Source organism: Streptomyces sp. NPDC001020, from assembly GCF_053599115.1.
Genome location: NZ_JBSFLQ010000041.1, coordinates 1 through 56,121 on the forward strand (window position 1 = coordinate 1; position 56,121 = coordinate 56,121).

Below are 56,121 nucleotides of genomic sequence, written 5' to 3' on the forward strand. Positions count from 1 at the left end.
GACCTGATGCGGCAACTGCTCGGCGACCGGAAGCTGTACTACTTCGGCATCTCCTACGGCACCGAACTCGGCGGCGTCTACGCGCACTTGTTCCCCAGGAACGTCGGACGGGCCGTGTTCGACGCGGTTGTCGACCCGACACTGACGCCGGAGCAGGCCTCGCTCGGGCAGGCCGGAGGCTTCCAGCGGGCACTCGACAACTACGCCCGGGACTGCACCGCGAAGAGCGCGGGCTGCCCGGTCGGCAGCACCCCGAAGAACGTCGAGAACCGGATCGCCAAACTGCTGAACGGCCTCGAGCGCAAGCCCATTCCCGGCATCTTCCCTCGTCAGCTGACCCGGACCGCCGCGGTGAACGGCATCGTGCAGACCCTGTACTCCAAGGCCTTCTGGCCGTACCTCACCGAGGGCCTGCAGCGGGCGTACGCGGGCGACGGCAGGGTGCTGATGCTGCTGTCGGACTCGTTGAACGGGCGTAACGAGAACGGCCAGTACAGCAATCTCACCGCCGCGAACGTCTCCATCAACTGCGCGGACGAGAAGCCGCGGTACACCGTCGCCGATGTGAGGGCGAAGCTGCCGCAGTTCCGGGCTGTCTCCCCGCTGTTCGGCGACCTCCTGGCCTGGGGCCTGATCAGTTGCACCAACTGGCCCGTGACGGGAGCCGCCTACCACCCGGACGTGCACGCGCCCGGTGCCCCGCCGATCCTCGTGATCGGCAACACCGGTGACCCGGCCACCCCGTACGAAGGCGCGAGGAGGATGGTGAAAGCGCTGGGCGAAGGGGTCGGTGTCGAGCTGACGTACAAGGGTCAGGGACACGGTGCGTACAACAGCAAGAACAAGTGCGTGCAGAACGCGGTGAACCACTACCTGTTCACCGGAAACGCCCCGGCGGTCGGCACCATTTGCTCCTGAGCCCGGACGCCCCCCACCCCCAACGATGCGACGTCCGCACAAAAACCACAGGTCAGGCAGTTATCCACAGGCAGTCCTGGGCTTTGCTCGATCCGCCTACCATGGCCTGACCGCTCTCCACGGCTCCGTGCGGAGGGCTCATGAGGGGGTACACATGTGGCGTTGGGCGAGATGGACGGCCGTGGTCGCCGCCGCCGTGCTGTTGGCCGGTTGCAGCGGCGGTTCCTCCGAATCGGGCCAGGACGAAAAGGGCAGGTCCGGCTCATCGGCGGCGTCATCGCCTGCCGCGCCCTTGGGGCAGCCGTCCTCGCTCACGTCGCAGAAACTCGACTGGGGCCGCTGCAAGGGCGGGTCGGCACCGGGAAGTGACTGGCGGTGCGCGACGCTGAAGGTACCCCTGGACTGGGCGAAGCCGGACAGCGAGACGATCGACCTGGCACTGATCCGGTCCAGGGCGACCGGAGGAAACCGTATCGGCTCGCTCCTGTTCAACTTCGGCGGCCCCGGCGGCTCCGGCATCGAGATGATGCCGTCGTACGCGAACAGGGTCGCCAAGCTCCATGCACGGTACGACCTGGTGAGCTGGGATCCACGCGGCGTCGGCGCGAGCAAGGGGATCCGCTGCCGCAGCAACAAGGCGATCCAGGCCACCGAGGCGATCGACGCGAGCCCGGACAACGCGGCGGAGGAGAAGGCCTATCTCGACGACGCCACGGGTTTCGGCAAGGGCTGCATGAAGAGTGCCGGAAGGCTGCTCTCACACGTCTCGACGACCGACACCGCCCGCGACATGGATCTGATGCGCCGGGTCCTCGGTGATCGGGCGATGCACTACTTCGGCATCTCGTACGGCACCGAACTCGGCGGTGTGTACGCCCACCTGTTCCCGAAGCAGGTGGGGCGCCTGGTGCTGGACGCCGTCGTCGACCCGACCGCCGACAGCGTGGGCCACGCGAGGAACCAGGCCCGAGGCTTCCAGCGGGCACTGGACGACTACCTCACGTCGACGGGTCGCGACCCGAAGCAGGGCTCCCGGGAGATCGCGGATCTGTTGAGGCGAATCGACGCGAAGCCGCTGCCGACATCGTCCGGTCGCGAGCTCACCCAGACCCTGGCCCTCACCGGCATCGTGCTGCCGCTCTACAGCAAGGAAGGCTGGCCCATGCTCACCGGCGCGCTCAAGGCGGCCGAGGCCGGGGACGGTTCCGAACTGCTGGCGCTGGCCGACCACTACAACGAGCGCGACGCCTCGGGGCACTACGGCACGACGACGCACGCGCAACGGGCCATATCCTGCCTGGACAGCAAACAGCGGCCGACGCCTGAAGACACGAAGGAGTTGCTTCCGGAGCTGGAGAAGATCTCTCCCGTGTTCGGCGACTTCCTGGGCTGGGACATAGCGGGCTGGTGCCACAACTGGCCGGTGCCCGGGCAGTTCGATCATCCGGAGGTCAGCGCGCCGGGAGCCGCGCCGGTACTGCTGGTGGGCAACACCGGGGATCCGGCGACGCCGTACGAGGGTGCCCGGAAGATGGCCGACGGGCTCGGCAAGGGCGTCGGTGTGGAACTCACTTGGAAGGGCGAGGGCCACGGCGCGTACGGCAGTGGAAGCGACTGCGTGGACTCGACGGTGAACGCCTATCTGTTGGACGGCAGGGTCCCGGAGGACGGCACGGTGTGCCCATGACGCCGGCAGGGCTTCCGGCACCCAGGACGCCCGAGGCCCCCACCGGCGGGAGGGAACACGACGGGACCCGGGCGGAGCCCTGACAAGCCCGCGGCGGGGCCGCCCCTGGGCCTCGGAGTAAGCCGACGCTGACCTGCAACGACAGAAGCCCACGACATCTGAGCTGGTCAGAGCCGTGGGCTTCGTCAAGCCCGCCGGTCAGCGGGAGGGCCGATCAGTAGACCGGCTTGTGTGGCTCGATCTGGTTCACCCAGCCGATCACGCCGCCGCCCACGTGCACCGCGTCCGCGAAGCCCGCCGACTTCAGGACGGCGAGGACTTCCGCACTGCGGACACCCGTCTTGCAATGCAGGACGATCTTCTTGTTCTGCGGGAGGCTCCCCAGTGCGCTGCCCATGAGGAACTCGTTCTTCGGGATCAGACGGGCGCCCGGAATGGAGACGATCTCGTACTCGTTCGGCTCGCGAACGTCGATGATCTCGATGTTCTCCCCCTCGTCGATCCACTCCTTGAGCTGCTTGGGAGTGATCGTCGAGTCGGCGGCCGCCGCCTGGGCCTCATCGGAGACAACGCCGCAGAAGGCCTCGTAGTCGATGAGCTCGGTGACGGTCGGGTTCTCGCCGCAGACCGCGCAGTTCGGGTCCTTGCGGATCTTGACCTGGCGGTACTGCATCTCCAGGGCGTCGTAGATCATCAGCCGGCCGACCAGCGGCTCGCCGGTGCCGGTGAGGACCTTGATCGCCTCGGTGACCTGAATGGAGCCGATGGACGCGCACAGCACGCCCAGAACACCGCCCTCGGCGCAGGACGGGACCATGCCCGGCGGCGGAGGCTCCGGGTACAGGCAGCGGTAGCAGGGACCGTGCTCGGACCAGAAGACGGAGGCCTGGCCATCGAACCGATAGATCGAACCCCACACATAGGGCTTGTTCAGCAGCACGCACGCGTCGTTGACCAGGTAGCGGGTCGCGAAGTTGTCCGTGCCGTCGACGATCAGGTCGTACTGACTGAAGATGTCCATCACGTTGTCGGCCTCGAGCCGCTCCTCGTGAAGGATCACGTTCACGTACGGGTTGATGCCCTGGACGGTGTCGCGCGCCGACTCGGCTTTCGAGCGACCGATGTCGGACTGGCTGTGGATGATCTGCCGCTGCAGGTTCGACTCGTCGACCTCGTCGAACTCCACGATGCCCAGCGTGCCCACGCCGGCGGCGGCCAGGTACATCAGCGCGGGCGAGCCCAGACCACCGGCGCCGACACACAGCACCTTGGCGTTCTTCAGCCGCTTCTGCCCGTCCATCCCGACATCGGGGATGATCAGGTGGCGGGAGTACCGGCGGACCTCATCTACGGTGAGCTCGGTAGCGGGCTCGACCAGGGGTGGCAGCGACACGGGGACTCCGTTGGTCGGTCAATCACTACAGTGGTTCTCCGCTCAACACTGCCACGCCCTTCTTCATTCCGAGACACCCGTTCCGACCCGCGAGACGATTTCGTCCCAGTAGCCGGGCATGGCCTCCCAGGGGTCGGCTCGACCACCGCGGGGCGCCCGGTCGGTGAACCAGATCGTCGCGGCGCCCTGCCAGCGGGCGATGCGCAACGCCTCGTCGAGGTGGCCGCGGGGCACGCCGTGCACGAAGTGGCAGAACCGCTCGGGTGAGTGGTCGGCGGTCCACTCCGCCGCTTGTGACCAGCGGTAGTCGCTCCAGGAGCCGGAGAAGGTGACGAGTTGGTCGGCGTCCTCCGCGTATCCGGGATACGGGTGGGTGCCGTGGCCCAGGACGATATGTCCCGGGTCGAGGAGTGCGCGCAGGGTGGTGACCGCGCGGCGGATCTCGGGGAGCGCGGCGCGCTCCGCGGGGCAGCGGTCCAGGAGGAAGCCGTCGACCTGATACCAGTCGAGATACCGGTGTGCCTCGGAGATCAGCTCGCCGAAAGTGCGTGCGCCGTAGGTGACGTCGAGGTGGCCGAGCACACGTACGCCCGCGGTGTGCAGCCGTCCCGCGGCCTCCCTGCAGTGTGGGTCGGGTCGTGTGCCGGGTCCCCCGCTCACGTTGAGGACGACCCAGTGGAGCGGGGCGCCCGGGCGTGTGAGTTCGCCCCATTCCTGAGGGGCGAGGAGAGGGTGCGCGTAGCCGGGGATACCGAGCCCCGGACTCAGGCCGTTGCTCGTGGTGCCCACCGTGGCAGTGGTCAGATACGGCACGCCGCCTCCATCCAGATGTCGGCGAGGGACTCCTCCAGGTTGATCCGGGGCCGCCAGCCGAGCCGGTCGCGTGCGGTGCGCACATCGGCCTGCTGCCAGTTGCCGCAGCCGTCCGGATAGGGGTACGTGATCGGGGGCGCGTGGTCCGGTTCGCCGCTGCGGGGGTGGGCGATGGCGGGCCGCACCGGGCCGGGAGGTCCGTCGAGTTCGTGCAGGGCGCCGCCGTAGCCGGCGACGCGGGCGAGGACGGCGGCCGCGTCGCGCAGGCGTACGGCGCGGCCCGAGCCGATGTTGATCACGCCTTGGGCGGCGGAGAGCGAGGCCGCGTGGACGGCACGGGCGACATCGCGTACGTCGACGAAGTCGCGCTGGACGCCGAGGCCGCCGAGCTTGAGTTCGCCGTCACCCGACTGCATGGCGCGACGCATGGCCTCGGCGAGGCGGCCGAGCGGGGATCCGGCGGGGGTGCCGGGTCCGGCGGGCGAGAACACGCGGAGCACGACCGCGTCGAGCCCCGAGCCGAGGACCAGTTCGGTGGCGGCGAGCTTGCTGACGCCGTACGGGCCTCCCGGGCGCGGTACCGCGTCCTCGGCCGTGGACGAACCCGACTGGCTGGGGCCGTATTCGGCGCTGCAGCCGATCTGCACCAGGCGGGCCCCGCAGCCGCTTCGGCGCAGGGCCTCGCAGACGGTGGCGACGGCGACGGTGTTGTGCCGGGTGAGTTCACGGGCGCCGCCGCGGATGGCTCCGGCGCAGTTGATGACGACCCCGGGGTGCACCGCGTCCAGGAAGCGGGTGAGCGCACCGGGGCTGCCGGACGCGAGGTCGAACCGTACGTCGGCGTCGTCACCGCGGCCGAGCGCGGTGAGCTGGACGGCCGGATCGGCGAGCAGGCGGTCGGCGACGAAGCGGCCGAGGTATCCGTTGGCTCCGATCAGCAGGACCCTCATCGGGCGGCTCCCGGGGCGGACTCTCCGGTTCGGGAGGTGATCATCTGCGTTCTCCTTCAAGCGTGGTGCCGTGGGACGAAAGGGGACTCGCGGTCTCGGCCCCGCGGGAGGGGCGTACTCGGGCGGTGGCCCGCTCCCGGGGTGGGGCATGGGCCGCGGGCTCAGGGGGATCCGTGCGACGAAGCGTGGGCCGAAGCCCGGGTCAGGCTGCGGGTCGCATGGATCAGCAGGGTCAGGGCGGCCAGGGCGCAGACGACGGTGGGGACCGCGTCCGCACCCCAGGTGTCGGCCAGGGTCTCGACCGGGGTGGCCAGGAACGAGCAGCCGGGAAGGCGGCCGGCGAAGACCGTGGCCAGGGCGCCCGTCTCGGCGGCGGCCGCGGCGCCGAGGACGACAGCCGGAGCGTGCGTGAAGCCGTGCGCGGTGAGCAGCCGGGCGAGCAGCAGGAGCGCGCCGAGGGCGCCTGCTCCGGCGTACGCGACGGACTCGCCGAGCGCAGCCCCGCACAGCACGAGCAGCGCACCCAGGGAGCACAGGAAGAGCCCGAACACGCCCAGCAACAGCGGTGTGACCGCGGCCGCGAACTCCTTCAGGCCGCGACTGGCGGCGAGTCTGCGGCGGGCGCGTACGGCGAGGAGCCTGGCGCACCAGGCGGCCGGACCGCAGGCCAGGGCGAGGGCCAGCACAGGCGCGAGGGCCACGGGCCAGGGTCCATCGGGACCGCCGACGAGCGCGGCGCGCAGCAGCCCGTCACCGAAGAGGGCGTACGCGAGCAGCCAGCACATCCCCGCGCGGGTGGCGGACGGCGTGATGTGGGAGGGGGCGCGCAGTGGGCCGTGGCGGAGTGCCGTGCGCAGGCCGAGCGCGACGGCGAGAGTGCCAAGCGTGACGACGACCAGGCGTGCCCGGCCGTCGGTGAGCCGCAGCCCGATGACGGTGGCCGTACACAGCGTGCCCGGCAGCAGGGCGAGGACGGCCCACGCCCAGTGCTCGCGGGCGGCGTCCGCGGCGGCGGGCCACGGTGGGGGCTGGTCCCCGGCACGCGGTACACGCGCATACATCTCCTCGGCGAGTGAGAACACGTCCCGGTGGCGGAAGCGCGTGGCGGCCGCCCGGTCGGTCAGTCCATGGGCCTCCAGGCCGGCGGCGATCTCCAGCGGGTCGACGGCCCGCTCGCACAGGTCACGGTGCCGGTGCATCAACGCCTTGACGGGGTCGACGGCGCCGCGGCGGGCCGGGGGCCTGCGAACCGCATGGGCGGGCTCGGGGCTCGCAACGGTGGAGCCACGGAGCCCGGGATCCGGCGCCGTGGACTGCGTGCGCGCCTCCCAGGCCAGTTCACCGAGCGCATCCCCCTGAGCGACATGCGCCCCGTCCGCGCCCGGGTGGGCTCCATGCTCTACCTGTGGCCCGGTCTCATCGGCCCACATGAGCCGTTCCTCCCCGCCTGCGTCCCCGGAACCGGGGCTGCCCGGGATGCCGGAGCGGTCCAGTTCTCCGAGGTCGCTCATCGTGCGGCCTCCGCCGCCGGGACGGTTTCATGCTGCGGTCCGGTGGCACGTACGGGTGCCACGACGTGCTCCGGAGCCCATGCCCAGCGCGGTCTCCCGGCCGTTCGGTGCGGCCCGGTCCAGCGGCCGGCCAGGTGCGCCTCCGCAGGCACACCGAAGGGCAGCGGTTCACCCGCGTCGTCGACGGGCACTCGTCTCACCGGCGCGTGGGAGACGACCTCCAGGTACAGGCCGTGAAATGCGGTGATGTTCTGCTCGACGGTGAAGAGTTCGAGGGCTCGCGCGCGGGCGGCCGCGCCGAGGCGCTCACGGCGCTCTGGGTCACGCAGCAGCGCCAGGCATGCCTCCGCGAGCGCCCGCGGATTGCGCGGTGGGACCACGAGTCCCGTACCCCCGATGACCTCGACCACCGCGCCGACGTCCGTGGACACCGTGGCCCGCCCGCAGAACATGGCCTCCACCAGACTGATCGGGAAGCCTTCGATGACGCTTGACAGGACGACGACCGCCCCGGACCCGTAGGCCTCCGCCAGGTCGGGCATCTCCGGGCCGCCGATGTCCTCGAAGGACACCGGGTTGTCACCGACGGCATGCACACCTTCGGCCTCGTCGGGGAAGAGCTGTGCGGCCAGTGCCCTGCAGTGCCCGAGGTAGGCGGCGCCCTCGGCACCGGAGGCGGCCCCGACGATCCGCAGGCGCGCCGCCGGCTCCTCCTTGTGGATCCGTGCGAAGGCGTGGAGCAGGGAGACCAGGTCCTTGGCGGGCTCCACACGCCCGACCCAGACCAGCGTGTACGGGTCCGCGCCGTCGGCGGATTCGCCCACCTCGGTGAAGCGGGACGCCTCCATGCCGGGGTAGACCGTGCGCAGTTTGGCGCGGTCGGCACCGCACCGTTCCTGCCACCGGCGGGCGTGGGTGTTGCCGGGCGTGATGCAAGCGGCCCGCCGGTACACCTCGGCGGCCAGCCCGCGATGGAAGGCGGCGAGCAGCGTGCGCACCGCGGAGGGTGCCTCGCCCGGCGCCCCCAGGTAGTGGGCGCGCAACCGGACGCCGTATTCGGTGACGAGTAGCGGGACGTCGGCGAAGTGCCGGGCGAGAAGCCCGGGCAGGGCCGCGGCACCGCCCGTCGTGGCATGACAGAGATCGACCGCACCCAGACCGTCGTCCTCGTACCAGTCGAGCGAGAGCGGGCGCAGGGCGCGCTCGATGTGGGCGGCCACGTCGAGCAGATCGGGGACGCGGGCTGCGCGCGCTGCGCGCAGGGCGCCGGGCGCGTGACAGGCGCTCTCCAGGGCGCGTACGGCGGTCTCGGAACGCAGTGCGCCCGTCAGCCCGCCCTCGTCTCGGGCGAGTTCGGCGAGTGCGTAGAGGGCGTGACCGAAACGGTCCGTTGCGGAGCCGACCGGTACGGACGCGCTCTGTGGTGCTGTCGGCTCCGAGGCCGTGCACAGTGCGGCGGCCAGTTCCCCGTAGGCCTCGGCGAACCGCCGTCGCACCCGGCGCCCGTAGACGACCCCGTCGCCCTCCGCGGTCCACAGGGGTGCCGTCCGTACCCGGCTGACCTGTGGCGGCAGCGGGATCCAGCCCTCGGCCTCCTGCCGCTCGCTGCGGCTGAGGGCGTAGACATCGAACTCGTGCTGGCCGAGCCCACGTACGAGGCGGTCGCACCAAAGCCCGGCGTCACCGCTCACATACGGATAGCCGCCCTCCGTAAGCAGTCCGACGCGCACGAACGCACCCCCGATCTCCCGTGTGGGGAGCCGCCCTTGCCCCGGCGGCTCGCAGCGGGACGAACGTATGCGGACAGCGCGGTCGCGCGATGGACGGTTGTCCATCGCGCCACCAGAAGGGGTGAACGGTCGTAACTTTCCTGCACGGAACGCGTTTATTCGCGCTAAGCGATCAAGCAGTCACGTTTCGGCCAGGGCGGCCGGCCTCGGACCGGCCATCACTCACGCCGTGGCCGGATCCGGGACCACCCGTCAACGGCTGGGAAACGGCCAGGGATTGGGTAGGCAGTGGATTCCGTCGTGGTCGAGGAACTTGGTCTGCTGCTGCATGACCGGGGCCAACTCGCCGTTCTTGTCGCAGGAGACGTGGCCGTGGCCGAGGCGGTGACCGACCTCGTGGTTGATCAGCATCTGACGGTAGGCGTGAATCTCGTCACCGTATGTCGTCGAGCCCTGCGCCCAGCGATAGGCGTTGATCACCACACGCTCGGTGGCGGCCGAGTCGCAGGAGACGTTGTCCACCGTCGTGTCCAGGCCTGACTTGGCGCACCAGGCGGCGGTGGTGCCGGGACTGGCCAGGGTGATCACGAAGTCGGGTTCGCCGGAGGAGACGCGCTCGAAGACGTGCCTCTCGCCGTGGGCCCAGCTGCGGTTGTCGTTGAGGGTCCTCTGCACGGCCTGCGCGAAGAGTTCGCCGTCCAGACCGAGCCCCTTCTCCACGTCCACGCGATACCGGTACTTCCCCTTGCCGGACACCCTGTCGACGCCGGGGACCGTGGTGAACGTGCCCGGTCCCTTCAAGGTGGCGCTGAGCGGGTACCTCCGGCCCATCGCCTGCTGGTACGTCAGCGTGGTCACGCTCGGCGAGCCCGAGGGGGTCGCGCCGTCGCCCGACCCGGCGGAGCCATGGGTGTGGCGATCCTCGTCGGCGGCGGACTGCGACCGCCCGGCGGTGTCGCCGTGTCCGTCGGCGACCTGGCCCGCCACGACGACCGCGAGCGCGGTGGTGACGGCTGCGGCCGCGATCCCGGTGAACGTACGCCCCTTGCCGCTCGCCTTGGCCTGCGCGCCGCCGACCTCGGTCACCGACGGGTAGTCGGGCTCGATCTCCCGCTCGGTGTCGCGACCGTCGGCGAGAGGGGCGCCACCGGTGCGACGGGGCGCGAAGACGTCGTCGTCCTCGTCGAAGGCGTCGAGGTAGTCCTGGCGCGGGCCGGGCCGGGACCGCTGGGCGGGGATGCGGGGCACGGGGCGTCCGGGCGGCGCGCTCGGCCGAGTACCCGCGGGCACGGACCTCTCGCGGAACTCGCCCCATCCGCCGCCGGGTTCGCGTAGCTGGGGGTGGTCGCCGCGGCCTTGGGGGTTGTCGTCGGCCGGCGTACCGTCCGCCGCAGGCGGCATCGCACGGGCGTGCGTACCGTCCGCAGGAGGCCGAGTGCTCCCGGCCGACGCCCCCTGTACGAACCGCGGGACGCCTCGCGTGGGCGTCCCCTCGGTACTTCCTCGGGGCGGCCTGCCGCTCATCGGGCCGTACCGCCCGACGGCCGTGGGCGCCTGCGCGCCGCGGGCCGATGGGTCGGACGCCGATATGCCGGGCACCGCGCCCGTGTCCGTGTTCCTCGCCTGGCTTCGCCCCTTGCGGCTGTGCCGTCCCACCCCGTGCCTCAGCTCCTCGCTCCGGCGTCACCGGACTCACCCATCGCGACGACACCACCGGCTTCGCCCCCGACCGCGTCTCCCGGTCCAGCCGACTCGCCCGTGTCCGCGAGGAGTTCACGGAAGGCCGTCGCCACCCGTTCCGGGTACTCCATCATCGCTACGTGCCCCGCGTCCGGCAGGGTCAGCAGCCGGGAGTCACGGAAGGAGCTCGCCGCTCGCCGGGCCATGCGGAACGACACCAGTTGGTCCCGGCCGCCGTACACGAGCAGCGTCGGCGCGAGCACCCGCTCCGCCTGACGCCACAGCCCGTGCTGCCCGCCGAGCGTGTACGCGTTCACGATGCCGCGCGCCGAACGTGCCATCGCGTCCCAGAAGTACGGCAACCTCAGCCGTCGTTCCATCTCCTCGACCGCGCTGCGGAAGCCCTCCGGGGTGACGCGCCCGGGGTCGCCGTAGCACAGTGCCATGACCCCGCGGACGCGCTGCTCGGCCGTCCAGCCCCTGGTGTACCGGGTGAACAGGGAAGCCACTCCGGGCAGCGCGAGCATCCCCGTCGGGATCGCGCCGCGCTGGATGAAAACCTCCGGGAGCGCGGGCGAGACGAGGGAGAGCGTACGGACGAGGTCGGGACGTACGGCCGCCACACGCGTCGCGACGGCGCCGCCCAGCGAGTTGCCGAACAGGTGTACGGGACCGCGCTCGGCCGCGTCGAGATAACGGATGACAGCGCGCGCGTGCCCGGTGACCGAGTAGTCGCCGTCGTCCGGAGGCGGCGAGTCACCGAAGCCGGGCAGGTCGACCGCCTCACCGTCGACGAGCCCGTCGAGCAGCGGCATCAGCGCCGACCAGTTGCGGGAGGAACCACCGAGTCCGTGCACGTACAGCGCGGGCGGCAGGCCCTCGCGCACCGGCGGCCTGGACCGCACCGCCAGTGTGACCCCCGGCAATCCGACCGACCTGAGCCGCTCACCGTCCTCGCCCCCGACGGGCGACACCTTCGGGAGCACATTGGTGGCCGGGGCGGGCGGCATCTCGGTCGAAGACATGCGGCAATGTTACGAGACGATCACACAGTCGATCTGTGTCCGCCGTCACACGCGACAGGAGCGGCGCGCCGGTCACCGCGCTGCGTCCCCGCACCGCACATAGCGTCCCGATCGGGTGTCTCCTAGGCTCGAAGCAGGGTACCCGCATGTGGCCCCCCGCCTCTTTCAGGACCGTTCCAGGAGTTCTGGGAAGGGAGCCCACCATGGCCGTAGACCCCACTGATCCCGAGACCTTCGAGGAGGACGAGACCGCCACCGCTGAACTCGGCGTGGAGGACTCGGAGCACGACACCGCGGAGCAGTTCGCGGAGACCGCCTCGGAGCAGGACGAACCCCTGACCGAAGAGGAGATCCTGCGCGCCAACGAGGCCGACCTGGTGGAGCAGAAACGCGTCGTCAAGCTGGACGAGGACGAGTACCGGTGAGGGTCGGCGAGCTACGAGGACGATCACATTCCACATACGGGCGATCGCGCACGGTAGGGGGCCGCAAACCGGTTCTTGACTCCGAGCGCCCGCTCCCCGCTCCTCCCCCGCCCGCCCTGCCCCTGTTTGCAGGGCTCCGCTCGGCTTTGACTGCTGTTCGGTCCGTGAAATTCTGCGCTCGCACCGCGCACACCACGGTTACCGAAAAGTACGATGGCCGAGCGGCGCACACCGCATGTGGACGATTTTGGGAGGCGGCGTGACAGCCATCGAGCAGACAGAGGCGGCACGCCCGCGGGGCACTCGCCTGCCGCGCCGTGCCCGACGGAACCAGTTGCTGGGCGCCGCACAGGAAGTCTTCGTGGCGCAGGGGTACCACGCGGCCGCGATGGACGACATCGCCGAGCGCGCCGGCGTCAGCAAGCCTGTGCTCTACCAGCACTTCCCGGGCAAGCTCGATCTGTATCTGGCCCTGCTGGACCAGCACTGCGAGGCCCTGCTGCAGGCTGTACGGAGCGCGCTCGCGTCGACGACCGACAACAAGCAGCGTGTTCGGGCCACGATGGACGCCTACTTCGCGTACGTGGAGGACGACGGCGGCGCCTTCCGGCTGGTGTTCGAGTCCGATCTGACGAACGAGCCCGCCGTGCGCGAGCGCGTCGACAAGGTCACGAACGAGTGCGCGGAGGCGATCTGTGACGTCATCGCCGAGGACACCGGACTCTCGCGGGCCGAGTCGATGCTGCTGGCCTCGGGTCTGGGCGGCCTCGCCCAGGTCGTGGCACGCTCTTGGCTGCACAGCGACCGCAGCGTGCCGCGCGACCAGGCGGTCCAGTTGCTGACCTCGCTGGCCTGGCGGGGCATCGCGGGCTTCCCGCTGCACGGCAACGAACAGCACCACTGAGCGGCACGGCAGCCTGACGCGCGGATCACACGGCGGGTTTGTTCCCGCCGGATGTTCGCTCCTGGCGTGCCGGAGCGGAGCGTGCACGTCCCCTCACCGGGCTAATGTGTGCTGGTACGGCGCGGACGGCCGCGCACATCACTGACCGTCGGAGGGACAAAGCCGTGGAGGTCAAGATCGGCGTGCAGCACGCGCCCCGCGAGATCGTTCTGGAGAGCGGTCAGAGCGCCGAAGAGGTGGAGCGCGTCGTGGCCGATGCGCTGGCCGGCAAGTCGCAGCTGCTGAGCCTTGTGGACGAGCACGGCCGAAAGCTCCTCGTACCGGCCGACCGTCTCGCGTACGTGGAGATCGGCGAGCCGGCCCCGCGCAAGGTGGGCTTCGGCACGCTGTAGTTTCGCAAAGGGCCCGGTGGCAGGTGCCACCGGGCCCTTTCCTTTGCCTCCCGCTACGTCCGCTCAGGCCCGGCTCGGGCCTCTCAGGGGCGCACACAGGCGGAGCACATGATCCACGCGAAGGAGGATTGCGCTCCGCACGCCACGGGTAGGACCGGCTACGACCGTTTTGCCCTGGCAGTAGCCGTGCGGGAGGGAACTCGTCATGCTCATGGAAGCGCTCGGCTCCGCCGTCCTCGGGCTCGCCCTGGCATGGGCGGCCGCGCATCGGCTGCCGCACCGGCTTCCGGCCCGCGCCCTGGTTCTGTCGACCGGTGTGGCGGGGGCTCTGCTCGGTGCGTTCCTCACCCACAGCGCCCTGGTCTCGGCCGGTCTCCCGGTGATCGTCGTCGGGGCGCTGACCGTCTCCGCGGCCTCGCTGTCCCTGCTGCTGCGGCCCGCGGAAAGATTTCGCCGCCGGTCGGCGACGGCCTGAGAGCCGGCCGCCGGGCCCGGCGGCGACCCGGACGCCCGACAGGACGGATTCGGCGGCGGTCATGACGACCGCACCGGGGACACTACGGCGGGCGGCCCGCTACGACGACGCGCCGCCTGCGGCGACAGCGGCCACGGTCGGCCACACGAGTGACGCGTGTGCCCGGTGACCCACGTGACGGTCAGGCGGCGAGGCCCAGTGCGGCCATCCGCTTGGTGTGCGCCTCGGTGATCCGGGAGAACATCTTGCCGACTTCGGCGAGGTCGAAGCCGTCCGCGACGCCGCCGACGAGCATCGTCGACAGCGCGTCCCGCTCGGCGACCACACGCTGCGACTGCGACAGGGCCTCGCCCATCAGCCGCCGCGCCCACAACGCGAGTCGCCCGCCCACGCGCGGATCGGCGTCGATCGCCGCGCGCACCTTCTCGACGGCGAAGCTGGCGTGCCCCGTGTCGTCGAGGACGGCGAGCACGAGCCCACGCGTGTCGGCATCGAGCCTGGCCGCGACCTCGCGATAGAAGTCGCTGGCGATCGAGTCGCCGACGTACGCCTTGACGAGCCCCTCCAGCCAGTCCGCGGGCGCGGTCTGCCGGTGAAAGCTGTCGTACGCCGCGACGAACGGCTCCATCGCCTCCGTCGGCGCCGCACCGATCTCGGTGAGCCTGTCCCTGATCCGCTCGAAGTGGTGGAACTCGGCGGACGCCATCTTCGCCAGTTCCGCCTTGTCCGTGAGCGTCGGCGCGAGCTTCGCGTCTTCCGCGAGCCGTTCGAACGCCGCCAGCTCCCCGTACGCGAGGGCGCCGAGCAGGTCCACGACGGCGGCGCGGTACTGGGGGTCGGCGGAGGCCTTCGCCCAGTCCTGGGCGGCGACTCCGGTGAGTTCGGCGGATGCGTCGGGGGCATTGTCAGGCGTCGTCATGAAGCGCACAATAGCCCCCTCACTGCCCCGCGGAAGTCCCTGGTGAATCAGTGTGACGACGGCTACGTGACCGAATCGGCCGCCGCGCGTGCGCGATTCCGGGGTATGGTGGTAATGCGCCTGCCGAAGACTCGACGGGCCGCACGTATGAGGATGCCCGGTCGGTGGCCCGATCGGCTCCGACCCGACAGCCCTCCTCGTCGGTACAAACCTGTACTTACGACATCCGGAGGGACCCTCAGCGGTACGAGCGCTGGAGCGTCGGCGTGGTCCCGTGCCACAGGCCCGTCCCCAAGCAGGCCGACGTCATCCGGCACGGTCACGACCCCCGCGCTCGCCTCGCACCGCGCTCACAGAAGAGGCAGCACCCTGACTACGACCTTTCGTGAACTCGGAATCTTCCCCGAGACGGCCGAGGCCCTGGATGCCGTCGGCATCACTCATCCCTTCCCCATCCAGGAGATGACGCTCCCCGTAGCTCTCTCCGGTACCGACGTCATCGGCCAGGCCAAGACCGGCACAGGCAAGACGCTGGGCTTCGGCCTCCCGCTCCTCGAGCGCGTCGCTGTTCCCGTCGACGTCGAGGCGGGCCGCGTGAAGCCGGAGGCCCTCACCGACGCCCCGCAGGCGCTCGTCGTCGTCCCCACCCGCGAGCTGTGCACGCAGGTCACCAACGACCTGCTGACCGCGGGCAAGGTGCGCAACGTACGCGTCACCGCCATCTACGGCGGCCGGGCGTACGAACCCCAGGTCGAGGCCCTGAAGAACGGCGTCGACGTCGTCGTCGGCACCCCGGGCCGCCTGCTGGACCTGGCCGGCCAGGGCAAGCTCGACCTGAAGCACGTGAAGTGCCTGGTGCTCGACGAGGCCGACGAGATGCTCGACCTGGGCTTCCTGCCCGACGTCGAGAAGATCATCAACATGCTTCCGGTGAAGCGCCAGACCATGCTGTTCTCGGCGACGATGCCGGGCGCGGTCATCGGCCTGGCTCGCCGCTACATGTCGCGGCCCACGCACATCCGCGCCACCGCGCCGGACGACGAGGGCGCAACCGTCGCGAACATCGCGCAGTTCGTCTACCGCGCGCACTCCATGGACAAGCCGGAGATGGTCGCGCGCATACTGCAGGCCGACGGCCGCGGGCTGGCGATGATCTTCTGCCGTACGAAGCGGACGGCGGCCGACATCGCCGAGCAGCTCCAGCGGCGCGGCTTCGCGTCCGGCGCGGTCCACGGCGACCTGGGCCAGGGCGCGCGCGAGCAGGCTCTGCGAGCCTTCCGCAACGGCAAGGTGGACGTGCTCGTCTGCACCGACGTGGCGGCCCGCGGCATCGACGTCGAGGGCGTCACGCACGTCGTCAACTACCAGTCCCCCGAGGACGAGAAGACGTACCTGCACCGCATCGGCCGTACGGGCCGCGCGGGCGCGTCGGGTACGGCGATCACGCTCGTCGACTGGGACGACATCCCGCGCTGGCAGCTGATCAACAAGGCGCTGGAGCTGGACTTCAACGACCCTGCGGAGACGTACTCCTCTTCCCCGCACCTCTTCACCGACCTCGGCATCCCCGAGGGCACGAAGGGTGTGCTGCCGCGCTCGGAGCGCACGCGTGCCGGGCTCGCGGCGGAGGAACTGGAGGACCTCGGCGAGACGGGCGGCCGGCAGGCACGCGGGCGCCGTTCCTCCGCCGCGCCCGCAGAACGCGAGCGTCCGGCACGTACGCCGCGGCGTCGGCGTCGTACGCGGAGTGGAGCGCCGGTGGACACTCCGGCCACCGCCCCCACGGAAGCCATGGAGACGGCCGAGGCCGTTGAACCGCGCACACCGCGCCGACGCCGCCGTACGCGCGGCGGGGCGTCGGCGGAGCCGACTGCCGTCGTGCCGGTGACGGAGATTCAGACGGAGACTGTTGAGCCCAAGGCTCCGGAGGCGGCGCGGGTGGCCGTCGAGACGGCGGAGGGTACCGTGCCGGCCGAGCCGGCGAAGCCGCGCCGTCGTCGGACCCGCAAGGCGGTGGAGGCGACTCCGGTCACGGCCGAGGCTCCCGCTGCCACGGAGGCGGCTCCGGCTGCCGCCGAGACCGCCGCGGAGGCCACGGAGGCCACGGAGGCCACGGAAGCCAAGCCCCGACGGCGTACCCGCAAGGCCGCTGCCGCCGAGGCAGTCGCCTCGGTCCCGGCCGAGGACGTGGTGGACACCGTCGAGGCGGTGGAGACCAAGCCGCGCCGCACCCGCAAGACCGCGGCCGCCCCCGAGACCGAGGCGACCGCCGAGGCCGAGACCCCCACCAAGCCCCGCCGACGCACCCGCAAGACCGCCGAAACCGCACTCGACACGGCAGAAGGCACCACGGCGGACACGGAGACCCCGGCCAAACCGCGCCGCACCCGCAAGACCGCGGCCGCCCCCGAGACCGAGGCGACCGCCGAGGCCGAGACCCCCACCAAGCCCCGCCGACGCACCCGCAAGACCGCCGAAACCGCACTCGACACGGCAGAAGGCACCACAGCGGACACGGAGACCCCGGCCAAACCGCGCCGCACCCGCAAGACCGCGGCCGCCCCCGAGACCGAGGCGACCGCCGAGGCCGAGACCCCCACCAAGCCCCGCCGACGCACCCGCAAGACCGCCGAAACCGCACTCGACACGGCAGAAGGCACCACAGCGGACACGGAGACCCCAGCCAAACCGCGCCGCACCCGCAAGACCGCGGCCGCCCCCGAGACCGAGGCGACCGCCGAGGCCGCGGTCCCGGCGCAGGCGGGCGAGGAGCCCGAGGCCAAGCCGCGACGCCGTACGCGCAAGGCGGTGGCCGCCGAGGCGGAGGTTCCGGCGCAGCCGGACGAGGCTCCGGCCAAACCGCGCCGGCGCACCCGCAAGGCCGCGGAGAGCTGACGCGACAACTGCCCGATGGCCCGTCTCCACACTTCGTGGGGGCGGGTCATCGGTGTTCCGGTGGCCGTGTACGCAGCGACGTCGCCCAACCCCGCACCCGCCACCTCCCGGACGCCCGGTAGCCTCACCCCATGAGCCGTCCCCCTACCTTCACCCCGCCGCCCGGTGTCCGGGCACACCGGCTCGTCACGCAGCGGGGGGAGTTCGCCGTGCTGGAGGCCGGCGCGGTGACGACACGGGTCAAGGGGACCGCACTCCTGTTGCCGGGATTCACCGGAAGCAAGGAGGACTTCATCCTCCTTCAACCGCTGCTCGCTGCGGCCGGGTACCGGACCGTCGCCCTCGACGGGCGCGGCCAGTACGAGTCACCCGGCTCTCGGGACGACGAAACACCTTACACACAGGGCGAGTTGGCGCGGGATGTCATCGCGCAGGCATACGCCGTCGGGGGGCCGGTGCATCTCCTCGGGCACTCGCTGGGCGGTCAGATCGCCCGCGCCGCCGTCCTCCTCGACGCGTCCCCGTTCCTCTCGCTCACCCTCATGTCCTCCGGCCCGGCCCAGATCTCCGTCCCCCAGCAACAGCGCGTCAAGCTGCTGCGCGACGCCCTCGCCGTAATGGACATGGCTCAGGTCTGGGACGCCATCCAGGCGTTGGAGCCGCCCGAGGCGGCCGGTGCCGGGGACCTCGACGAGGGGCTCTCCGACGGGGACGACCTGCGGCGCCGCTGGCTGGGCAACAGCCCCGCCCAACTCCTGGCCACGGGTCGGCAGCTGTGCGAGGAACCCGACCGGGTCGCCGAGCTGGCCGCCACCGGTCTGCCGGTGCACGTGCTTTCCGGGGACCGCGACGACACCTGGCCGCTCCCGCTCCTGGACGACATGGCCACCCGGCTGGACGCCCACCGCACCGTCGTACCGCGCGCGGAGCACTCCCCCAACACCGACCGGCCCGACCACACGGCCCGTGCCCTGGCGGCCTTCTGGGACCGGCTCTCCGCCTAGTACTGCAACGACACTCGCAGTACTAGGGGCTGAGCCAGGCCCAACCCCTGCCGGTCCTCAGTACTGCACCTTCAGATGCTCCCAGAAGCCGTCCCGCAGCGTGCGCCGCAGATCGGACTGGCCGCGCAGCGAGTACTGCAGCAGGCTCTCCGCCTCCACCAGCAGGTCCTGATCGACCGAACCGGGCAGGTACGGGTGTCCGGGCAGCAGCTCCGCCAGCGATTCCCGGCCCCGAGCCGCCAGCCACTTCGCCGCGATCTGCGCGCCCACGAAACGCACGTCCTCGCGCGTGGGGCGGGCCACACCCGACACTTCGTACGTGACGGCCGTCCGCCGCGCCACGTACGGCCTGAAGAAGTCGAGTTCGAGGGTGCGCTGACTGTCGACCTCCCACAGCAGCGGCTCCGCCTGGTTGCGACCCTCGGGCGCCTCGATGCCCCACAGGTGCACCCGAGCGCCGTACCCCTGCGCCGCCTCGACCGCGGACACCAGGTCCTCGTCACCGCCGATGAGCGCCGCGTCGCTGATGGCGCGATGCCGGGCCAGTGACTCGAGGTCGGACCGGATGAGGGAGTCGACGCCCTTCTGCTGGTTGTTGGCGTTGAGGTTGCCGAGCCGCACCTTCACGTCCGGGAGTTCGGCGATGGACTGCTGTTCCGCCGTGTGGATACGGCGCCTCGCACCGTCGTACCAGTACACGCGCAGCAGCCGACTGTCCGCGAAGACCGTGCGCGCCGTGTCGATGAGCGCCTCGATCAGACCCTCGGCGTCGACGTCGAAGGCCCGGCGGTCCTCGGTGCCGGCGACAAGCCGTCCCGCGGCCGCGTACAGATAACCGGCGTCGACGAAGATCGCATGGGTCGAGGGCGTCTTCGCCACCTCGGCGAGCATGCGCTGAAGCAGCTCGTTCGTACGGTCGATGCGGGCGCCGAGCGCCACCAGGTCGTCGTTCATATGCCTCCATTGTCCCGTCGGTCACGCTGCGAACACAACCGGCCCCAAACAGTGCACCGTGAATCACAACCGGAACTGTATGGGCCTCTTGTCCGGCAAGGTGGTTAGGGATTCGAAAATTTTCCTTAGCGTAGGGAATCTTTGCAGTGGGCATCTCGTTGAGCATTGGTGGGACGGGGGCAGAGCCGCCCCACGCTCCACTCACCAGTAGTTCTCCTCAGGAGGATGACCAGACGAAGGGAGAAGCCGTATGCGCTTCGAAATCATGCGACTCGACGACGTCGACGGCACGGCCGTGGACAGCACCGTCGTGGACGCCGCCTCCGTCAAGCAGATCGTTCAGCAGGCCGCGGCCATAGGGCAGCGACTGTGGATCCGCCCGGCCGACACGCCCGCCTCGTAATCACCCGCCCCGGCGCACGCACGTCAGACTTCGGAGCCCCGCACGGCAGATGCCGTGCGGGGCTCCGTGCGCAGGGGTGCCGCCGAGGCAGTCAGCCTCCGTGGACGATCTGGGTGATCCCGTTGACGATCTGCTGCACGGCGATCGCGGAGAGCATCATGCCCGCGAGCCGGGTCACGAGGACAACGCCACCGTCCTTGATCACGCGGATGATCAGCAGCGAGTAGCGCATGACCACCCACAGCACGACGTGGATCGCGAGTATCGCCGTCCACACGGACACCTGGGTGCCCACGCTGTCGGCCTTCTGCACCGCCAGGATCACGGACACGATCGCACCCGGCCCGGCCAGCAGCGGCATACCGAGGGGCACGAGGGCGACATTGACGTCCTTGGTCTGCTGCGGCTCGTCGGTCTTGCCGGTCAGCAGGTCGAGGGCGATCAGCAGGAGCAGCAGCCCGCCCGCGATCATCAGCGCGGGCACGGAGACGTGCAGGTAGTTGAGGATCTGATGGCCGAGTACGCCGAACACGGCGATGACGCCACCGGCCACGCAGACGGCCTGGAAGGCCATCCGCTTCTGCACCTTGGCGGGCCGCCCGCCGGTGAGCGCGAGGAAGATCGGGATGATCCCGGGGGGATCCATGATCACGAAGAGGGTGAGGAAGAGGGAACCAAAGACGGCGACGTCGAACATGGGGGCCTTGCAGAGAGGTACGGACAAGCATGCGGCGGCGGGCGGGCCACGGCCGCTGGGGACAGTGATCGCGGCCTGGGGCACGCGACGGCGGGGCACTGCGGCAGGCGCCGGTGCCTCGAGATCAGAGGGGACTCGCAGAGAACTGCGACAGGGTCAGGCGCTCAGGCGTCCACCGGCGCCCGGCACCGGGAACGCCCCGGTGGCTCGGCGGATGATCTCCCCGTACACCTCGGGGTCGGTGGTGAACTCCCCGAGCACGCACGTCTTGCGGCTGCCGTGGTAGTCGGAGGATCCCGTGGCGAGGAGTCCCAGTTCGTCCGCCAGGCCGCGCAGCCGTGCCCGGGTCGCCGGGTCGTGGTCCATGTGGTCGACCTCGATGCCGTCGAGTCCGGCCGCGGCGAGGTCCGCGATGGCTGACTCCGGCACCGTCCGCCCGCGCTTCGAGGCTGCCGGGTGCGCGAGGACGGTGACCCCGCCCGCGGCCTTGACCAGCCGGATCGCCTCGAAGGGATCGGTCTCGTGCTTCTCGACGTACGCGCGCCCGCCATCGGCCAGCCACTCGGGCGTGAAAGCGTCCGAGACGCTCTCCACGACACCCAGGTCGACCAGCGCGGAGGCGATGTGCGGCCGCCCCACCGAGCCGTCGCCCGCGATGCGCGCCACCTGCTCCCAGGTGATCGGCACGCCCAGCTCCCGCAGCTTGGCGATCATGGCGTGGGCCCGCGGCACCCGGTCGTCCCGCACCAGCTCGCGCTCGGCGAGCAGATCCGGCTCCTCGGGGTCGAAGAGATAGGCCAGCATGTGCACGCTGGTGCCGTTAAGCCGGCAGGAGAGTTCGGCCCCGGTGACGAGAGTCAGGCCCTCGGGCAGCGCGGCGATCGCCTCCGCGTGGCCGCGGGTGCTGTCGTGGTCGGTGAGCGCGACGACGTCCAGTCCGGCGGCAGCGGCGCCCAGCACCAGCTCGGCGGGGGTGTCCGTACCGTCGGAGGCGGTGGAGTGGGTGTGCAGATCGACGCGCACGACACTGACTCCAAGCGGTGACGGGACAAAAGGGGACGCTCAAGGATAACGGGCGTTTCGGCTCGCTCGTCACACCCCAAGCGCGCATACACCCCCTACACGCGCGTAAGGAGGTCAGCCTTGGAACCGCCGACGCCCCGGCCGCCCCGGGTCACGGCTCCAGCAGGCGCGGCGACAGCGCACCGCACGGCAGCAGGTCCACCTCGGCCCCGGCGTCACGCAGATCCGTCAGCACCAGTTCGTCGTACAACAGCATCCCCGTCTGCTCCGGCCAGACGACCGCCCAGAGCCACAGGCCGCGCGCCTCGCCCGCGAAGACCGCACGGTCGTCGGGGGTGCCCGCGAGGTGCCACAGCGGGGTGGGACGACCGGCGGCCAGCACCTTCACCTGGGGCGGTTTCTCGACGTCGAGGTACTGGCCGGGATCCGGGCCGTCGACGCCCGCGTACCACGCACCGAGGCCGACCCCCAGCTCCTCGGCGACGAGGATCAGCTCTCCCACACCACCCAGTGGACCCGGCCCGGAACACGCCACGGCCGTGGCACGACCTCCGCTGCGGTCGTCACCCGCGCACCCCACGCCGGTGAAGAGCCAGCCGACCGGCAGTGGCCACGGCATCCAGACCGGCACCTTGGCGCGGTGCACCACAACGCCGAGGGCCTCGACACTGGGCGGGATCACAGGCTGCAGCGGGTGCACGGTCCCGTGCACATCACACTGCCAGGAGTCGGCAAAGAGTCCGGGAGCCCTGACCCGGCCACCGCACTTCGGGCAACTGGGTTCGCCCCTCATAGGGCCCCACGGTCCTCCCCGTCCGGCGCCGCGTCAAGGACGATCACCCGTCCGACGCATACCCCCCCCCACGGCCCCTCTCGGCGGGAAAGTTAGGTGCATGTTGCATCAATTAGACCCTCTAACTTAATGTGTGTATATACCAACCATCTCGTCGAGAAGTGCGAGGACACCCATGACAAGCACTACAGGGGGAGCCGCCACAGGCACAGCGGCCGAGACAGACCCCACGGACCCGTTCGACAAGGGAGCCGCCGGCCTCCTGCGCCAGCCGAAGGCCGTCTGGGCGACCGCGGGAGCGTCCGTCGTCGCCTTCATGGGCATCGGGCTCGTCGACCCGATCCTTCCCTCCATCGCCAGGGGCCTGAACGCCACACCGAGCCAGGTCTCCCTGCTCTTCACCTCGTACTTCCTGATCACGGCCATCGCGATGCTGATCACCGGCTTCGTCTCCAGCCGTATCGGCGGCCGCAAGACACTGCTGCTCGGCCTCGCGTTCGTCGTGGTCTTCGCCGCCCTCGCGGGCACCTCGAACTCGGTCGGTCAGCTCGTCGGCTTCCGGGCCGGCTGGGGGCTTGGCAACGCGCTGTTCGTGTCGACGGCCCTCGCCGTCATCGTCGGTGCGGCGGCCGGAGGCAGCGCCGCCGCGATCCTGCTGTACGAGTCGGCGCTCGGCCTCGGCATGGCATGCGGTCCGCTGCTGGGCGCGCTGCTCGGCGACGCCAGCTGGCGCTACCCGTTCTTCGGCACCGCGTTCCTGATGGCGATCGGCTTCCTGTGCATCACGGCGTTCCTGAAGGAGCAGCCCAGGCCCGCGCGCAGGACGTCACTGCTGGACCCGCTCAAGGCGCTCGGCCACGGCGGACTGGCCTCCGCGGCGGCCTCCGCGTTCTTCTACAACTACACGTTCTTCACCGTGCTGGCCTTCACCCCGTTCGTGCTGAACATGACCCCGTACAAGTCGGGCGCCGTGTTCTTCGCCTGGGGTGTCCTGCTCGCCGTCTTCTCCGTGCTCGTGGCACCGCGCATGCAGGAGCGGTTCGGCTCGCTGAAGGTGCTGGGTGGCTCGCTGGTGCTGCTGGCGGCCGACGTCCTCGTGCTCGGCTACGGCGACCACACCACCGCCATCGTCTGCACGGTCCTGTCCGGCGCCTTCATCGGCGTGAACAACACCGTGTACACCGAGTTGGCGCTGGGGGTCTCGGACGCGCCGCGCCCGGTGGCGAGCGCGGGCTACAACTTCGTGCGCTGGTTTGCCGCTGCGGCGGCGCCCTACCTCGCGCCGAAGATCGAGGAGTGGAGCGACATCCACATCCCGTTCGTGGTCGCGGCGCTCACGGCGCTGGCCGGCGCGGCCGTGATCGCCGTACGGCGCAAGGCGCTGACCGCGGAGGCGGAGGGGCTGGAGACGCGGCACGCCGCGGAAGACAGCGCCTCGACCCTTGCCGGCTGATACCTCGCGACACGGTTTGTGAGATGGGTCACTCCAGCGGGACGGACGTGCGGGACGGATCCCGTAGGTCCGTCCCAGTCGTCAGCCAGCGCTCCTGGAGAGCCTGCGCACCGTGTACCCGCTTCCAGGCGGCCTCGTTCGGGGTCATGGGGAGCAACGGCAGGAACCGCACGGGGTCGAGGGGCCCGTCGAGCTCGAGGTCCTCGACCAGGCCGCCCGGCTCGGCGACCAGAACCGAGGTGAAGGGTGCACCGGGCCACAGCGGGCCGCCGACGTCGAGCGAGGCGCCAGGGGCCACGACCACACCTTCGACCTGCGGAGACGCGGCGAGCACGGCGAGCGGCCGGAGCACCTTGTCGGTATCGGCCAGGCCGCCGCGGACGGAGAGGATCAGCTCGGCGCGCGGACCCTTGAGCGGGTCGGCGAGCATCGCCGCGGGGTCCGTCATCGGCTGGGCGGACATGCCGAGCGTGGCGTAACGGACGACATCCCCCTCCTGGAAGCGGAGCACCTCGATGCGGTCAGTGCCCAGGAAGGTGACCGCGGCACGCGCGTCCGGCTCACCCAGTGCGGTACGCAGACGGGCCTCGACCAGAGGAAGAACATCAGCCATGCGGTGAGCATAGAACTCGTCAGTACCAGGCAAAGCCGCGCCTTGACACTTCAGTCGGCTGATACTCTTGCCCGGTCGTTCGGGGCAGCACGCAGAAGCGTCGCGATCAAGTCCCGACGCCGATGAGACTCCCCACAGGGGACCGGCCGGAGGAGGTGGGGCTGCCATGGGTCGAAGTCGACCGTGCAGTACCACCCGCTCTTCCTGCCGCTGACGTAGCTGCTCTGGCTCTAGCTGGCTGCCACCTCTCGCATGCGCACCACCACGGAAGAGCGTTTCGTTCCGTTCTGCCTGATCTGACTCAGTAGCGAAACCCGCCACCGCGACGGTGCGGTGCTCCCCGCTTTGTGGACGTGCCAAACATCCGTCTTCAGGACGTCCTCATTCCGGGCAGTTCCAACCGTCCTCGGCGCCTCTCGCTGCTCGTTGCGAAGGAGCCCGCCATGTCGATGATTCGTGACCTGCGCGCCGCCGTGGTCCGCCCGTCCCGTCCCGTGCCGCGCAAGGACAACAACAACACGTACGACACCACGCGCAGCCCCGCGACGCCGTCCGCCGTCGTCGACTGCGCCGTCTACCGCAACGGCGTCCGCGTGGAGACGCCCGAGCCGCTGTCGCCGCACGAGGCGATGCGACAGGTGCGGCGCGACGGGGACTTCGTGTGGATCGGCCTGCACGAGCCGACCGAGGCCGAATTCGCCGGGATCGCGAGTGAGTTCGGACTGCATCCGTTGGCGGTCGAGGACGCGGTGCAGGCGCACCAGCGTCCGAAGCTGGAGCGGTACGACGACTCCCTCTTCACCGTCTTCAAGACCATCCACTACATCGACCACGCCGAGCTGACCGCCAACAGCGAACTCGTCGAGACCGGTGAGGTCATGTGCTTCACCGGGCGGAACTTCTTCATCACCGTCCGGCACGGCGGCCAGGGCTCACTGCGCGCGCTGCGGCACCGGTTGCAGGACGACCCGGAGCTGCTGGCCAAGGGCCCGTCGGCCGTGCTGCACGCGATCGCCGACCACGTCGTGGACGGGTACATCGCGGTGGCGGACGCGGTGCAGGACGACATCGACGAAGTGGAGACGGAGGTGTTCTCCCCGGGCCGGAAGGGGACGCCCCGGGGCACGGACGCCGGTCGTATCTACCAACTCAAGCGTGAGGTACTGGAGTTCAAGCGGGCGGTGGCGCCTCTGCTGCGCCCGATGCAGCTGCTGAGCGAGCGGCCGATGCGGCTGATCGACCCGGACATCCAGAAGTACTTCCGCGATGTCGCCGACCACGTCGCCCGGGTGCACGAGCAGGTGGTCGGCTTCGACGAACTGCTGAACTCGATCCTCCAGGCCAACCTCGCGCAGGCGTCCGTCGCACAGAACGAGGACATGCGCAAGATCACGGCGTGGGCGGCGATCATCGCCGTGCCGACCATGGTGTGCGGGGTGTACGGCATGAACTTCGACTTCATGCCGGAAACACACTGGAAGTTCGGTTACCCGCTGGTCCTGGGCATCACGGTCGTCATCTGTCTGGGCATCCACCGCACGCTGAAGCGGAACGGCTGGCTGTGAGGTACCGGCGCCTGCCCGGCAACCAGTGCCTGGCGGGCAACTAGGCTGGGCGCATGACAAGCGAGCTGCTCGACCGGGCCCTCGTCGAGGAGGCCACGAAGAAGTCCGGGCTCATCTGGGTCCGGGGCGCGGCGTCGGCCTCCGGTACGGACGGCCGGGGCGCGCCCGCTCATGCACTGTGGCACGTGTGGCACGAGGGTGCGGCGTGCGTGGTGGGCGACGGCCCTGGCGAGCAGCCGCTGCCGGGCCTGGTCGACGGCGGAGAGGCGGACGTCACGGTCCGCAGCAAGGACAAGGGTGGACGGATCGTCACCTGGCCCGCGAAGGTGGTGGAGCTGACGCCGGGGTCGCCCGAATGGGAGGACGCGGTCGCCGAGCTGAAGGGCAAGCGGTTGAACGCCACCGACAGCGAGGAGATGCCCCAGCGGTGGCGGCGGGAGTGCCGGGTACTGCGCCTGGAGCCGCGGGGCACGACGATGCCGCTGCCGTCCGACTCCCAGGCCGCCGCCCCGGTCCCGACCCCGGCCACCACCCGCCGCCCGATCCCGGCGGCACTGCCACGCCTGCTGCGACGCAAGCGGTAGCCGTCCGGCGGGGGCGTGGCCGCCCCCGACGAGTTTCAGGACGTCGGCAGTTGCTTGCCGTAGTCCACCGTCTCGTTCTTCGGCGGCTCCTGAAGCGTGAAGTCCTTGCCCCAGTCCGACATACGGAGAGTCCCGGCGCCGCCGGCCCGAACCAGGCGCAGTGGATAGGGCGCACCCTCCAGAGAGACGTCCAGCGTGCCGCCCGAGCCCTGGTCACCCGTGATGCGGATCGTACGGACGCCCTTCTGCTCGTGCCGGCCGTCCGTCGACAGCGTGCCGTGCAGTGTGAGCAGCCCGTCCAGCAGTACGTCCTTGTCGGTGAAGCCGCTGAAGCGCTTGTAGGCCGGATCTCCCGCCGGAACCCTCACGTACTTCCCGTCGAGCTTGCTCGCCGCTGCCGCCGAGCCCCCGCCGTCCTCATGGTTCCAGTACGCCGCGTCGGCCTTCAGGAAGAGGTGCTCGCCCACACGCAGCAGCCGGAACGTCCCGCTCTTCGAGGTGACCGACCCGGTGCCCCCGTCGTCCTTGAGCCGCATGTCGAGCGTGTACGTCCCACCGTTGCCGACCACGGTCCCCGACAGCCGTACCGCCGACACCGACTTGGCCGCCGCACGGGTCCGGCTCTGGATCTTGTCGGCCGACAGCTTCCCCACCCCGTTCGTCCCGGCGTCGGGGTCCTCGCTGCTGCATCCCGTCAGGCCCGTCCCCGTCACGACCAGCGCACACAGCGCGCTCACCAGCGCGGCCCGGCGGGTACGGCCCTGGGAAATCACAGTCACAGGTGGGGCTGCCTCTCATACGGGTGTCGTCGGCGTACGGCAGCGTACCGGTGCGCGCCAGGCCTTCCGGAGCCAGTCCGTCCGCACCGCTCGCCAGGGCGTCCCGCACTGGGACGGGCTAGCCTGAAGCCCATCCGAGCGGACAAAACGGCAGGAACAGGAGGCGCGGGAATGGCGGCAGGCGCCCCTCGCATCTTCGTCTCGCACCTGTCCGGCGTCGCCGTCTTCGACCCCGCCGGTGACCAGGTCGGTCGCGTGCGCGACCTGGTCGTCATGCTGCGCGTCGGGCGGCGCCCCCCACGGCTGCTCGGACTGGTCGTCGAACTGACCACCCGCCGCCGCGTCTTCCTGCCGATGACCCGGGTGACCGGCATCGAGTCCGGCCAGGTCATCACCACCGGCGTGCTGAACGTCCGCCGCTTCGAACAGCGGCCCACCGAGCGGCTGGTGTTCGGGGATCTGCTCGACCGGCGCGTCAGGCTCGTCGAGGGCGGCGAGGAGGTCACCGTCCTCGACCTCTCCGTGCAGCAGCTGCCGGCCCGCCGGGACTGGGAGATGGACCGGGTCTTCGTACGCAGAGGGAAGGGCGGAACGTTCCGGCGCAGCAAGGGCGAGACAATGCTGGTCGAGTGGTCGGCCGTCAGCGGGTTCTCCCTGGAGGAGCACGGACAGGGCGCCGAGAGCCTGCTCGCCACCTTCGAACAGCTCCGGCCTGCCGACCTCGCCAACGTCCTGCACCATCTCTCCGCCAAGCGCCGCTCCGAGGTCGCCGCCGCGCTCGACGACGACCGGCTCGCCGACGTCCTCGAAGAACTCCCGGAGGACGACCAGATCGAGATCCTCGGCAAGCTCCAGGAAGAGCGCGCCGCGGACGTCCTGGAGGCGATGGACCCGGACGACGCCGCCGACCTGCTCGCCGAACTGCCGGAGGAGGAGAAGGAGCGGCTGCTGAGCCTGATGCAGCCCGCCGACGCGGCCGACATGCGCCGACTGATGGCGTACGAGGAGAAGACCGCGGGCGGTCTGATGACCACCGAGCCGATCGTGCTACGGCCCGACGCGACCGTCGCCGACGCGCTCGCCCAGGTCCGCAACCCCGACCTGTCCCCCGCGCTCGCCGCCCAGGTGTACGTCTGCCGTCCGCCGGACGAGACACCGACCGGCAAGTACCTGGGAACCGTGCACTTCCAGCGGCTGCTGCGCGACCCGCCGTACACGCTCGTCAGTTCGCTCCTCGACGACGACCTGCAAACCCTGGCCCCGGACGCGGCGCTGCCCGTGGTGGCCGGGTTCTTCGCGACGTACGACATGGTCGCGGCGCCCGTCGTCGACGAGTCCGGCTCTCTCCTCGGCGCGGTGACCGTGGACGACGTACTGGACCACATGCTCCCCGACGACTGGCGCGAGACGGAGTTCCACCTGGACGACGAGGGGGACGCCCATGGCTCCTGAGCGCGACAGGTCCCCTTCAGGCGCGACCGCCGCCACCCGCGCCCGCCCCCGGCTCGACCAGCCGCAGCCGCGCCGCACCCGGCTGCTGCCCGAGTGGGACCCGGAGGCCTTCGGGCGCATGTCGGAGGAGATCGCGCGCTTCCTGGGGACCGGGCGGTTCATCGTCTGGATGACGGTGGTCATCACCATGTGGCTGGCGTGGAACGTCGCCGCCCCGCGCTACCTGCGCTTCGACCCGTACCCGTTCATCTTCCTGACGCTGGTGCTGTCCCTGCAGGCTTCCTACGCGGCCCCGCTGATCCTCCTCGCGCAGAACCGCCAGGCCGACCGCGACCGGGTCAACCTCGAACAGGACCGCCGCCAGAACGAGCGGTCGATCGCGGACACCGAGTACCTGACCCGGGAGATCGCCGCGCTGCGCGCCGGCCTCGGCGAGGTCGCCACCCGGGACTGGATCCGATCCGAACTCCATGACGTCGTGAAGGACCTGGAAGGGCGGCGACGCTCCGAGGAACCTGCCGTATTCCCGGCGGAACGGCCACGCGGACGTGACGTAGACGACCGCTGACGGGCTTTCCGAGGTGACCACCGGGCGCCGTACCATCTCCCTATGGCTACGGAAGACGCGGTGCGCGAAGCGCTGTCGACGGTGAACGACCCCGAGATCCAGCGACCCATCACCGAACTGGGGATGGTCAAATCGGTGGAGATCGGTGCGGACGGAGCGGTCGCGGTCACCGTGTACCTGACGGTCTCCGGCTGCCCCATGCGCGACACGATCACACAGCGCGTCACGGAGGCGGTCTCCCGCGTCGAGGGCGTCACCCGGGTCGACGTCACGCTCGACGTGATGAGCGACGAGCAGCGTCGCGAGCTCGCGACCGCACTGCGCGGCGGCCAGGCCGAGCGTGAAGTCCCGTTCGCCAAGCCGGGCTCGCTCACCCGTGTGTACGCGGTGGCCTCCGGCAAGGGCGGTGTCGGCAAGTCCTCGGTGACGGTGAACCTGGCAGCGGCGCTGGCGGCCGACGGGCTGAAGGTCGGTGTGGTGGACGCCGACATCTACGGCCACAGCGTGCCGCGCATGCTGGGCGCCGACGGCCGCCCGACCCAGGTCGAGAACATGATCATGCCGCCGCAGGCGAACGGCGTGAAGGTGATCTCGATCGGCATGTTCACCCCGGGCAACGCGCCGGTCGTCTGGCGCGGCCCGATGCTGCACCGCGCGCTCCAGCAGTTCCTGGCGGACGTGTTCTGGGGCGACCTGGACGTGCTGCTGCTCGACCTGCCGCCGGGCACGGGCGACATCGCGATCTCGGTGGCCCAGCTGGTCCCGAACGCTGAGATCCTGGTGGTGACCACCCCGCAGCAGGCGGCCGCGGAGGTGGCGGAGCGGGCGGGCTCCATCGCCGTCCAGACCCACCAGAAGATCGTGGGCGTGGTCGAGAACATGTCCGGCCTGCCCTGTCCGCACTGCGGCGAGATGGTTGACGTCTTCGGCACGGGCGGCGGCCAGGCGGTGGCGGACGGTCTGACGCGTACGACGGGTACGACGGTCCCGGTCCTCGGCTCCATCCCGATCGACGTCCGCCTGCGCGAGGGCGGCGACGAGGGCAAGCCGGTGGTCCTGACGGACCCGGACTCCCCGGCGGGCTCGGCCCTGCGCTCGATCGCCGGCAAGCTGGGCGGGCGCCAGCGGGGCCTGGCGGGCATGTCGCTGGGAATCACACCGAGGAACAAGTTCTAGGGCGGCAGGGGCGTCGGGTAGGCGCACCAGCCACGTACAACCGGCGGCCCGCCGACGGCCGCCGTCTTGATGTCCGACGCCGAGAGGGGCACCGTCACCGACGGTGCCCCTCTCGGCGCGAGCATCGCGGGCCTACGCGGTGTAGGTGCCGATGTCCTTGATCGCGGCGAAGGCCAGCCCGTACGCGCTCATCCCCCTGCCGTACGCACCCAAGTGCACTCCCGCCTGGGTGGACCCGGCGAGCACCCAGCCGAACTCGGACTCGCGGTAGTGGAAGGGCGTCGGGACGCCGTCCACGGGCAGGGACAGGGTGGACCAGTCGGGACCGGTGAGATCGTCGGCGAGGGCCCAGGCCGTCTCGGTCTGCTGGTCCACCCAGTCGTCCCGCAGGGTGTGGTCCATCTGGCCCGGCCAGGTGAACGACAGCAGACCCACGCCCGCGAGCCAGGCCGCGGAGGAGACCGAGGTGGCCTCCAGCAGTCCCGTACCGTCGGGGCTGCGCCGTACGGGGTTGGCGGCGACCGTGACCACGACCGCGAACCGCTCCTTGTCCTCGGTGGCCTCGTTGCGCACCGAGGGTTCGTCGCCGTGCCCGGTCGAACCGTGCTCCACGGCCCCGTCGGCCGCGGTACCCACCTGCATCAGCCAGCGCGGCCCCGTGAACGCCTCGTCGAGGCCGTACCACGGGAAGGACGCCTGGAGATAGCCTTCGACCCTGCGCCGGGCGAAGGGGGACGGTTGTCCGCCCTCCGCGGCCGGCGTCTGTGCGCCCACCCGACTCGTCGTCTCCATCTGCCCGGACGCCTCCTCGCTCTCGTTGGACCGAAGCGGCCCGCCCCCCACGGGCGTCCTCGCTCCCAATCGGTCCGCGCAACAACTGGGCAGCATAGCCACAGCGCTTCGAACGGCAGGAAAAAACCCGGCGCGTACAGCCTTCTGGGCCTCGCGACATGGCCGCGGGCACACCGGTTGGCGTAGGGCCCGCGTCATGTGGCAGCGCACTGTCGTACCGTGCGGACGCCTCCGGGGACGACTCAGGTGGCGTCCATGTCGAAGGGCGGGCGCTCGTCGGGGTCAGGCTTCGCGGGCTTCTTCGTCATGTCGACGGTGCCGCCGGTGGAACCGGACGAGGAGGGGGACGGGGCCGAGGGTTCGGACTCGCGGCCCTGGACCGCGTCCGTGATCTCGGCCATCTCCTTCTTCAGGTCGAAGCCGTTGCGGATCTCCTGGAGCCCCAGCTCGTCGCTGCCGAGCTGTTTGCGGATGAACGTCTTGGGGTTGAGGTCCTCGAACTCGAAGTCCTTGAACTCCGGGCCCAGTTCGCTACGGATGTCCTGCTTGGCGCTCTCCGAGAACTCCCGGATCTTGCGGATGGTGCGGGTGACGTCCTGGATCACCTTCGGGAGCTTGTCCGGGCCGAAGACGAGCACGGCGATAACAGCGATCGTGGCCAGCTCGAGCGGTCCTATGTCATTGAACACCTGAAGCTCCTTGCGATGTCCTCGGTCCTCGGCCCTCGGTGGTCGGTGCGGCTCTTCCGTGGTCCGGGCCGCATCCACGGTACCCGGCGTTACCACCGGACCGGTACCGTCCCAGCACTCTCGGCCGCGTGTACACGACCGGTTTTCCGGGTTGTTTGCCTTGGGGGACGGGTTGCGGGCCCTTCCCCGGGCGATGCTCCTGTCAGTTCCCGTCGGCGGAGCCGAGGACGAGCGTGATCTTCCTCTGCCCGCCGGCGTGGACGACGGTCAGCGCCAGGTGGTCGCCGGGACGGTGGGCGCGGGTCTTGACGATGAGTTCCTGGCCGGAGTGGACGCGCACGCCGTCGACCTCGGTGATGACGTCGCCCGGCTTGATACCGGCCTTGTCGCCGGGACCGCCGCGGTTGACCGCCGGGCCCCCGCCCGCGCCCTGGGCGCCGACGCGGGCGCCGTCCCCGGTGTAACTCATGTCGAGCGTGACGCCGATCACGGGGTGGGTGGCTTTACCGGTGTTGATCAGCTCCTCGGCTACGCGCCTGGCCTGGTTGACGGGGATGGCGAAACCGAGCCCTATGGAACCGGCCTGCCCGGTCTGCCCGGAGCTGTTGTCGGCCGACCGGATCGCGGAGTTGATACCGACGACTCGACCCTTGGCGTCGAGGAGGGGACCGCCGGAGTTGCCCGGGTTGATCGGGGCATCGGTCTGCAGGGCGTCGACGTAGGACACATCGCCGCCGTCACCCTTCTTGCCCCCGGCCGTGATGGGCCGCTCCTTCGCGCTGATGATCCCGGTGGTGACGGTGCCGGCCAGGTCGAAGGGCGCTCCGATGGCGACAACGGGGTCACCGACCTGGACGTTGTCGGAGTTACCGAGGGGCATGGGCTTGAGGCCGCGGACGCCGCTGACCTTGACGACGGCGAGGTCGTAGCCGGTGTCCCGGCCGACGACGGTGGCCTTGGCGGTCTCGCCGCCGTTGAACGTCACGGAGATCTCCCCTCCGGACGCGGAGGGTTCGACGACGTGGTTGTTGGTGAGGATGTGACCGCGCTGGTCAAGGATGAACCCGGTGCCGGTGCCCGCGGCGCCGGTGCCCTTGACATGCAGGGTCACGACGCCGGGCAGCGCACGTGCGGCGATCCCGGCGACGCTGTCCGGGGCACGCTCCTCGGACTCCTGCCCTGCCTGCGACAGGTGGACGTCTCCACCCCCGCCGTTGCGCTCCAGCACGGCACCGACGACACCGCCGATCCCGCCGATGACCAGCGCGATCAGCGCGGCCCCCAGTACCAGTGCCCGCTTGGCCCGCTTGCGGCGCTGCTCCTGGGTGGCGATGGGGGCGCCGCTCTGCTGGAAGGGGGCTTGGGGTGCCCAGGGGTCGTAGTTCTGCCAGGGGGAGGCGGGAGCGGCGGCAGAAGACACGTCCGGGGCAGGAGGTACGGAGCCGTCGGGCATCACACCGGGGGCAGGGTGGGCCCCATGGCCCATCGCGCCGGGCGCGGGCAAGCCCGGCACGGGTGCCGGCGGGGTCGGCGCGCTCTGGGCCGCAAGCGGCTGGACAGCCGTACCGTGCGCGGGCGTCGCCGCCGGGTGCTGGACCGGCGGCGCGGGAGCCCAGGGACCCGGTTCGCCGTAGGGCGGGGTGTCGTAGGGGTCCGGATCGTGGAGGGGCTTGGGGCGGTCGGTGGGGGCTGTCTGTACGTCCCCGTCCGGCCGAGGGGGCACCTCCCCGGCGGAACGCTCCTGCGTGGCACCGGCAGGCCCCGCGTCCGACGGCTCGGGCACGGTGTCGACCACGGACTCGCTTCCGCGCCTCGTCGGTGCCGGTCGCTCCAGCTCGAAGTCTCCGTCTGCGTTGGCCTCGGCGCGAGGACGCGCTCCGACCGGCCGGCTCAGCTCGTCATCGCCGCCCGGACGGTCACTCGAATCCTCGCCGACCACGGAACCTTCCGCCCCGCTCGGCGCCTCAGCCAGCACCGGAGCGATCGGCTCACTCCCGGGCACTCCCAGGACCGCCCCGGCTCCGGAACCGTCGTGTGCCTCGGGTCCCCCTGCCTCGGCCTGTCCCGGAGGGATCGACTTCCCCTCGTTCATGCTCTCCCCACACCCGGTCCGCGGCATGACGGCGCCGGTGGTCGCCGCTGAATTGCTGATTCCGCGCCCGGATCGCTCGCGCGAGCGCGGTTCACCATGGATTCAACCAGGTTCCGGGGCTGCCGCGCAGACGCCGGGTTCAGTGGGCGGTGCGGGCGGAGGGTGTGGGGGACGGAGCAGCGGACGAGAGCGGGAGCGGCACGGTCGGCAGGCCTGGAGCGGGAGCCGTGATCTCCGGAACGGCCGACCAGGAAGTCAGCATGACCGGTGGTGTCTCGGTGAGCGGACGTATGAGCGGGGACATCGCGGCGGCTCCCGCCACCAAGGGAGTGGTCAGGGCACGGGTCTGCGAGACGTCCTCGATGCCCGGAGCAGGCGCTGCGGGCAGCAGCGGGGCCGACGTCTCGGTCGACGCCATGGGCGCCTCCCCGGACGTGCTCTGCCCGAGCAGCGGTTCGGCCGAACGCCGACGCTGGGTCTCTGACGCCGTGGCGCCGCCTGTGGCCGGTGAACGCGTCGGAATCACATTGCTTCCGGAGCCCGAACCGCCGCGCGCCTCCACGCCCGTCCCGGCCGTGACACCCGTCGACATCCCGCCGAGCGCGATCGCGGCCAACGACACCGCGCCCGCGGCGGCGAAGGCGAAGCGCAGCCCGCGTGAGGCGGACCGCTCGGTCTCCTGACGGCCGACGTGATGGATGCGGAAGCCACGGTCACCCGGCAGGGACCGGTTGTCGGAGGGAGCCAGGGCCGCGGCGTGCGGTCCCGAGGGGACGTATCCGAAGGGCTCGCCCCTCACTCCGAAGACACCGGAGCCCGCGGGCAGCCCGGCGGATTCCCGGGGTCTGGACCCGAAGCCTCCCCCGCCGAACGGCGTGCCATCGCCGTCGACGTCACCTCCCGAGGGCAGGCCCTGAAGGCGGGCCAGGAAACTCTCGGAGGGCGACGGGGGGGCGGCCTCCGCGAAGACGTTCTTCAGTCGGCGCTGTGCGTCGGCTTCCGCCTTGCACTTCGCGCAGGTGGCCAGGTGGGCCAGCACGCGCTCGCGCGTCTCATGACCGAGTTCTCCGTCCACCAGGGCGGAAAGCCGGTCTCCCAGGTGCTGCTCTGCCGGTGTGGGGCGACGGGATCCACTCACGCGGTCGCGCCTCCTCCCCCCAGCGCGGGCACACGGGCCATGAAGGAACGGCGCTCGGCGGCCCGGGCCTCCGGCGAACGGTGCGCCAGGGCCTTGCGGAGCTGCGAGCGGCCACGGTGGATACGGGAGCGCACCGTGCCGAGCTTGACCCCAAGAGTCGCGGCGATCTCCTCGTACGACAGCCCTTCGATGTCGCAGAGGACGACGGCCGCGCGGAACTCGGGCGCGAGCGTGTCGAGAGCCTGCTGGACGTCCGCGTCGAAGTGCGCGTCGTGGAGGATCTGCTGCGGGGACGGCTCGCGGCTGGCCAGCCGTTCGGCCGCGTCCTCGCCCAGCGCGTCGAAACGGATGCGCTGCTTGCGGCGGACCATGTCCAGGAAGAGGTTCGTGGTGATGCGGTGCAGCCAGCCCTCGAAGGTGCCGGGCGTGTAGGTCGACAGGGAGCGGAAAACGCGGACGAAGACCTCCTGGGTCAGGTCCTCCGCGTCGTGCTGGTTTCCGGTCAGGCGGTAGGCCAGCCGGTACACCCGGCCGCTGTGCATGCTGACGATCTCCTCCCATGTGGGCGGAGTCCACGCCTGCGAGTCCGCGTCGGTGGCGAAGGTCGCGGTCTGCGCGGTGTCGTTAGCGTGGTGCTGGTCAGCAATGTCGGTCACGGATTTCGGCTCACCCGATGACCTGAGAAGACGCCGTAGCACTCCTCTCCGATCCACGGGCGCAGCCGCACCTCCCCTGTCGGCTCTGGTGGTGTCCAGTGGAGCCCCTACCATAGCCACCTCGCCCGTTAGTTCCGGATAAGCGGTTTTACGAGAATTTGATGTGCGCTGGGGCGGCTGCGTCAGCACTTGCTCGGCGTCCACGTCCATCCTCGTCCCCCCGTCCTTCCCCCGCTGCTCTTCCCACCTCTCTAAACGCCCGGTCCCATCTGCGGGTTCCCGCCGTCAACGGATACAGTCACGCCCAGGCAATCGCGGGGACAGGAGAGGGTCATTACCGGCAACCGGCAGACGAGCTGGGCGTTCGCCGACGCCTATGTCGCCGAGGACGACGCGCTGCGCTGGGCCCGTGACCGGGCCTGTGAAGCAGGGCTGCGCTCGGTGTCGCCCGGCGCGGGCGCCGCGCTGCGGTTGCTCGCCGCCACCGTGGACGCCAAGGCGGTGGCGGAGATCGGGACCGGGTGCGGCGTCTCCGGGATCCACCTGCTGCACGGGATGCGGCCGGACGGCGTGCTGACCACGGTGGACCCTGAGCCGGAGCATCAGCAGTTCGCCCGCCAGGCCTTCCGCGCCTCCGGGTTCGCGAGCAACCGTGCCCGGTTCATCCCGGGCCGCGCTCTGGAGGTGCTGCCCCGGCTCGCCGACGCCGGCTACGACCTCGTCTTCTGCGACGGCGACCGGCTCGAGGTCCTGGACTACCTCGCCGAATCGTTGCGCCTGCTGCGCCCCGGGGGCCTCGTCGTCTTCGAGGGTGCCCTCGCGGGCGGCCGCACGGTCGACTCCGGACCGCAGCCCACCGAGGTCCTGCGGCTACGGGAACTGCTGCGCACCGTCCGCGAGAGCCCGGACCTGGTGCCCTCGCTTCTCCCGGTGGGCGACGGAATGTTGTGCGCGGTCAAGCGCTGACCGGAGGCGACTCCTCGACAGGCGAACACTTCCTGCCGGGGCACTGAAGAGGGCCCTCCCCCCCGGGAAAACAGCGACCCCGGCACCGCGTACGATGCCGGGGTCGCGGAAACCTGGGGCCGCTTTCGCGTCAGCCGACGACCTTCTTGAGGGCGTCGCCAAGCGCGTCGGCCTCGTCCGGGGTCAGCTCGACGACGAGCCGACCGCCGCCTTCGAGCGGAACGCGCATGACGATGCCCCGCCCCTCCTTGGTCACCTCGAGCGGGCCGTCACCCGTCCGCGGCTTCATGGCCGCCATGCTCGTTCCCCTTCCTGAAACCAGCTCATCGTCTGCCGACAGTCCCCCTGAAGGGCACGCGGTCGTCACAGGACACGCGACACCGGCATCGAACACATTGCTTCCAAGCCATTATCCCGCATCTCAGGACCCGATGACCAACATCAGTCGGCATCGCTTGAGCAACACGCGCGAGCAAAACCACTCAATTCGGCGACGGGGCTGTGATACTGCGCCCTCGCACGGACATCCGCCGACCGTCCGCGGACGGGAATTCTTTGACGCAGGTCACACGTCCGGTCCGTTCCACGGCCCGTGATCTCCGCCATGCTGTCCTTCGGACGCAGGGCGTACCGATCGGTACGCCGGAGCCGCGACACCGGAGGGGACCACCATGGCCGACACCGTGCTCTACGAGGTCAGCGACGGACTGGCGACGATCACGCTGAACCGCCCCGAGGCGATGAACGCGATGAACACCGAGGCCAAGGTCGCCTTGCGGGACGCGGCGCGGGAGGCGGCGGACGACGCCTCCGTACGGGCGATCCTGCTGACCGCCGCCGGGGACCGGGCATTCTGCGTGGGGCAGGACCTGAAGGAGCACATCGGGGTGCTCGAGGCCCACGAGTCGGGCTCGGAAGGCGGCGGGGTGATGAGCACCGTCCGGGAGCACTACAACCCCATCGTGCGGGCCCTGGCCGGGGCGGCCAAGCCGGTGGTCGCCGCGGTGAACGGGGTCGCGGCCGGGGCGGGCCTCGGCTTCGCGCTCGCCGCGGACTACCGGATCGTCGCGGACACCGCGGCGTTCAACACGTCGTTCGCCGGGGTGGCGCTCACCGCGGACTCGGGGGTCTCCTGGACGCTGCCGCGCGTCGTCGGACCGTCGCGCGCCGCGGACCTGCTGCTCTTCCCGCGGAGCTTTGGCGCGCAGCAGGCGTACGAGTGGGGGATCGCGAACCGGCTGGTCCCCTTGTCCGATCTGCGTGCCGAGGCGGAGAAGGCGGCCCGCTCGCTGGCCGAGGGGCCGACTCTGGCGTACGCCGCCCTGAAGGAGTCGCTGGCGTTCGGACTCTCCCACTCCCTGGACGAGGCGCTGGAGAAGGAGGACGAGTTGCAGACCCGTGCGGGCTCGTCCCAGGACCACATGATCGCGGTGCGGGCGTTCGTCGCCAAGGAGAAGCCGAAGTATCTGGGACGGTGACGCCGAGGCCGGCCGGGCGGGGAGCGTGGTCCGGGCCGGACGGGGGCTCGGCCCCGGTGGGCCCGGACTCCCGCCCCGGCCGGGCGGCCTCGGCCCAGGCCTCAGGCCGCCTGGGAGCCGCCCCTGGCCGCGCAGGCCTCCAAGTGGTCGTTCACCAGCCCGCATGCCTGCATCAGCGCATACGCCGTCGTCGGGCCGACGAAACGGATGCCGCGCTTCTTGAGGGCCTTGGCCAGTGCCGTCGACTCGTCGGTGACCGCCGGGACGTCGCCCAAGGCCCTCGGGGCGGGGCGACGGGCCCTGTCAGGGGCGTACGACCAGATCAGCTCGTCCAGTTCGCCCGGGGCCCAGTCGGCCAGCACGCGCGCGTTGGCGAGCGTCGCCTCGATCTTGGCACGGTTGCGGATGATGCCGGAGTCCGCGAGCAGGCGCTGCTGGTCGCTGTCCGTGAAGGCGGCCACCTTGACGATCCGGAAGTCGGCGAAGGCGGCGCGGAAGCCCTCGCGGCGGCGCAGGATCGTGATCCACGACAGGCCTGACTGGAAGGCCTCCAAAGACAGCCGTTCGTACAGTGCGTCGTCGCCGTGGACCGGGCGGCCCCACTCCTCGTCGTGGTACGTCACGTAGTCCTCGGTGGACAGGGCCCAGGGGCAGCGCAGCACGCCGTCCGGTCCCGTCACGACTGTCCCGCTCACTGGTGGTCCTCCTCGGCCGGCTTGTCCGATGCGGTCCCTGCGGCACGAGCACCGACGAGCGCGGCCTCCAGGTCGGCGATGCGGGCGTCCCGCTCGGAGATCTCGGCGCCGAGACGGCCGAGCGCGTCGTCCACGTCCGCCATGCGGTAGCCACGGACGGCGAGCGGGAAACGCAGGGCCTCCACGTCCGCGCGACCGACCGGGCGATCCGGCGGCAGTGGGTCGTCGAGCCGCTCGGGCACCGCCTGAGGCAGGGGGGCGCTCTCGCCTCCGCCCACCACGGTCAGTGTGACCGCGGCGACCACGACAGCCAGCGCGACGACCAGGAACAAGAACATGAGCATCACTGAGGTCCCCACGCTTGGTGCCGGCGCGCTGTGCGTCGGCGCGGCAGTGCCGATGTCGAATGTGTCTGGGTCCGATCGTGCCATGCGACGCTGACGATTAGGGTCGCAGACGACCAAGGAACGGGACGTACTGGAAGAGGTCACAGGGGATGCTCAGGCTGGGCAGGCGGGAATTCGGCACGCATGAGCCGGTGGTCATGGCGATCGTGAACCGGACCCCGGACTCCTTCTACGACCAGGGGGCCACGTTCCGCGACGAACCCGCCCTCGCGCGCGTGGAGCAGGCGGTGGCGGAGGGTGCCGCGATCATCGACATCGGCGGGGTCAAGGCCGGGCCGGGGGAAGAGGTGACGGCCGAGGAGGAGGCGCGGCGCACGGTCGGTTTCGTCGCCGAGGTACGGCGCCGCTTCCCCGATGTGGTGATCAGCGTGGACACCTGGCGGCACGAGGTCGGCGAGGCGGTGTGCGAGGCGGGCGCGGATCTGCTCAACGACGCCTGGGGCGGGGTCGATCCGCGGCTCGCGGAGGTCGCGGCGCGCTACGAGGTGGGGCTGGTGTGCACGCACGCGGGGGGAGCCCTGCCTCGGACACGTCCGCACCGGGTGGGCTACGACGACGTCATGGCCGACATCCTGGACGTGACCCTGGGGCTGGCCGAACGGGCGGTGGCTCTGGGCGTGCCGCGCGAGTCGGTTCTGATCGACCCGGGCCACGACTTCGGGAAGAACACGCGGCACAGTCTGGAGGCGACGCGGCGGCTGGGCGAGATGGTCGCCACGGGCTGGCCGGTGCTGGTGTCGCTGTCCAACAAGGACTTCGTGGGCGAGACGCTGGACAAGCCGGTGAAGGAGCGGGTGGTCGGGACGCTGGCGACGACAGCGGTGTCGGCCTGGCTGGGGGCACAGGTGTACCGGGTGCACGAGGTGGCGGAGACACGACAGGTACTGGACATGGTGGCGTCGATCGCCGGCCACCGCCCGCCTGCGGTGGCACGCCGGGGGCTGGCCTAGGGGCCTGTTCTGAGTTGCCCGTCGTTCGCCCGGAGGGCGGGCGGCGCGGCGTCTGGTGCAGTGTCTCGCAAGGCGGAGGGTCGCCCGTACTGGGCGTACGCGGGCGATCCCGACAACGCGGCGAGGCACCGTGCCAGGCGTCGCGCCGCAGGCGGGCAACTCAGAACAGGCCCTGGGTTCCCGGCCGGCTCCCCCGCTCCAGAGCAGCCGGGGCTGGGGAGCCGCTCTCTCGGGGCACTAGCGTGCCGCCTCCTTCGACACCAGTGCCACCGCCTCCTCCACGTCGTCCGTCAGGTAGAACAGGAGCAGGTCCTTCTCCAGGGCCTTGCTCTGGGCCACCACGGTGTTCCTGAGCCAGTCCACCAGGCCGCCCCAGTACGACGTGCCGTAGAGGACGATCGGGAAGCGGGTCACCTTCTGGGTCTGGACCAGGGTCAGGGCCTCGAAGAGTTCGTCCAGGGTGCCCAGGCCGCCCGGCATGACCACGAAGCCCTGCGCGTACTTCACGAACATCATCTTGCGGACGAAGAAGTAGCGGAAGTTCAGTCCGATGTCGACGTACGGGTTCAGGCCCTGCTCGAAGGGCAGCTCGATGCCGAGCCCGACCGAGATCCCCTTCGCCTCGCACGCGCCCTTGTTGGCCGCCTCCATCACGCCCGGGCCACCACCTGTGATCACCGCCCAGCCCGCCCGTGCCAGGCCGCGCCCGAGCCGCACGCCCGCCTCGTACTCCGGTGAGTCCGGGGGCGTCCGCGATGAGCCGAACACGCTGATCGCCGGTGGGAGTTCGGCCAGCGTGCTGAAGCCCTCCATGAACTCCGACTGGATGCGGAGGACACGCCAGGGGTCCGTGTGGACCGAGTCCGAGGGGCCACCGGCGTCCAGTAGACGCTGGTCCGTGGTGCTCGTCGTCACCTGGTCCCGCCTGCGCAGCACGGGACCGAGCCGCTGCTCGTCCGGCGGCACCTTCTTGCCCTCGGGGTTGCCGGTAGGCATGTGCGCTCCCTCCGCGTCAGAGTCTTCCCAGCTCAGGGCCGCCCCCGCCGGAGCTGCGTCGGGAGTGGGGGCGAAGCCGAGAGCCTGAGGAAGGCCGTTCCACCCCAGCGTAGATGCGTGCGGGTTGCGTGCGGGGGACGTGCGCATGTCCGCCATGAACCGCCATGCCGATTTCCGGGCCGCAGGTCTCAGGACGTCAGCCAGGCCCTCAGGCGCTCCTCCCCGGCGAGGATCTTCGCCGTCTCCACGCGCTCGTCCCGCTTGTGCGCCAAGTGCGGGTTGCCCGGACCGTAGTTGACGGCGGGGATGCCCAGTGCGCTGAAGCGAGAGACGTCGGTCCAGCCGTACTTGGGCTGCGGGGTTCCGCCGACCGCCTCGAGGAAGGCCGCCGCGGCCGGGTGCGAGAGACCGGGCAGCGCTCCGCCGCTGTGGTCGGTCACCACGAACTCCTCGACCCCGCAATCCGCGAACACCTCACGGACGTGAGCGATCGCCTCCTCCTCGCTCCGGTCCGGCGCATAGCGGAAGTTGACCGTGACGACGCACTCGTCGGGAATCACGTTCCCGGCGACCCCGCCCGAGATACCGACCGCGTTCAAGCCCTCCCGGTACTCCAGGCCGTCGATGACCGGGTACCGGGGTTCGTAGGCGGCCAGGCGGGCCAGGATCGGGGCCGCCGCGTGGATCGCGTTCGCGCCCATCCAGCCGCGCGCCGAGTGGGCCCGCTCCCCGCTGGTCTTCAACTGCACCCGCAGCGTGCCCTGGCAGCCGCCCTCGACCTGGCCGTCGGAGGGCTCCAGCAGCACCGCGAAGTCACCCTCCAGCCAATCGGGATGGGCCTCGGCCACATGCCCCAGACCGTTCAGATGTGCGGCGACCTCTTCGTTGTCGTAGAAGACGAACGTGAGGTCGCGGTTGGGCTCAGGGACCGTCGCCGCGATGCGGAGCTGAACCGCGACGCCCGACTTCATGTCACAGGTGCCGCAGCCCCACAGAACACCGTCCTCGTCCAGCCGGGAGGGCACGTTGTCCGCGATCGGGACCGTGTCGATGTGGCCCGCCAGGATGACGCGCTCCGCCCGCCCGAGGTTCGTCCGGGCCACGACGTTGTTGCCGTACCGGTCGACCGTCAGGTGCGGCAGGGCACGCAGCGCGGTTTCGATCACGTCCGCGAGAGGCTTCTCCGCACCGCTCTCGGAGGGGAGATCGACGAGCTGCGCGGTGAGCCGCGCGGCGTCCAACGTGAGGTCAAGCGGGGTATCGGCCATGTCCTCGACCCTAACGCGCCGGAGCGCCCAGGGCTGCCCCAGGAGTTGTCCACAGCCCCGGAAGGCGCCCGTAGGCGCCTCCAGTACCTTGTACGGGTGCCAGAGCCGTCCCCCTCTCCCCGCCGACGTGGTCGCCTTCTCCGTTTTGGCGCGGCCGTCATGGTCCTGCTCGCTGTCGCGGGCTATCTCGCCGTCCAGTACCTCACCGGCTCGAGCACGCCGAGATGTACGGTCGTCTCGGGCAAGGGTGACGACGCGTCGTACGACTTCACGCCTGATCAGGCGGCCAACGCGGCGACGATCTCCGCGGTCGGCACCACCCGCGGCATGCCCGAGCGCGCGGTGACGATCGCGCTCGCGACCGCGCTCCAGGAGTCGGGCCTGCGCAACCTCGAGCACGGCGACCGGGACTCGCTCGGCCTGTTCCAGCAGCGCCCGTCGCAGGGTTGGGGCACCGAACGGCAGATCATGGACCCGACGTACGCGGCGGGGATGTTCTACGAGCATCTGGCCAAGGTGCCCGACTACACCCGGTTGCCGCTGACCGTCGCTGCCCAGCGCGTGCAGCGCAGCGGCTTTCCGGAGGCGTACGCGAAGCACGAGCCGGACGCCACGCTGCTCGCCGCCGCGCTCACCGGCCGGTCGGCGGCCACACTGACCTGCCAGGGGCGCCCGGCACCGAGCGGGACCAGCGGCCCGGACGCGGTGCGGGCCGCGCTCGTACGGGACTTCGGACGCGATGTACTGGCGACGGCCGGCGCTCAGGCGAGCACCAAGCGGCTCTCGCCGTCCCCCACGGCCACGGCAGGGCGGGCCACCGGCACGGTGACGGTTCCCGTGCCCCGGAGGACCACCGCCTCGGGCACCGCCGACGAACGGGGCTGGGAGCTGGCGCACTGGGCCGTGGCCAACTCGTCGACGCTGCACATCTCGCGGGTCTCCTTCGCGGGCCGCGAGTGGTCGCGCGGAGGGTATGCGAACAAGTGGCGTACCACCGGTGATTCGGATGCGAAGGCGTCGGCCACTCAGGTCCGTATCGTCACCGCGGAGTAGCTCGGTCAGCAGTACGGACCCTCACCCTTCGGGGTTGTGCACGGCGCGCTTCTGTGACGGGGTGCGCGGACTTTCGCGCCCCCGTTCCCGTATGCGTCGAATCCCTTGAGAACAAGGGGCGGTAGGGATCTCCGCGGGCCCTCCAGCGGATGCCGTTTGCCCGATTTCATCCCCACCCGATAATGCGACGCATTGCCAACTCTTTGCGCCGGGCCACCGCAACCTTCGCGGGCCTCGAGCGGTAGTCACTGCGTCCGAGCCCGGAACGGTCAGCAGCGGAACCGGTCGGCAGCCAGTCGGCCCACGAGCGGCCGGCCGTTCATGGAGCGGCCGAACTCCCGGGCCCGGTCGGACACTTCACCGTAATCTCCCGTCTAAGGAGCATCATGTCCCTCCCCCTGACCCGCCGGATCGCCCGTGCCGCGCTGCTGATCGCAGCGGGAGCGGCGCCCGTGGTCGGTGCGGCCGGCTCCGCCGGCGCGGCGACGCCCACTGCGCCGTCCGCCCCGAACCTCGGTGGGCTGACCACCCTGGACGGCGCACAGATCGGCAACGTCGACGGTGCCGCCCAGAAGGTCGCCGGGCTCGCGGGTGGCGTCGGCGGCACGGCGACCAAGAAGGCGGTACCGACCGCGAGCAGGGCCGCCGGTCGGCTCGTCGGGACGACGGCACCGATCGCGCAGAAGGCGGCCGGGAACGCCGCGGGTCAGGCCGGCGGGCTGCTCGGTGGCACCACGAGGACGGCGACGGGCGGCGGGCTGCCGACTCAGCAGTTGCCGACCCAGGGGCTGCCGCTGGGCGGCTGAGCCCGGTGGCGGAGGGGGCGGGGACGCTCCCCCGCCCGCTCCGCCGTACGCGTCACAGCCGCTGCACGGCCGCCGCGACGCGCTCGTCCGTCGCCGTCAGCGCCACGCGGACGAACCTCTCGCCCGCCGGACCGTAGAAGTCGCCCGGTGCGACCAGGATGCCCAGCTCGGCGAGGTGGGCCACGGTGTCCCAGCAGGACTCGTCGCGGGTCGCCCACAGGTACAGGCTCGCCTCACTGTGCTCGATCCGGAAGCCGTGCCCGAGGAGCGCGTCGCGCAGGGCCGTACGGCGGGCCGCGTAGCGGGCGCGCTGCTCGGCCACGTGCGTGTCGTCGCCGAGCGCGGCCACCACCGCCGCCTGCGTCGGCGCCGACGTCATCATGCCGCCGTGCTTGCGGATCTCCAGGAGCGGACCGAGGACGGCCGGATCGCCCGCGAGGAACGCCGCCCGGTAGCCGGCCAGGTTCGAGCGCTTGGACAGGGAGTGGACGGAGACGATGCCCTCGTACGACCCGCCGCACACGTCCGAGTGCAGGACCGAGACGGGCTCTGCCTCCCAGCCCAGTTCGATGTAGCACTCGTCGGAGAAGACCAGGACGCCGTGCTCGCGCGCCCAGGCCACGATCCGGGTCAGTTCGTCCTTGCTCAGCACCTTGCCCGTGGGGTTCGACGGAGTGTTGAGCCACAGGAGCTTCAGGTTCGTCGGGTCGAGGGCGGTCGGATCGTCGTAGACCTCGTACTCCGCGCGGGCGAGGCGGGCGCCGACCTCGTACGTCGGGTAGGCCAGCCGTGGGTACGCGACCCGGTCGCCGGGGCCGAGGCCCAGCTGGGTCGGGAGCCAGGCGACGAGTTCCTTGGAGCCGACGACCGGCAGGACGTGGTGGTGGGTGATGTCGCGGGCGCCCAGGCGGCGCTCCACCCAGCCCATGATCGCGTCCCGCAGCTCGGGTGTGCCCCAGACGGTCGGATAGCCCGGGGAGTCCGCCGCGGCGACGAGCGCCTTCTGGATCAGCCCGGGGACCGGGTCGACCGGGGTACCGACGGACAGGTCGACGATCCCGCCCGGGTGCGCGGCGGCCGTCTTCTTGTACGGCTCCAGCCTGTCCCAGGGAAAGGTCGGAAGGCGTTCTGAGACTGCGGACACGGGATCGCTCACTTTCTGCTGGTACGACTGGCGCCCCGGTACGAGCGCACGGGCGCCACAAACGCCTCGGTCCCGTGCGGCGCGGGCAGGCACCGTACGGGACCGAGGCGGCGCGGGTAGCCGCTTACGGCCTGGGGAGCAAGAGGGAGCGGCCCACTCCCTTTTGCTCCCCGGGCCGTTACTGGTTCATCGGGGGCAGCGCCGCGATGAAGGGGTGGTCGCGCTCGATCAGCCCCAGCTTGCTGGCGCCACCGGGCGAGCCGAGCTCGTCGAAGAACTCGACGTTCGCCTTGTAGTAGTCCTTCCACTCCTCGGGAGTGTCATCCTCGTAGAAGATGGCCTCGACCGGGCACACCGGCTCACAGGCCCCACAGTCGACGCATTCGTCCGGGTGGATGTACAAGGACCGCTGGCCCTCGTAGATGCAGTCGACCGGGCACTCCTCGATGCACGCCTTGTCCTTGACGTCGACACAAGGCTCTGCGATGACGTAGGTCACGCTGTCGTTCCTCCTCGGTAGGGCGCTGGCGAGGCCTCCTCAGGCTCCGCCGCCTGGCGCGCGGGAGCGCGGCGTCGTCGATGCCCGCCCCTAGTATCTCCGTTCTTGGGCATGATCCGAACAGGAGGGGTGAACTGACCTGTGGAAATCTCTGCGGGCGGACGGCTGGAGATCCGTATCACCGCTGCTGACGTGGGAAAACGCGTCTCCGTACGGCGGTGGAACGAACATGCCACCGAGGGTAAGAAGTTCACCGACACGGTCGGCGTGCTGACCTCCTGGACCGACGGTGTGCTGCTGATCACACAGCGGAGCGGCGAAAGTGTCCGGATTACGGAGTCCTCACTGGTCGCGGGCAAGGTGGTTCCGGCGGCTCCGGCCCGCCGCAGGGGTCCTTCGGCGTCGTACGAGGAGCTGGCACGGATCGCGGCCAGGGCCTGGCAGCCGGTGGAGCGGGAGCGGCTGGGCGCCTGGGAGTTGCGCGCCGCAGTCGAGAAGGTGCCGCGCGAAGCGCGTCCGCGAGGGGCGGCGGTCGGGCGACGGGAGGGCTTCACGCGCCGGGCCAACTCGGTGCTGCCGCTCGGCGATCCCGGGCGGCCGCTGGACGAGGCGCTGAAGGCCGTACAGCACTGGTACGCGGCCCGGGGTCTGCCCGCCTATGTGCAACTGGCGACCGGCGCCGAGGGCACGCAGGAACTGCTGTGCGCCGAGCTCGAGGCACGGGGCTGGACCCGGGAGGTGACCGCGGAGCTGTGGACCGGCGCGCTGGCCCCGGTGGCGGACCGGGAGGCGGCCGGGGTCCTGCTCACGCGCACGGTGGACGAGGCATGGCTCGCCCGCTACCAGCGCAAGGGGCTGAGCGAGGTGGCGCTGAGGGTGCTGACCGGCGGACCCTCGGTGTGGTTCGCGACGGTTCCGGGCGCGGAGGATGCTCCTCCGGCGGCGATCGGGCGGTGCGTGGTGGACGGGCGGTGGGCCGGTTTCGCGGCGGTCGAGGTCGATCCGGCGCAGCGCCGCAGGGGCCTGGCCATGGCCGTCATGGCGGCACTGGCCAGGCAGGCCCTCGACGAGGGCGCCTCGGCGGGCTGGCTCCAGGTCGAGACGGACAATGTGGCGGCGCGGGCCCTGTATGCGGAACTGGGTTTTCGGGCGCATCATGCGTATCACCACTACCGGGAGCCGGAGGGCTCCCGTGGTCCGCACGCGGAGGGCCGGGCGGTCGCCGGTCCCGGGCCGGTGGTGTGAGAGGTTTCGAGACATGCACGCCCTCTGTCCCCCGGACCCCGAGCGGGCCGCCGAGGTGCGGCGCCGGTTCGGCGATGAGGCTCGCTCCGCGCGGCCCGATCTCGCGACCCTGTGTCTGCTCATGGGCGCCGCGGCGGACAGCAGGCTGGACGATGCCGGGATGGACGCCGCGCAGATCGAGCTGGACCGGCTGGCCGGTCAGCTTCCGTACGCGCCGGGTGGGCCACGTTCCTGGGCCGTCGCGCTGGGCGACGTCCTCGGTGGGCGCTGCGGGTTCCACGGCTCGGCCGCGGACTACCGGCGTCTGGAGTCCTCACTGCTGCACGAGGTGCTGCGGCGGCGCCGCGGGCTGCCGATCCTGCTGTCGGTGGTGTGGATGGAGGTGGCGCGGCGGGCGGGTGGGCCGGTGTACGGGGTCGCCCTGCCCGGACACTTCGTCGTCGGGTTCGGGCCGCCGGACGACCAGGTGCTGGCCGATCCCTTCGACGGGGGCCGCATACTGACCGGAAGCGACGCCGAGCTGCTGGTCGTCGGGGCCACGGGCGCGCCGCTGGACCCTTCGATGCTCACGCCCGCCGATCCGTTCGAAGTCGTGGTGCGGATCCTCAACAACATCCGCGCCTGGGCTGCCGCCCGGCCCGAGCGGTCGGATGTCTCCCTGTGGGCGGTCGAGCTGTCATTGCTGCTGCCGTCGCATCCGGCGCGTCTGCGCTACGAGCGTGCTCAGCTTCTCGTACAGCGCGGCGATTTTCTGCAGGGGGCCGCGGAGCTCGACGCGTATGCCGAGGTGGTGTCCGCGGTGGACGTGCCGACGGCGGAGCGGGTGCGGAAGCAGGCGCAAGCGGCCCGGGCACGGCTCAACTGAGGTCTCGCCCAGGGAGTGGTGGTTACAACCAGCCCTTCTCCCGCGCCATCCGTACCGCCTCCGCCCTGTTGCGGACCGCCAGTTTCTGGATGGCTGTGGAGAGGTAGTTGCGGACCGTGCCCTGGGACAGGTGGAGAGCGGCGGCCAGTTCCGCGTTGGTCGAGCCGTCCGCCGCGGCGCGCAGGATCTCACGTTCACGCTCGGTCAGTGGGTTGGCGCCGTCGGCCAGGGCGGCCGCCGCCAGCGTGGGATCGATGACTCGCTCCCCGGCGAGCACCTTCCGTACCGCCTCGGCGAGTTGGGCCGCGGGCGCGTCCTTCACCAGGAACGCGTCGGCGCCCGCCTCCATGGCGGAGCGCAGATAGCCGGGGCGGCCGAACGTGGTGAGGATGACCACCTTGAGCGCCGGCAGCTCCCGGTGCAGTCGGGCCGCCACCTCGATGCCGGTGGCGCCCGGCATCTCGATGTCCAGCAGCGCCACGTCGATGTCATGGGAGCGGGCGGCCGCCACGACCTCGTCGCCGCGCGCCACCTGGGCGACGACCTCGATGTCGTCCTCCAGCCCGAGCAGGGCGGCCAGTGCCTCGCGGACCATCGACTGGTCCTCGGCGAGGAGAACCCTGATCGTGCTGCTCATGGCTGGGATCCTAGTGCCTCGGCAGGCAGCGTTCGCCCGTCAAGGAGCGGCGTTCGGTGCGTGCTCCGGGGGTCCCCCCGCCGCCGAGGCACTAGCTGCGCCGGAGGTGAACGGCACGCGTGCGACGAGCCGGAAGCCGTGCTTGGCCCGGCCCGCCTCCAGCATGCCTCCGGCCTTCTCGAGGCGTTCGGTCAGGCCGGTCAGGCCGTTGCCGGGACCCTTGCCGGAACCGCCCGCGCCGTTGTCCTCGACGGAGAGTTCGAGGAAGGCCCCGTCCAGGGTCTGGCGGCGGAACAGGTCCACCGTGCAGCGGGTGGCGCCGCTGTGCCGCACCACGTTGGTGACGGCCTCGCGCAGCGCCCAGGCGAGCGTGGACTCGCTCTCCTCGGGGACGTCGGTGAGGTCGGGTTCGGCGGGCAGTTCGGCGCTGACCCCGGCCGCGGTGAACGCGACCCGGGCTCCGGCCAGTTCGGTGGACAGGCGGGGGCGCCGGTAGCCGGTGACGGCCTCACGGACGTCGACGAGGGCCTGGCGGCTGACCTGTTCGATGTCGGCGACCTGCTGCGCCGCCTTGTCGGGGTGGTCGGGGAGCATCCGCCCGGCCAGCTCGCTCTTCAGGGTGATCAGGGAGAGCGAGTGGCCGAGGAGGTCGTGCAGGTCGCGGGCGAGGCGCAGGCGTTCCTCGTTGGCGGCGAGCTGGGCGACGGTGGCGCGGGCCTGGCGCAACTCGATCGTGGTGCGCACGAGTTGCCGTACGCCGGCCATCGCGAAGCCGATGAGCAGCACCAGCAGGGGCAGGACCCACACGCTGTCCATGCCGGTGTGCTCTCCGACGAACAACGTCACCACGGCGGTCAGCGGGATCGTCCAGTACGTGGTCTTCAGCGGGAGCGTCGCCCCGCAGGCGACGGAGACGTACACGAAGAGGCCGATCCACGGCCTGCCGAGGGTGAGGCACAGCACGAGGGCGAGTACGCCGAGCACGGCGACGAAGCAGGCGACGACGGGTCCGGAGAACGACCGGCCCATGTTCCGGAAGACCAGCGTCAGGTAGATCCCGGTGAAGGCCGTCAGTCCCAGGCAGCCGACCACGGTGGCGGCCGTGCTGTGGGGCCCGGAGGCCAGGTCCTGCACCGGTGAGCTGAGGAAGATCAGCCAAGGGAGGATCCAGACCAGCTTGCGCAGCGCCTCGCCCCGGTTGCGGGGCGGCTGCCCCATCCGCAGCAGCCGCTCCTCCCGCTCTACGCCGGGCCGCGGGTCTTCCGTCGTGGTGCTCACGCCTTCAGCGTGTCCTTCCGGTACAGCCATGCCGCGCCGCCCGTGAACAGGGCGAAGAAGACGACGAGGATGGCGATGTCCTGGGTGTGCGGGGCCTCGCTCTGTTCGATGGCCTGCCCCAGGGCAGCGTACGCGTGCGTGGGCACCCACTTGGTGGCGCTCTGCAGCCAGTCGGGGAAGGTCGTCGTCGGCATCCACAGACCACCGAGTATCGACAGCCCGAAGTAGACGATCATCGTGATCGGGCGGACCGCGTCACCGCTGGCGAGGTAGCCGATGGCGACGCCGAGCGCGGCGAAGACGAGGCTGCCGGCCCAGATCGCGCCGGTCAGGGCGAGCCACTGCCAGGCGTCCAGGCGGACGTGCTTCACGGCCGAGGCGACGACGAAGACGACCACGATCGAGGGCAGGCTCACGACGGCGGCGCCGGCCGTCTTGGCGAGGACGTACCCGCGTCCCGGCAGTGTGGTCAGCCGCAACTGCCGCACCCAGCCGCTCTCCCGCTCCTTGGCGATGCGCTCGCTGTTGCCCATCAGGACGGCGGTCAGGGCGCCGAAGGAGGCCATGGAGACCATCATGTAGGTCGGGAGGGTGAGGCCGCTGCCGTCGACCTTCGTCGTGCTGTCGGCGCTTCCCGCGATGAGCAGGAACAGGGCCGCCGGGTAGATCACCGAGAAGAACAGGAACTTGCGGTTGCGCAGGGCGCGGACGAGTTCGAGCTTGATCAGGCTGCTCATGACTGCTTGGCCTCCTCGGCCTCCGTGATGGCGACGAACGCCTGCTCCAGACCGAGCCCGGCGACTTCGAGATTGCGGGGGTAGACACCGAGGCCGTAGACGGCGTGCACGGTCGCGTCGGCGTCGGAGGACTGAATACGGACGGTCTGGCCGCTGATGTCGATCGAGGTCAGGAAGGGCAGGGCGCGCAGGGCCGCCTCGTCGAACTCGCCCTCCAGGTCGAAGGAGACCCGGCGGGCGCCGGCCTTCGCCTTGATCTCGGCGGCGGTACCGTCCGCGAGGAGGCGACCGCGGTGCAGGACCAGCACCCGGTCCGCGATGGCGTCGGCCTCTTCGAGGTAGTGGGTGGCGAAGAGGACGGTACGACCCTGGTCGGCCTGCTCGCGCATGGTGGCCCAGAAGGCCTGGCGGGCGGAGACGTCCATGCCGGTGGTCGGCTCGTCCAGGACGATGAGGTCGCTGTCACCGGCGGTTGCGAGGGCGAAGCGCACGCGCTGGGCCTGGCCGCCGGAAAGCTTGTTGACCTTGCGGTCGGCGATCTGGGTGATGCCGGCGCGGGCCAGCACGTCGTCGGCCTTGAACCGCTTGGGGTGCAAGTCGCAGGCGAGTCGCACCAGTTCGGCGACGGTGACCTCCTCCATCAGGCCGCCGCTCTGCAGCATGGCGCCGACGCGCCCGGCGACGATGGCCTCGCGCGGGGTGGTCCCGAACACCCGGACCGAGCCACTGTCCGCCTGCTTGAGTCCGAGGAGCAGGTCGAGGGTGGTCGACTTGCCCGCGCCGTTGGGCCCCAGCAGGGCCACGGTCTCCCCCGGGTGCAGCTCCAGCGACAGCCCGTCGACCGCCCGTACGCTCCCGTAGACCTTGCTCACTTGGTCGAAGCCGGCCACCGGGGTGGTGGTCGCTGTCGCCGCTGTCGTCGTCATGTGATCCATGGTGTCCGCGGCGGCCGTATGCCCGGCAGTGTCGGCGGTCCGCAGTAGGAGATGACAGATGTCATGTCGTGCGGCACTCGGTGCGGGGCAGTCCGACGGTGGATCACCTTGACCTGCGGGCCCGTTGAACGACGACGGAGCCTCTGCCCGGGGTGGGCAGAGGCTCCGTTCGCTCGGACGACCAGAGGTCAGCTCGGGTTGGTCTCGATGACTCCGACGCGCTCCGCCTTCGTCTTGCCGCGCAGAGCCTTGCGCAGCGCGGAGGCGACGTCCTGGGGAGTGACGGCCGTCTTCTGCCCGGTGCCCCGGGTGATCAGCACGCCGTCGAACCTGCTGCCGTACGCCTCCTTGAGCGCCTCGAGGTTGTACGTCTCCACGAGCTTGCCGCCGACGGCCTTCACGCCGAGGATCTTCGGCAGTGACACAGAGCCGAACGGGATCCGGTGCGCCGCGTCGGTCTGGATGTAGACGAGGTCGGACATCGCGGGCTCGGCGAACTCCTTCATCATCCGGTCGACCTCGGCGTTGGAGACCGTCGGCTGCCGGGTGGTGGTGGGCAGCCGGACCGGCTCGGCCGAGCCCGTCTCCACCTGGGTGCGGTACGCCTGCTGCACCTGCTGGGTCGAGTGGGCGACGTCGATGCCCTTGCCCGGTTTGCCGTAGACGGCGACGGCCTTGCCGGACTCGAACTTGATGGTGCCCTCGGTCACCGATCCGGCACCGCCCGAGGCGTTCTGCAGGGCGACCTGCAGCTTCTCCTCGTCGACGGGCATCTGCGGCTGAACCTCGCGGTGGTTGCCGAACAGTGAGCCGATCACGGAGACCGGGTTGTAGTCGCTCGTCGCGGCCGAGCTGGCCGTGGCCTGGGTGTCGAACTGGAGCCCGGCCTGGTCCGGCTTGAGCGTGATGGTCCTGCCCTCGACCGACAGCTTCAGCGGCTGGTTCACCTTGTTGCCGAAGGCGTCGTCGAGCTTCTTGACCGCGTCGTCGCGGGTGCCGCCACCGATGTCGACACCCAGCACGGTGGTGCCCTTGGGGACGTCGGAGTGGTTCATCAGCAGCCCGGCACCGTAGGCGACAGCGGCGATGAAGAACACGCCACCGCCCAGAAGCACCAGCTTGTTGCGGCCCTTCTTCTTGGCCGGCTTCGCGCTGGGGGTGGACTGCTGCGGCTGGAGCGGTTCGGGCAGCTTCGGAGGCGTGTGCGACAGCGGTCCGTCGGGGCGGGGTCCGGCCGCGAACGGCCCCGGCCCGTTCTGGGCGCCGGGAGGCATGCCGGGGACACCGCTGGTGACGGTGTGTCCGGAGACGTTGTCGCGGGGGCCGCCGAGGCCCTGCGGGCCCGGTTCGGGGGCGGGCTTCTGCGGGGTGAGGATCGCGGTGTCGTCGCTGAGCCCGCCGCCGGGACGTCCCTGGCCAACGGCCGCTCCGGGTGCGCCGGGTGCGCCGGGTGCGCCGGGTGCGAACGGACCGCCCGGACCGCCCTGCATGTCGCGGGGACCGGGTGCGCTCGGGCCGGGGCCGCCGGGGCGCGTACGGGGGGCGTTCACGCCGGGGACGCCCGCCGCCGGGCCCTCGGGGCTCACGACCGGTCCATCACCCGTGACCGGTCCGCCGGTCGGTCCGGCCGGGCCGCGCCGCCCCTGCTCGGAGCCGTACGGCAGGTTGTCACGGCCGTACGGCTCATCGCCGTCGGTGCCTATGACCGGGAGCGAGGCGGTGCTGGCCGCCACCGCCTCGGACACGTCGAAGGAGCCGGTGCCACCGCCGTGGCCAGGCGCGACAGGTCCGCCGGTGGCACCCGGCAGGCCGCTGCCGTTTGTGCCGCCGGGACGTGCGCCGGTGCCGGGGCGCGGTCCACCCGTACCGTTCACGCCCGGACCACCCGGGCGTCCGCCGGCCGCGGCAGGGCTACCCGGCGCGGGCGAGGCACCGTTCGCGCCCTGCGCGCCCGAAGCGCCGGGCAGACCCGCTCCGTTCGTCGACCCGCCGCCCTGTTGTCCCTTGGGCGCCGAGGACTTGCGGGGCGCGAACCAGTCGCTCGTCGGCTTGCCCTCGGCCGCCGCGGTGGGCTCCTCGGGGCTGTCGGGAGTGCTGGGCGCACTCGCGGGGGTCGCCGCCTGGGTGTCGGCGTCCACGTCCTCCGTGGTGTCGCCGTCCCCGACGGGCGTGCGCATGACCACCGGCGGGATGGGCCGCGATCCGGGGATGTTGATCCGGATCCGGGTGGTCAGCGTGGTCTCGGTCTTGCGTTCATCCGACTGCGTGGCCGAACGGCTCGCGTCGACGCCGCCCCCGGAAGCCATGGAGGTCCCGTACGGTGGCGTCCCCGACGGGTACGCGGCGCCGCCGCTCCCGTTGGCTCCGGCGGACGGACTGTCAGTTTCACGACTCAAGGCAGGTTCTCCCGGTTGGCTCCGCCGCCCGCTTCGACCTCAACAGGTGGGGGTCCCCCTGCTCGAGCAAGCCGAGAGCTCGGGGGAGACTCGGCGGCGCGCACCACCATACTGTCCGCTCGCGGCCCGCAGACCGCCCCCGAGGTGATTCCGCACGGGACCCCCACGTCTGTGCCGCGTCCGAGGGGGACGTCCCGTGGCTTCCCAAAGGCGAAGCGGTACGTCACTTGCCAAGTCGGGAGCCGGGGTCGCCTGGTTGCCGCCCGTGAGCAAGGGTGGCGCAGATCACAGCCACGATCATGCCGCCGAGCAGGAAGAGATAGGACCCGGCGCCCGCGCTGAACAGGAAGTCGCCTTCGGGGCGGCTGGAGGTGAGCAGGAGGACGGCGATCATCCATCCGGCGGCGGGCGCGAGGGCCCCCGCGCGGGCACCCGTGGCCTGCGCTCCGCCGACGAAGACCCCTGCCGCGCCCGCGAGTGCGAGCAGCAGTCCGCCCGGGAACCAGCCGGACTGCACGAGTCCGCCTGCCAGGCCGACCACGGCGCCGAGCACGAACAGGCCGAGATAGGCGGCCATCCGCCCGAGCGAGGGCGGAGCAAGCGGCTGTGCGAGCCTGCTCGGCCGATTGCCGGTCGACATCATGGTGCAACCCCCTGGAACAGGTCAGTTTCCCGGTCTGCGGCCGTGGAGACACCCGTCTCGCTTCGCTCGCCGCGCGCCAGTTCGTAGTACTCGGTGGTGAACAGCGGCTGCGCCAGGGCGTTGGAGAGCGCGAACCACGGCTCGGCGACCTCGATCTGTGTGACGTGCGCGCGCATCGCCGCTGCCTTCGCGGCGGCGAACGCCGTGCCGTCGATCTCGGTGGTGATCATCGAATCCTCGACGACACCGGGCACGTCGTCGACGGCCGCCGCCTTGCCGAAGGGTGTCTCGTCGATTTCCTCACGCAACCGCGCGAACGCGGCCTCCGCGACCGACCGCGGCATCCGGTTCCAGTAGATCTTGGCGATCTCCCAGGGCGCCCCGAGGTCCGGACGGAAGTGGGGGTCGGCGGCCAGTTCGGCGGCGCGCATGGCGACGCGGTGGGCCTGGATGTGGTCCGGGTGACCGTAGCCGCCGTCCGGGTCGTAGGTGACGAGGACCTGGGGCCGCACCTCCCGGACGACCGCCACCAGATGGCCGGCCGCCTCGTCGAGGTCGGCGGACCAGAAGGCCCCGGGGCGGTGGTTCTGTTCGGTGCCCATCATCCCGGAGTCACGGTAACGGCCGGGGCCGCCGAGGAGGCGGTGGTCGGTGACGCCGAGCCGGGCCATGGCGGCGGCCAGTTCACCGGCGCGGTACGGGCCCAGCGCGTCGTCGCGGTCGGGCGCGAGGTGCGCGAGCGTGGGCGGGATGACCTCGCCCTCCTCGCCGAGGGTGCAGGTCACCAGCGTCACGCGGGCGCCGTCGGCCGCGTACCTGGCCATGGTCGCGCCGTTGTTGATCGACTCGTCGTCCGGGTGCGCGTGCACCAGGAGCAGACGCCGGTCGGGCAGATCCGTCATGGGCCCCACCCTACGAGGCCCTCGCCTCCCGGGACGATTCCCGAGATGCAGGGAGGGTCAGTCAGGCCGGGCG

General features: G+C 71.0%; 55 protein-coding genes. 22 read left to right on the forward strand and 33 right to left on the reverse strand.

Annotated elements, in window-relative coordinates; all coding sequences use genetic code 11:
• Both ACWDEX_RS30225 and ACWDEX_RS30230 read left to right on the forward strand, forming a co-directional pair.
• Positions 1-918: alpha/beta hydrolase (locus tag ACWDEX_RS30225; protein WP_450467598.1), on the forward strand; the 918-nt coding region annotated here is incomplete at its 5' end.
• Positions 919-1,072: 154 nt separating this feature from the next.
• A complete protein-coding gene (locus ACWDEX_RS30230) occupies positions 1,073-2,605 on the forward strand; it encodes an alpha/beta hydrolase (protein ID WP_450467600.1) in 1,533 nt (510 codons plus the stop codon).
• 214 nt (positions 2,606-2,819) lie between these two features.
• Here the strand turns inward: ACWDEX_RS30230 and moeZ are convergent, their stop codons facing one another.
• From moeZ to ACWDEX_RS30265, 7 genes are all read right to left on the reverse strand, one after another.
• The gene (gene moeZ / locus ACWDEX_RS30235) at positions 2,820-3,998 is read right to left on the reverse strand and encodes an adenylyltransferase/sulfurtransferase MoeZ (protein WP_450467602.1); all 1,179 of its coding nucleotides are present in this window, start codon (positions 3,996-3,998) and stop codon (positions 2,820-2,822) included.
• A 63-nt stretch (positions 3,999-4,061) separates the two neighbouring features.
• Positions 4,062-4,811, reverse strand: coding sequence for a spherulation-specific family 4 protein (locus tag ACWDEX_RS30240; RefSeq protein ID WP_450467604.1), 750 nt, complete (start codon positions 4,809-4,811; stop codon positions 4,062-4,064).
• On the reverse strand, positions 4,799-5,761 hold the full coding sequence (locus ACWDEX_RS30245; protein WP_450467606.1) for an NAD-dependent epimerase/dehydratase family protein: 963 nt from the start codon (positions 5,759-5,761) through the stop codon (positions 4,799-4,801). The genes ACWDEX_RS30240 and ACWDEX_RS30245 overlap by 13 nt, the downstream gene beginning before the upstream one ends.
• A gap of 161 nt (positions 5,762-5,922) precedes the next feature.
• Entirely contained in the window at positions 5,923-7,272 is a 1,350-nt protein-coding gene (locus tag ACWDEX_RS30250) for a hypothetical protein (RefSeq protein ID WP_450467608.1), read from the reverse strand.
• Positions 7,269-9,002: a DUF3492 domain-containing protein gene (locus tag ACWDEX_RS30255; RefSeq protein WP_450467610.1), complete on the reverse strand. Its 1,734-nt coding sequence runs from the start codon at positions 9,000-9,002 to the stop codon at positions 7,269-7,271. The genes ACWDEX_RS30250 and ACWDEX_RS30255 overlap by 4 nt, the downstream gene beginning before the upstream one ends.
• Before the next feature lie 252 nt (positions 9,003-9,254).
• The gene (locus ACWDEX_RS30260; protein WP_450467612.1) at positions 9,255-10,658 is read right to left on the reverse strand and encodes a DUF3152 domain-containing protein; all 1,404 of its coding nucleotides are present in this window, start codon (positions 10,656-10,658) and stop codon (positions 9,255-9,257) included.
• A gap of 8 nt (positions 10,659-10,666) precedes the next feature.
• Complete coding sequence (locus tag ACWDEX_RS30265) at positions 10,667-11,707, reverse strand: alpha/beta fold hydrolase (RefSeq protein WP_450467614.1); 1,041 nt, start codon at positions 11,705-11,707, stop codon at positions 10,667-10,669.
• 203 nt (positions 11,708-11,910) lie between these two features.
• Between ACWDEX_RS30265 and ACWDEX_RS30270 the strand changes: the two genes are divergently transcribed.
• The 4 genes from ACWDEX_RS30270 to ACWDEX_RS30285 all read left to right on the forward strand — a co-directional run bounded on the left by ACWDEX_RS30270 (position 11,911) and on the right by ACWDEX_RS30285 (position 13,903).
• A complete protein-coding gene (locus ACWDEX_RS30270; protein WP_450467616.1) occupies positions 11,911-12,132 on the forward strand; it encodes a hypothetical protein in 222 nt (73 codons plus the stop codon).
• Positions 12,133-12,391: 259 nt separating this feature from the next.
• The gene (locus ACWDEX_RS30275) at positions 12,392-13,036 is read left to right on the forward strand and encodes a TetR/AcrR family transcriptional regulator (protein WP_450467618.1); all 645 of its coding nucleotides are present in this window, start codon (positions 12,392-12,394) and stop codon (positions 13,034-13,036) included.
• A gap of 164 nt (positions 13,037-13,200) precedes the next feature.
• On the forward strand, positions 13,201-13,428 hold the full coding sequence (locus tag ACWDEX_RS30280; RefSeq protein WP_450467620.1) for a DUF3107 domain-containing protein: 228 nt from the start codon (positions 13,201-13,203) through the stop codon (positions 13,426-13,428).
• 205 nt (positions 13,429-13,633) lie between these two features.
• Entirely contained in the window at positions 13,634-13,903 is a 270-nt protein-coding gene (locus ACWDEX_RS30285; protein ID WP_450467621.1) for a hypothetical protein, read from the forward strand.
• A 181-nt stretch (positions 13,904-14,084) separates the two neighbouring features.
• Here ACWDEX_RS30285 and ACWDEX_RS30290 read toward each other — a convergent pair whose 3' ends face one another.
• Positions 14,085-14,822: a ferritin-like fold-containing protein gene (locus tag ACWDEX_RS30290; protein WP_450467623.1), complete on the reverse strand. Its 738-nt coding sequence runs from the start codon at positions 14,820-14,822 to the stop codon at positions 14,085-14,087.
• 462 nt (positions 14,823-15,284) lie between these two features.
• Between ACWDEX_RS30290 and ACWDEX_RS30295 the strand changes: the two genes are divergently transcribed.
• Entirely contained in the window at positions 15,285-17,717 is a 2,433-nt protein-coding gene (locus ACWDEX_RS30295) for a DEAD/DEAH box helicase (protein ID WP_450467624.1), read from the forward strand.
• Between the two features lie 131 nt (positions 17,718-17,848).
• Positions 17,849-18,721: an alpha/beta fold hydrolase gene (locus ACWDEX_RS30300; protein WP_450467626.1), complete on the forward strand. Its 873-nt coding sequence runs from the start codon at positions 17,849-17,851 to the stop codon at positions 18,719-18,721.
• A gap of 57 nt (positions 18,722-18,778) precedes the next feature.
• Here the strand turns inward: ACWDEX_RS30300 and ACWDEX_RS30305 are convergent, their stop codons facing one another.
• Positions 18,779-19,675, reverse strand: coding sequence for an NYN domain-containing protein (locus tag ACWDEX_RS30305; protein ID WP_450467627.1), 897 nt, complete (start codon positions 19,673-19,675; stop codon positions 18,779-18,781).
• A 250-nt stretch (positions 19,676-19,925) separates the two neighbouring features.
• Here ACWDEX_RS30305 and ACWDEX_RS30310 point away from each other — a divergent pair, with 250 nt between their 5' ends.
• Positions 19,926-20,078, forward strand: a complete 153-nt coding sequence (locus tag ACWDEX_RS30310) for a hypothetical protein (RefSeq protein WP_450467628.1) — start codon at positions 19,926-19,928, stop codon at positions 20,076-20,078.
• A gap of 91 nt (positions 20,079-20,169) precedes the next feature.
• Here the strand turns inward: ACWDEX_RS30310 and ACWDEX_RS30315 are convergent, their stop codons facing one another.
• The 3 genes from ACWDEX_RS30315 to ACWDEX_RS30325 form a co-directional block, all read right to left on the reverse strand.
• The gene (locus ACWDEX_RS30315; RefSeq protein WP_450467629.1) at positions 20,170-20,775 is read right to left on the reverse strand and encodes a MarC family protein; all 606 of its coding nucleotides are present in this window, start codon (positions 20,773-20,775) and stop codon (positions 20,170-20,172) included.
• Between the two features lie 156 nt (positions 20,776-20,931).
• A complete protein-coding gene (locus tag ACWDEX_RS30320) occupies positions 20,932-21,798 on the reverse strand; it encodes a PHP domain-containing protein (RefSeq protein ID WP_450467630.1) in 867 nt (288 codons plus the stop codon).
• 151 nt (positions 21,799-21,949) lie between these two features.
• A complete protein-coding gene (locus tag ACWDEX_RS30325; protein WP_450467631.1) occupies positions 21,950-22,591 on the reverse strand; it encodes a DUF6758 family protein in 642 nt (213 codons plus the stop codon).
• 175 nt (positions 22,592-22,766) lie between these two features.
• Here ACWDEX_RS30325 and ACWDEX_RS30330 point away from each other — a divergent pair, with 175 nt between their 5' ends.
• A complete protein-coding gene (locus ACWDEX_RS30330) occupies positions 22,767-24,044 on the forward strand; it encodes an MFS transporter (protein WP_450467632.1) in 1,278 nt (425 codons plus the stop codon).
• 28 nt (positions 24,045-24,072) lie between these two features.
• On the opposite strand, the gene ACWDEX_RS30335 is transcribed toward ACWDEX_RS30330, so the two are convergent.
• A complete protein-coding gene (locus ACWDEX_RS30335) occupies positions 24,073-24,657 on the reverse strand; it encodes a suppressor of fused domain protein (RefSeq protein WP_450467633.1) in 585 nt (194 codons plus the stop codon).
• Positions 24,658-25,100: 443 nt separating this feature from the next.
• Here ACWDEX_RS30335 and ACWDEX_RS30340 point away from each other — a divergent pair, with 443 nt between their 5' ends.
• Both ACWDEX_RS30340 and ACWDEX_RS30345 read left to right on the forward strand, forming a co-directional pair.
• Positions 25,101-26,222 (forward strand): magnesium and cobalt transport protein CorA, encoded by a 1,122-nt coding sequence (locus ACWDEX_RS30340; protein WP_450467634.1) that lies wholly within the window; start codon positions 25,101-25,103, stop codon positions 26,220-26,222.
• 53 nt (positions 26,223-26,275) lie between these two features.
• Complete coding sequence (locus ACWDEX_RS30345; RefSeq protein WP_450467635.1) at positions 26,276-26,806, forward strand: hypothetical protein; 531 nt, start codon at positions 26,276-26,278, stop codon at positions 26,804-26,806.
• A 35-nt stretch (positions 26,807-26,841) separates the two neighbouring features.
• Here ACWDEX_RS30345 and ACWDEX_RS30350 read toward each other — a convergent pair whose 3' ends face one another.
• Positions 26,842-27,585 (reverse strand): hypothetical protein, encoded by a 744-nt coding sequence (locus ACWDEX_RS30350; RefSeq protein ID WP_450467636.1) that lies wholly within the window; start codon positions 27,583-27,585, stop codon positions 26,842-26,844.
• Between the two features lie 171 nt (positions 27,586-27,756).
• Here ACWDEX_RS30350 and ACWDEX_RS30355 point away from each other — a divergent pair, with 171 nt between their 5' ends.
• From ACWDEX_RS30355 to ACWDEX_RS30365, 3 genes are read left to right on the forward strand one after another with little or no spacing between them, the layout of a single operon-like run.
• Positions 27,757-29,037, forward strand: coding sequence for a magnesium transporter MgtE N-terminal domain-containing protein (locus ACWDEX_RS30355; protein ID WP_450467638.1), 1,281 nt, complete (start codon positions 27,757-27,759; stop codon positions 29,035-29,037).
• On the forward strand, positions 29,027-29,605 hold the full coding sequence (locus tag ACWDEX_RS30360; protein ID WP_450467639.1) for a DUF1003 domain-containing protein: 579 nt from the start codon (positions 29,027-29,029) through the stop codon (positions 29,603-29,605). The genes ACWDEX_RS30355 and ACWDEX_RS30360 overlap by 11 nt, the downstream gene beginning before the upstream one ends.
• A gap of 42 nt (positions 29,606-29,647) precedes the next feature.
• On the forward strand, positions 29,648-30,781 hold the full coding sequence (locus ACWDEX_RS30365) for an Mrp/NBP35 family ATP-binding protein (protein ID WP_450467640.1): 1,134 nt from the start codon (positions 29,648-29,650) through the stop codon (positions 30,779-30,781).
• A gap of 132 nt (positions 30,782-30,913) precedes the next feature.
• On the opposite strand, the gene ACWDEX_RS30370 is transcribed toward ACWDEX_RS30365, so the two are convergent.
• The 5 genes from ACWDEX_RS30370 to sigE all read right to left on the reverse strand — a co-directional run bounded on the left by ACWDEX_RS30370 (position 30,914) and on the right by sigE (position 36,190).
• Entirely contained in the window at positions 30,914-31,573 is a 660-nt protein-coding gene (locus ACWDEX_RS30370) for a hypothetical protein (RefSeq protein ID WP_450467642.1), read from the reverse strand.
• Between the two features lie 242 nt (positions 31,574-31,815).
• Positions 31,816-32,262 carry a sec-independent translocase gene (locus ACWDEX_RS30375; RefSeq protein WP_450467643.1) on the reverse strand — a complete coding sequence of 149 codons (447 nt, stop codon included), beginning with the start codon at positions 32,260-32,262 and terminating at the stop codon, positions 31,816-31,818.
• Positions 32,263-32,464: 202 nt separating this feature from the next.
• A complete protein-coding gene (locus ACWDEX_RS30380; RefSeq protein WP_450467645.1) occupies positions 32,465-34,354 on the reverse strand; it encodes a trypsin-like peptidase domain-containing protein in 1,890 nt (629 codons plus the stop codon).
• 139 nt (positions 34,355-34,493) lie between these two features.
• Positions 34,494-35,492: an anti-sigma factor family protein gene (locus tag ACWDEX_RS30385; protein ID WP_450467647.1), complete on the reverse strand. Its 999-nt coding sequence runs from the start codon at positions 35,490-35,492 to the stop codon at positions 34,494-34,496.
• On the reverse strand, positions 35,489-36,190 hold the full coding sequence (sigE, locus tag ACWDEX_RS30390) for an RNA polymerase sigma factor SigE (RefSeq protein WP_450467649.1): 702 nt from the start codon (positions 36,188-36,190) through the stop codon (positions 35,489-35,491). Before sigE ends, ACWDEX_RS30385 begins: the two co-directional genes overlap by 4 nt.
• Before the next feature lie 225 nt (positions 36,191-36,415).
• Between sigE and ACWDEX_RS30395 the strand changes: the two genes are divergently transcribed.
• Complete coding sequence (locus ACWDEX_RS30395; protein WP_450467702.1) at positions 36,416-37,114, forward strand: O-methyltransferase; 699 nt, start codon at positions 36,416-36,418, stop codon at positions 37,112-37,114.
• Between the two features lie 130 nt (positions 37,115-37,244).
• On the opposite strand, the gene ACWDEX_RS30400 is transcribed toward ACWDEX_RS30395, so the two are convergent.
• Entirely contained in the window at positions 37,245-37,412 is a 168-nt protein-coding gene (locus ACWDEX_RS30400) for a DUF3117 domain-containing protein (RefSeq protein ID WP_003966491.1), read from the reverse strand.
• Between the two features lie 373 nt (positions 37,413-37,785).
• On the opposite strand from ACWDEX_RS30400, the gene chcB reads away from it, so the two are divergent.
• Complete coding sequence (gene chcB, locus ACWDEX_RS30405; protein WP_450467650.1) at positions 37,786-38,592, forward strand: 2-cyclohexenylcarbonyl CoA isomerase; 807 nt, start codon at positions 37,786-37,788, stop codon at positions 38,590-38,592.
• 101 nt (positions 38,593-38,693) lie between these two features.
• Here chcB and ACWDEX_RS30410 read toward each other — a convergent pair whose 3' ends face one another.
• Both ACWDEX_RS30410 and ACWDEX_RS30415 read right to left on the reverse strand, forming a co-directional pair.
• Positions 38,694-39,287, reverse strand: coding sequence for a DNA-3-methyladenine glycosylase I (locus ACWDEX_RS30410; protein ID WP_450467651.1), 594 nt, complete (start codon positions 39,285-39,287; stop codon positions 38,694-38,696).
• Positions 39,284-39,631: a DivIVA domain-containing protein gene (locus ACWDEX_RS30415; RefSeq protein ID WP_450467653.1), complete on the reverse strand. Its 348-nt coding sequence runs from the start codon at positions 39,629-39,631 to the stop codon at positions 39,284-39,286. The genes ACWDEX_RS30410 and ACWDEX_RS30415 overlap by 4 nt, the downstream gene beginning before the upstream one ends.
• A gap of 152 nt (positions 39,632-39,783) precedes the next feature.
• On the opposite strand from ACWDEX_RS30415, the gene folP reads away from it, so the two are divergent.
• Complete coding sequence (gene folP, locus ACWDEX_RS30420; RefSeq protein ID WP_450467655.1) at positions 39,784-40,644, forward strand: dihydropteroate synthase; 861 nt, start codon at positions 39,784-39,786, stop codon at positions 40,642-40,644.
• 237 nt (positions 40,645-40,881) lie between these two features.
• Here the strand turns inward: folP and ACWDEX_RS30425 are convergent, their stop codons facing one another.
• Together ACWDEX_RS30425 and dapE are read right to left on the reverse strand one after the other, a co-directional pair.
• Entirely contained in the window at positions 40,882-41,640 is a 759-nt protein-coding gene (locus ACWDEX_RS30425) for an LOG family protein (RefSeq protein WP_450467656.1), read from the reverse strand.
• Positions 41,641-41,828: 188 nt separating this feature from the next.
• Positions 41,829-42,908 carry a succinyl-diaminopimelate desuccinylase gene (gene dapE / locus ACWDEX_RS30430; RefSeq protein ID WP_450467658.1) on the reverse strand — a complete coding sequence of 360 codons (1,080 nt, stop codon included), beginning with the start codon at positions 42,906-42,908 and terminating at the stop codon, positions 41,829-41,831.
• Between the two features lie 96 nt (positions 42,909-43,004).
• On the opposite strand from dapE, the gene ACWDEX_RS30435 reads away from it, so the two are divergent.
• A complete protein-coding gene (locus tag ACWDEX_RS30435; RefSeq protein WP_450467659.1) occupies positions 43,005-43,961 on the forward strand; it encodes a heavy metal transporter in 957 nt (318 codons plus the stop codon).
• Between the two features lie 386 nt (positions 43,962-44,347).
• The gene (locus ACWDEX_RS30440; RefSeq protein WP_450467661.1) at positions 44,348-44,767 is read left to right on the forward strand and encodes an ATP-binding protein; all 420 of its coding nucleotides are present in this window, start codon (positions 44,348-44,350) and stop codon (positions 44,765-44,767) included.
• 52 nt (positions 44,768-44,819) lie between these two features.
• Here the strand turns inward: ACWDEX_RS30440 and ACWDEX_RS30445 are convergent, their stop codons facing one another.
• Positions 44,820-45,911, reverse strand: a complete 1,092-nt coding sequence (locus ACWDEX_RS30445) for a bifunctional succinyldiaminopimelate transaminase/glutamate-prephenate aminotransferase (protein ID WP_450467662.1) — start codon at positions 45,909-45,911, stop codon at positions 44,820-44,822.
• A 178-nt stretch (positions 45,912-46,089) separates the two neighbouring features.
• Complete coding sequence (fdxA, locus tag ACWDEX_RS30450) at positions 46,090-46,410, reverse strand: ferredoxin (protein WP_043443616.1); 321 nt, start codon at positions 46,408-46,410, stop codon at positions 46,090-46,092.
• 141 nt (positions 46,411-46,551) lie between these two features.
• On the opposite strand from fdxA, the gene ACWDEX_RS30455 reads away from it, so the two are divergent.
• Entirely contained in the window at positions 46,552-47,655 is a 1,104-nt protein-coding gene (locus tag ACWDEX_RS30455; RefSeq protein WP_450467663.1) for a GNAT family N-acetyltransferase, read from the forward strand.
• Between the two features lie 13 nt (positions 47,656-47,668).
• Positions 47,669-48,520 (forward strand): transglutaminase family protein, encoded by an 852-nt coding sequence (locus ACWDEX_RS30460; protein ID WP_450467665.1) that lies wholly within the window; start codon positions 47,669-47,671, stop codon positions 48,518-48,520.
• Between the two features lie 22 nt (positions 48,521-48,542).
• On the opposite strand, the gene ACWDEX_RS30465 is transcribed toward ACWDEX_RS30460, so the two are convergent.
• The 7 genes from ACWDEX_RS30465 to mshB all read right to left on the reverse strand — a co-directional run bounded on the left by ACWDEX_RS30465 (position 48,543) and on the right by mshB (position 56,048).
• Entirely contained in the window at positions 48,543-49,157 is a 615-nt protein-coding gene (locus tag ACWDEX_RS30465; protein ID WP_450467667.1) for a response regulator, read from the reverse strand.
• A gap of 39 nt (positions 49,158-49,196) precedes the next feature.
• On the reverse strand, positions 49,197-50,435 hold the full coding sequence (locus ACWDEX_RS30470; RefSeq protein WP_450467669.1) for a sensor histidine kinase: 1,239 nt from the start codon (positions 50,433-50,435) through the stop codon (positions 49,197-49,199).
• The gene (locus ACWDEX_RS30475; RefSeq protein ID WP_450467671.1) at positions 50,432-51,172 is read right to left on the reverse strand and encodes an ABC transporter permease; all 741 of its coding nucleotides are present in this window, start codon (positions 51,170-51,172) and stop codon (positions 50,432-50,434) included. The genes ACWDEX_RS30470 and ACWDEX_RS30475 overlap by 4 nt, the downstream gene beginning before the upstream one ends.
• On the reverse strand, positions 51,169-52,098 hold the full coding sequence (locus ACWDEX_RS30480) for an ABC transporter ATP-binding protein (RefSeq protein WP_450467673.1): 930 nt from the start codon (positions 52,096-52,098) through the stop codon (positions 51,169-51,171). Before ACWDEX_RS30480 ends, ACWDEX_RS30475 begins: the two co-directional genes overlap by 4 nt.
• Positions 52,099-52,295: 197 nt before the next feature.
• A complete protein-coding gene (locus ACWDEX_RS30485) occupies positions 52,296-54,503 on the reverse strand; it encodes a hypothetical protein (RefSeq protein ID WP_450467675.1) in 2,208 nt (735 codons plus the stop codon).
• Between the two features lie 223 nt (positions 54,504-54,726).
• Positions 54,727-55,143, reverse strand: coding sequence for a DUF6113 family protein (locus ACWDEX_RS30490; RefSeq protein ID WP_450467703.1), 417 nt, complete (start codon positions 55,141-55,143; stop codon positions 54,727-54,729).
• Complete coding sequence (gene mshB, locus ACWDEX_RS30495) at positions 55,143-56,048, reverse strand: N-acetyl-1-D-myo-inositol-2-amino-2-deoxy-alpha-D-glucopyranoside deacetylase (RefSeq protein ID WP_450467677.1); 906 nt, start codon at positions 56,046-56,048, stop codon at positions 55,143-55,145. Before mshB ends, ACWDEX_RS30490 begins: the two co-directional genes overlap by 1 nt.
• Positions 56,049-56,121: the final 73 nt, after the last annotated feature.

Excerpts from the sequence above, each read along its gene's own strand:
- ACWDEX_RS30285 (WP_450467621.1), top strand. The coding sequence starts at position 13,634 with ATGCTCATGGAAGCGCTCGGCTCCGCCGTCCTCGGGCTCGCCCTGGCA.
- ACWDEX_RS30425 (WP_450467656.1), bottom strand. The coding sequence starts at position 41,640 with ATGCCTACCGGCAACCCCGAGGGCAAGAAGGTGCCGCCGGACGAGCAG.
- ACWDEX_RS30400 (WP_003966491.1), bottom strand. The coding sequence starts at position 37,412 with ATGGCGGCCATGAAGCCGCGGACGGGTGACGGCCCGCTCGAGGTGACC.
- ACWDEX_RS30325 (WP_450467631.1), bottom strand. The coding sequence starts at position 22,591 with ATGAGGGGCGAACCCAGTTGCCCGAAGTGCGGTGGCCGGGTCAGGGCT.
- chcB (WP_450467650.1), top strand. The coding sequence starts at position 37,786 with ATGGCCGACACCGTGCTCTACGAGGTCAGCGACGGACTGGCGACGATC.
- ACWDEX_RS30270 (WP_450467616.1), top strand. The coding sequence starts at position 11,911 with ATGGCCGTAGACCCCACTGATCCCGAGACCTTCGAGGAGGACGAGACC.
- ACWDEX_RS30295 (WP_450467624.1), top strand. The coding sequence starts at position 15,285 with ATGACGCTCCCCGTAGCTCTCTCCGGTACCGACGTCATCGGCCAGGCC.
- ACWDEX_RS30345 (WP_450467635.1), top strand. The coding sequence starts at position 26,276 with ATGACAAGCGAGCTGCTCGACCGGGCCCTCGTCGAGGAGGCCACGAAG.
- ACWDEX_RS30465 (WP_450467667.1), bottom strand. The coding sequence starts at position 49,157 with ATGAGCAGCACGATCAGGGTTCTCCTCGCCGAGGACCAGTCGATGGTC.
- ACWDEX_RS30370 (WP_450467642.1), bottom strand. The coding sequence starts at position 31,573 with ATGGAGACGACGAGTCGGGTGGGCGCACAGACGCCGGCCGCGGAGGGC.
- ACWDEX_RS30230 (WP_450467600.1), top strand. The coding sequence starts at position 1,073 with ATGTGGCGTTGGGCGAGATGGACGGCCGTGGTCGCCGCCGCCGTGCTG.
- ACWDEX_RS30290 (WP_450467623.1), bottom strand. The coding sequence starts at position 14,822 with ATGACGACGCCTGACAATGCCCCCGACGCATCCGCCGAACTCACCGGA.
- ACWDEX_RS30335 (WP_450467633.1), bottom strand. The coding sequence starts at position 24,657 with ATGGCTGATGTTCTTCCTCTGGTCGAGGCCCGTCTGCGTACCGCACTG.
- ACWDEX_RS30475 (WP_450467671.1), bottom strand. The coding sequence starts at position 51,172 with ATGAGCAGCCTGATCAAGCTCGAACTCGTCCGCGCCCTGCGCAACCGC.
- ACWDEX_RS30315 (WP_450467629.1), bottom strand. The coding sequence starts at position 20,775 with ATGTTCGACGTCGCCGTCTTTGGTTCCCTCTTCCTCACCCTCTTCGTG.
- ACWDEX_RS30460 (WP_450467665.1), top strand. The coding sequence starts at position 47,669 with ATGCACGCCCTCTGTCCCCCGGACCCCGAGCGGGCCGCCGAGGTGCGG.
- folP (WP_450467655.1), top strand. The coding sequence starts at position 39,784 with ATGCTCAGGCTGGGCAGGCGGGAATTCGGCACGCATGAGCCGGTGGTC.
- ACWDEX_RS30365 (WP_450467640.1), top strand. The coding sequence starts at position 29,648 with ATGGCTACGGAAGACGCGGTGCGCGAAGCGCTGTCGACGGTGAACGAC.
- ACWDEX_RS30480 (WP_450467673.1), bottom strand. The coding sequence starts at position 52,098 with ATGACGACGACAGCGGCGACAGCGACCACCACCCCGGTGGCCGGCTTC.
- mshB (WP_450467677.1), bottom strand. The coding sequence starts at position 56,048 with ATGACGGATCTGCCCGACCGGCGTCTGCTCCTGGTGCACGCGCACCCG.
- ACWDEX_RS30250 (WP_450467608.1), bottom strand. The coding sequence starts at position 7,272 with ATGAGCGACCTCGGAGAACTGGACCGCTCCGGCATCCCGGGCAGCCCC.
- ACWDEX_RS30380 (WP_450467645.1), bottom strand. The coding sequence starts at position 34,354 with ATGAACGAGGGGAAGTCGATCCCTCCGGGACAGGCCGAGGCAGGGGGA.
- ACWDEX_RS30265 (WP_450467614.1), bottom strand. The coding sequence starts at position 11,707 with ATGTCTTCGACCGAGATGCCGCCCGCCCCGGCCACCAATGTGCTCCCG.
- ACWDEX_RS30310 (WP_450467628.1), top strand. The coding sequence starts at position 19,926 with ATGCGCTTCGAAATCATGCGACTCGACGACGTCGACGGCACGGCCGTG.
- ACWDEX_RS30300 (WP_450467626.1), top strand. The coding sequence starts at position 17,849 with ATGAGCCGTCCCCCTACCTTCACCCCGCCGCCCGGTGTCCGGGCACAC.
- ACWDEX_RS30490 (WP_450467703.1), bottom strand. The coding sequence starts at position 55,143 with ATGTCGACCGGCAATCGGCCGAGCAGGCTCGCACAGCCGCTTGCTCCG.
- ACWDEX_RS30305 (WP_450467627.1), bottom strand. The coding sequence starts at position 19,675 with ATGAACGACGACCTGGTGGCGCTCGGCGCCCGCATCGACCGTACGAAC.
- ACWDEX_RS30440 (WP_450467661.1), top strand. The coding sequence starts at position 44,348 with ATGTCCCTCCCCCTGACCCGCCGGATCGCCCGTGCCGCGCTGCTGATC.
- ACWDEX_RS30360 (WP_450467639.1), top strand. The coding sequence starts at position 29,027 with ATGGCTCCTGAGCGCGACAGGTCCCCTTCAGGCGCGACCGCCGCCACC.
- ACWDEX_RS30330 (WP_450467632.1), top strand. The coding sequence starts at position 22,767 with ATGACAAGCACTACAGGGGGAGCCGCCACAGGCACAGCGGCCGAGACA.
- ACWDEX_RS30355 (WP_450467638.1), top strand. The coding sequence starts at position 27,757 with ATGGCGGCAGGCGCCCCTCGCATCTTCGTCTCGCACCTGTCCGGCGTC.
- ACWDEX_RS30245 (WP_450467606.1), bottom strand. The coding sequence starts at position 5,761 with ATGAGGGTCCTGCTGATCGGAGCCAACGGATACCTCGGCCGCTTCGTC.
- ACWDEX_RS30340 (WP_450467634.1), top strand. The coding sequence starts at position 25,101 with ATGTCGATGATTCGTGACCTGCGCGCCGCCGTGGTCCGCCCGTCCCGT.
- ACWDEX_RS30415 (WP_450467653.1), bottom strand. The coding sequence starts at position 39,631 with ATGCTCATGTTCTTGTTCCTGGTCGTCGCGCTGGCTGTCGTGGTCGCC.
- dapE (WP_450467658.1), bottom strand. The coding sequence starts at position 42,908 with ATGGCCGATACCCCGCTTGACCTCACGTTGGACGCCGCGCGGCTCACC.